Origin of the sequence: Vibrio profundi (genome assembly GCF_005281835.1) — a bacterium.
Classification (GTDB): Bacteria; Pseudomonadota; Gammaproteobacteria; order Enterobacterales; family Vibrionaceae; genus Vibrio; species Vibrio profundi.
Map to the genome: position 1 here is coordinate 1 of NZ_RZIS01000003.1, position 57671 is coordinate 57671.

Below are 57671 nucleotides of genomic sequence, written 5' to 3' on the forward strand. Positions count from 1 at the left end.
CATGCCGAACTCAGAAGTGAAACACAATAGCGCCGATGGTAGTGTGGGGCTTCCCCATGTGAGAGTAGGACATCGCCAGGCTTTAAATATCGCTACTTGCTGAAAGCAACTAGCAACATCATTAGTGTACGAATCTATTGATGACAATTTGTGGAGGGATGGCTGAGTGGTCGAAAGCACCGGTCTTGAAAACCGGCAAGGGTTAATAGCTCTTCTAGGGTTCAAATCCCTATCCCTCCGCCACATTAAAAAGCCCGCTGATTTCTCAGCGGGCTTTTTTACGTCTGTAAGAAAGTAAATAAGTAGTTGGCTTCCCCTATTTCATTTAGATTAGTTAGAGCCTCAAGAACCGAATAGTCTGAAGTTATTGTCAATAATGATATTCTTCTGAAAATCTTTATATCATTTACCGAGCCCATAAGTTCTATGCGGCGCAGTTTGACTCATCCGTTTTGTATATAGAGTTCTGAGTTCAATTAGGGGATGTGACTTACCTGCCCAAAAGGTATTTCGGATACTAGTTTAAAAGCTTGGTTTAGTAGGAGTGAAAATGCGAGATGAGCTAATGGCATTCGATTGCTGTGTCGTTCGCCTTTGACTAAGTCTTACCGAGTCATTTCATACTTACTTCCTAAACATAGATCCAATAGTTGTTTCTAGGTGAAATGCACTTTGACGAGGTGACAAGGAGGCTAGCTTTAGAAATGAAAGCTCGAGATGATCTAATGGCATTCGACTGGTGTGTCGTTCGTTTTTGACTACGTCTTAGCGAGTCATTTCATACTCACTTTCTAAACATATATCCAATAGTTGTTTCTAGGTGAAATGCACTTTGACGAGGTGACAAGTAGACTAGCTATAGGTGCTTAGTACTTTTAACTAGCTGCATATCAGAAATCGAAAATGAGTTAGAAAGCCGTGTTTCTAATGTAATAAAGGGTGGCACTCGGCCACCCTTTAAATGAAGTTATGTGTTTATTGAGTGTTATTTAAGGTCGAAGCGATCTGCATTCATGACCTTAGTCCACGCTGCAATAAAGTCATTTACGAACTTCTCTTTTGCATCGTCACAGGCGTACAGCTCAGCTAGCGCTCTTAGTTGAGAGTTAGAACCAAACACTAAATCCACTCGTGTTGCAGTCCATTTTTTCTCTCCGGTCGCACGGTCTGTCCCTAGGTAAGCACTATTGTTTGGGCAAATTGGTTTCCACTCTGTGGCCATATCTACTAAGTTGATGAAGAAGTCGTTACTTAGGACTCCTACTTTGTCGGTTAACACACCATGAGCAGTATTGTCATGATTCGCGCCAAGTACGCGTAGCCCACCAATTAGTACTGTCATTTCCGGAGCTGTTAAGCCGAGTAATTGTGCTTTATCAAGTAGCATCTCTTCGGCTGGCATAGAGAAAAGTGTCTTAGCAAAATTACGGAAACCATCAGCTTCGGGTTCGAGTACCGCGAACGATTCTTCGTCTGTTTGCTCTGCTGTTGCGTCAACACGTCCACTTAAGAATGGGACATCAACGTCAAAACCACCGTCTTTCGCGGCTTTTTCAATAGCCACGTTACCAGCCAGTACAATTAAGTCGGCAATAGATATGCCACGCTCATTCGAATTAAAGCTACCTTGAATTCTTTCTAAAACCGCAAGTACTTTGCCTAACTGTTCAGGCTGGTTTGCTTCCCAATCTCTTTGAGGCGATAAACGGATACGAGCACCGTTTGCGCCGCCACGATAATCTGAACCGCGGTAAGTTGAAGCGCTAGACCAAGCCGTAAATACTAGTTCCGAAACACTCAATTCCGAGTCTAGTATTGCTTGTTTTAACTCAGTAATGTCGCTGTCAGAAAGCGCAGCGTAGGCTGTTTGTGGCAATGGATCTTGCCAGATCAAATCTTCTTGAGGTGACTCTTCGCCTATATAGCGGCTCTTTGGTCCCATATCACGGTGTGTTAACTTAAACCAAGCTCGCGCAAAGGCATCAGCGAATTGCTCTGGGTTTTCATGGAAGCGCTTAGAGATAGGGCCATAGATCGGATCCATACGCATTGCCATGTCCGCTGTCGTCATAATGGTTTTAACCTTCTGTGAGGCATCATGAGCTTTCGGCGCCAAGTGGTCTTCATCTACACCAATCGCTTGCCATTGCCATGCCCCTGCCGGGCTTTTCACTAGATCCCAGTCATAGCCAAACAACATATCGAAATATCCGTTGTCCCACTGGATTGGATTAGGTGTCCATGCGCCTTCAATACCGGAGGTCGTGGTGTCGTCCCCTTTACCTGTTCCAAAACTATTTTTCCAGCCGAAGCCCATTTCTTCGAGAGGAGCAGCTTCGGGCTCTGGCCCCATTTCTTCTTCTGAACCTGCGCCGTGTGTTTTGCCGAATGTGTGCCCACCTGCTACAAGTGCTACGGTTTCTTCATCGTTCATGCCCATACGAGCAAAGGTGTCTCGAATATCTCGACCTGAAGCCAGTATGCTTGGGTCTCCATTTGGGCCTTCAGGGTTGACGTATATTAAGCCCATTTGTACCGCTGCTAGTGGCTTTTCAAGCTCTCGCTCGCCAGAGTATCGCTCATCGCCGAGCCATTCACTTTCCGCGCCCCAGTAGATGTCTTCTTCTGGCTCCCAAATATCAGCACGGCCACCTGCGAAACCAAAGGTTGGTAGACCCATGGATTCAATGGCGACGTTACCTGCGAGGATAAATAGATCTGCCCAAGAAAGGCTATTGCCATATTTCTGTTTTACCGGCCACAGTAAGCGACGAGCTTTGTCTAGGTTGCCATTATCAGGCCAACTGTTAAGTGGAGCGAAGCGTTGGTTACCAGTGTTACCGCCCCCACGACCATCGGAAGTTCGATATGTCCCAGCAGCGTGCCATGCCATGCGGATCATGAATGGTCCGTAGTGGCCATAATCTGCAGGCCACCAATCTTGAGAGTCGGTCATGAGTGCTTCAAGATCGGCTTTTACTGCTTTTAGGTTTAGGGCTTTAAACGCTTCAGCGTAGTTAAAGTCTTCCCCGAGTGGGTTGGATTTTTTATCGTTTTGATGAAGAATTTTGAGGTTTAATTGGTTTGGCCACCAATCAACGCTCTTAGTTGCTTTTCCGCCTAGGGTTGTGTTCCCACCATGTATTACTGGGCATTTACCGCCTTGTTCACCGTGCATATGTATTTCCTCAGTGTAATTAAAATGGTTTTTGAGAAAGTAACCACCACTAACTAAGTCTTTGTAATATCGTTTAAATCTTTGCATTAGTGTGGTTTTTGGCTTTAGTTAAGAATGGCACTAAGCCATCAGAAATGCAGATTCTTTGTCCCTATTTATTTGATAGGTAGAACCGATGACTGTAGGGGATTATAGAATCACGGGGCAGTACTATCTGAGCTGCTAGGTGTAAATGGACTTCCGAGAGTGCACGACAGTTAAAATAAGGCGTAGGTGACGCGCTTTTCATTTGTTTTTAGTTCAATTCTCTACTTCACTTAATAACGGTATGAACCATCGAGATACTGATCGATGATTGCCTGGAGGCTACCATCTTGTGTTGTTTCGTTGATGATCGCGTTGATCTGAGGGATCAAATACTGGCATGGCGAGTGACGGGAAAGGGCAAAATAGACATTGGTTGTCGATATTGGGTGGTCTAAGGCGACGATTTTGTCTTGTAGACCATATCGATTGAGGTAGCTAGTACCGTCAATAAAGTCATGAACAAAGTAGTCTGCACGCCCGGTTAGCAGCATTCTTCCTTTCTGTTCTTTAGTTTCAACTGAGATTAATTTTAGATTGTTCTCAGCACTGAAATTATCAAATTCATCACCAAAACTTCCCCCTAACGGAATGACTCCGGTTAAGTCTTTTAAGTCTTCCAATTTGTTAAAGGGAAATTCGTTTCCTTTGGCTACAAACACCCTAGCTTGATTGACGTAGTAGGGCGCTGTAAAACGATACAGGCGCTCTCGTTCATGAGTCAGGTAAATCGCTGAGACCATATCAAGCGTTCCTTCTTCTACTTTATGCAGTAACCGTTTCCAGGGTGTTTCAGTGTCGATAATGATCGGTAGCGCTAAACGTTCACCGATTAGCTGGATGAGGTCGTGAGCAATACCTGATGGCAGGTTAGTTTGAGGGTCTACGTAGGTAACTGGATACCAGCCGTTAGTACTCCCCACTTTTATTTGTTGGCAGTGTTTTCCAAACGCGTAGGAGCAAATGAACATTGATAGCAACAATGTGAGTGGGCGGGCTAGTTTCACCAGAACCTCCGATTTAATTGAGTGGTGCTGTAGCGCGTTAGTTTAATCCTAGTCGATTAAGCAAAGTCGGGCTGATAATACGGGTTCTATATAGCGGATCTGCGAAATGATTTGAAAGGGAATGGTCTACGTATCGGCCTGAAACTGGCTCATACATATCGGGTGTGCCTAAACACTACTCCAGTTTTATCAATTATTTGAAATTAGCACTTTACCTCAACTTAACTTGAGGTATTAGCATGACCATGTTGAATTAATTTAAAGCTAAGGAGAGAGCTATGATCCAACTTGAACATGTAAATTTAGTCGTAAGAGACATTCCTGAAATGTTGAGCTTCTATAAGGCCGCTTTTCCACATTGGTCAGTTCGCGATGAAGGGCAAGGAGAGTGGTATGGTAAACCACGTAACTGGCTCCATTTTGGCGACGAATATCACTACATCGCTTTGAGTGATCACGGGGAAGGAAATAATCGGGATCTGTCTGGACATCAGATTGGGTTAGCTCATTTCGCCTATGTCACGCACAATATTGAGGCGGTCATTGATAGGCTCACTCAAGCAGGTTTTGAGATAGCCAAACCAGGCGCTAAAGAACCGTATCGTAAGAACGTTTACTTCGTTGACCCTGCGGGGTTTGAAGTAGAGTTTGTAGAGTACCTCAGTGACGACCCGAAACTACGTAATCGTTCAAGCTAATCACAGGCAATTGGGCAACGATATATGGCGGAATCGTTGCTGTGTAGGGAGAGTAGGTGAAGTATAAAAGTGGCTTCACCTTAATCCCGAGAATATCTTGTTCGGCAGTCATTGCTACTAATTAGTAGACACTAAAAAGGTAGGAGTGCGCCACTCTCTGAGTTAACAAGGTCTTTCAGTATTCCTAGGCCTTCTTGCAATCTCGTTTCCGTACTTATCGACATTAACGATAAGCGGATATGATGGGTTTCATTGCCTTCTACATCGAAGTAATTCCCGCTACTGACGAGCACCCCCTTATTTTTTGCTTCTAACGTAAGTTGATCTGATTTCCAGCTTTTCGTTAGTGGGAGCCAAATATGGTATCCCGTTGCACGGCACTGAATTGAAGGCATAACCTTTCTTGCCAATTCTTGACGTTCGAATGCGCTTTTTCGTTGGGCCTCTGCTATTTGAAAGGCTTCACCAGATTCAATTAATTGGGTCGCCGCTAGGTAATTGATTGGAGAAGACAGCCAAATATTGGCGCGAATATGGGCATTTAACATAGGAAGTTGACTATCTGGCGCTTTGATGTAGCCGCAACGCATCGCAGGGCTGATCGCTTTTGAAAGCGATGAGATATGGAACGCTTTCTCGGGAATAAAATTGCTAATGGCCGGAATGGCCGTCTCATCTAAAAAGCAGTAAATATCGTCTTCTAACAGCCAAGTTGAGTGTTTTTCGATGACTTTAGCGATACTTTGTCGGCGAGTTTCAGGCATCGTTATCCCTGTCGGATTTTGGTGTGAAGGCACAACGACCATTAACTTAGGTTTGTTAGCGCGAATGACTTTATCTAATTCGCTAGGGATCACGCCATGTTCATCCATTTCCACACCGACCACGTTACGGCCTGAAAGCCTCGCAACGGCCAGAATACCTGGATAGGTTAATGCTTCGACTGCAATTGTGTCACCGGGTTTGGTTAACAGGTTAATCAAAACTGAAAGCGCATGTTGAGCGCCATCAACTAGTACCGTGTTGCTGGTAGTTCCGCCTTTTAAACCAAAGTGCTGTGCCCACTTTACGCCTGCTTTTCGATGCGCTTCATGGCCAGAGTGTTCGGCGTACCCGATAAGGTCTGCACTAAGTTTATCCGCTGCCACTTGATAGGCGTTTTTTAGTGGGCCTACGTTTTTGTGAAGGCATGGCTGGAGGATTGAAAAGTTGTAATGCTCTTCTTCTTCTGGAGCTTGAATGGCAAGGTTCAGATCAGACTTTCCGCAAACGAACGTTCCACGGCCAACAAATGACTCTAACTTCCCCTCGTCTGCTAGCAACTTATAAGCTTTGGAAACGGTAGCGGGTGTTGTGTCTAATTCAGCTGCAAGTACTCGATGAGTAGGTAGCTTCGAACTTGGTGGATATTCACCTAACTCAATTCTTTCACGTATGACTTGCGCTATCTTGCTGAATTTAATGTCACTCACACTACTTCTCCTACCCTAAATCACGTTTGAGTATAAGCCATGACTTATTTCAATGCATTGGTCTGTATCTAATTAGTTCAATATTTTTAATTGACATATGTCAATGCGATCGATTAAGTTAACTCAAAGTGAAGTTTGAAAATATCGTGAGGGTTGAGCATGAAAAAGAAAAACGTAGCATTTATTGGGTTGGGAGTGATGGGCTACCCGATGGCAGGGCATTTGTCTAACGCTGGTTTTGACACCAAAGTTTACAATCGCACAGAAAGTAAAGCCGAAGCATGGGCGGCACAATTTTCTGGAGAGTATCGAGTAACACCGAAGCTGGCAGCCGAAGGTTCAGAGGTGGTAGCAATTTGTGTTGGCAACGATGATGACGTAAGAAGTGTGGTTTACGGCGATGATGGCGTGCTGATGGGTATGACATCTGGGTCTGTTTTGATTGATCACACCACCACATCAGCTGAATTAGCGGAAGAATTAGCGAGCGCATGTAAAGACCTTGGAATCCACTTCATTGATGCACCAGTGTCAGGTGGACAAGCGGGCGCAGAAAACGGAGCTTTAACCATTATGTGTGGCGGTGACGAGCAGGTGTTTGACTCTGTATCTGACGTGCTGAATAGCTATGCTAAACAGTCAACCTTACTAGGTGGGCACGGACAAGGTCAGCGCTGCAAAATGGTTAACCAAATTTGTATTTCAGGTGTCTTGAAAGGCTTAAGCGAAGCGCTACTGCTTGCTGAAAAATCGAATCTTGATGTTGAGCAGGTGGTTAATGTACTTAAACACGGTGCAGCAGGCTCTTGGCAGATGGAGAACCGTGCAGTGACCATGTCTGAAGATAAATTCGATTTTGGCTTCGCGATTGATTGGATGCGTAAAGATTTAGGGATTTGTTTAAGTGAAGCGGCTAAACATGGCTTGTCGCTGCCATTAACGCAAGAAGTGGACAGTCAATATGAAGCCTTACAAGCGAAAGGTTTAGGCAGAATGGACACATCGGTTCTTATCAAAGCTTATAAATAAGCCATTTGCTTTAAAACTTGATGAAGTCGGAGCTCGATAGCCGTGCTCGACCTTTTAAGCCTGCTTCAGTGAGCGCAGGCTTTGTTCTTTTTGTATGCTCTTTGCTTACTCGCTTCTTAGGCTCCCTTTCGTGGAAACATCTCTCAAACCTAAGTTATTTTATAGACTTATCAATCAAAATAGATGTAATTGTTAAATCTATAAACTAATATCGTTTACAAACGGTAAGGAATCAGCAATCAAAAATATGCTGAGTTTAGATGGAGTGACGACATGCCGACCACGGATGATATACAGATAACGAAAGAACAAGTTAGGAAAAACAAAGCGAAGGTTTTAGCGAAGATCAATCAGCAAGGCATTATGTCGCAAGGCTTCCGCTTGGTGAACGTAGAAGATTACAACCAAAGGTTGCAGGCACTAAAGCACAAAGTTGAAAACTTCGATTACCTCAACGATGCCAATAAGCAGCAAGATCAAACCATACTCGAAATCATGACTCAGAAAGAGCGTATTCATAATTACTTGGATGAGTCGGCAAGTAATAAGTTAGCTTCGGGTGATTTGGATTTTAATTCTCGTAACCAAGTGGCTAATGCGAGCTTAAAGAAGAAGCAGCTTTTTTTAATGTTCATGGAAACGATAGAAGCTCAGGAAGCACTGAAAGAATACGCGGTGCGTGTCGCTTCTGTGTGTAATGGTACTGTTAAACAGCCACCTGGCGCGTATTTCGGCGTAAAGGACTTCCACGGTGCACTAGACAAAATTACCAATCGTAAGCGCCACTACGATATCGGTGATTTGAAAGATGCAGCGCGTATGACCATAGTGTTTGAAAGCATGGAAGACATGGTTGCCGCGAAGTCGATGATTGCGTTGACTGAAGAGTTTGCCAAATTACAGCATCACCAAACGGCGATGAAAGACAGGTATGGCACCAGTAAGGGTGACAATGCCAAATTCAACTGTGGGGCGACGGAAGCCGGTTACAAAGATATTAAGTTCTTTTTGAAAATGGCGAATGGCCACATTGGTGAACTGCAATTGAACACCAAGAACATGATGGTTGCGAAGAAAAATGGGCACATTATCTACGATATTCTTCGTGATGGCGGTGCATTGAATAAGCCATTTACGATCACAAACTCAGAAGTGTTGGCTAAGGTAAGCCGTAATATGAGTGAGAAGTGGTTTAGCTTCATTAGTGCGAGAGTACCCAAAGCAAAAGCCGATATAGCGGAAGTGATGAAGCTCGTGGATCGTTTGAAAAGCAATATGGCTAACGGCAACAACAGCCTAGTTGTCAGCCTAAAAGAGATTAAGACCTTGTCGAGAATCAGCTTGTGTATTTACGAGCAGGGCGATAATGGTCGAGCGTTATTAGACTAGCGGTTATCTCGTATCAAAAAAGGCAGAGGTTACTCTGCCTTTTTAGTCTTAGCGCTACTCCATTTCTGGCTGCTTAACTCGCAGCTAAACTTACTCGTCGGCTGGGAATGTCACACCAACCTGTTTTCGCATTTCGGTAGTGATCTCTGATGTAATCAGAGCGCGCTCATCTCGGCTCAGATCTTGAGCATGGATCTTTTTCGCGAAGGCTTCTGCTTCGTAATACATAGAGTTTTCAACTTGAGGCACGGTGAGCTCTTCGGTTGTTCCATCTCGGTATTGAATGGTCACTTTGGTACATTCTGCTATGTGATCAATGATGATCGATCCTTCCTCACCTTGAATCTCACTTGGCGCATAAGAATCCGTGACCTTGGAGTGCGCAAGCGTTACGGTGAAGTCTGGGTAAGTGAACAAAGCATCCCCATGGCCATCGACACCTGACTCTAACAAAATCCCCGATGCTTGAACCTTGCTCGGTTTGCCAAATAGAGCGATGGCGGCAGACACACAATAAAAACCAATGTCCATCATCGAGCCGTTTGAAAACTGAGGGTTGAAAGTATTTGGGTTTTCACCGTTTAGATATTTTTGGTATCGAGATGAATACTGGCAGTAACTTAAATGCGCTTTATGTACGCGCCCAATCTTACTTAAACCAAGTTGAACTTGTTTGAAGTTAGGTAGGAATTCTGATTTATAAGCCTCAAATAGTACCACTTTGCTCTCTTCAGCAGCTTTCACAACTTGTCTTGCTTGCTCAATGTTTGAAGCGACGGGTTTTTCACAAATAACATGCTTGCCATGGCTCATCATGAGTATGGCTTGCTGAGCATGCAGTGAATTAGGAGAAGCAATATATACCGCGTCGACGTCATCTGACTGGGCCAAAGATGACAAGTCATCGAATAAGTGGGGGGCAGAGAATTCTTCAGCGAAAGCCTTCGCACTGTCGAGTGAGCGTGAATACACAGCCGATAGTGTGAATTGCTGAGTTTCTATCGCGGCTTGTACGAATTTTTGTGTAATCCAGTTGGTTCCAATAACAGCAAGTCTAATCATGAAAAAGTATTACCTTGGTCAAATGTTATGACGTATCTCTTGTAGTGAACAATTTAATCTTGCGACCAATATCATTCGCTATTTATTATAAATTCATCGAATCACTAAGAGTACTCCAATTTCGGGAGCCACTCACCAGAGAATAAGGAGGATTTGATATGTTTGTGTGCCGTTTTTTTAACGTGCGTCATTTTGCTATAGAGACTCGCTCAAGAGATTGCGATATCGCGCTGCGATAATCCGAGCTTGAGCGAAACTTAGAAAGCATACATCCCTAGCGGGATAATTTCTGCGAAAAGAGTTCTCTTCACTCGAGCTCTAGGATTGTTGTCAGCATCAGCTAGACAAGGGCCTTTTATGCCCGCAATTCTTGAGTTAATTATGAGTACTTTATTATCTGCACAATCTATTTCTATCGACCTTACTTCGGGCACTTTGTTTGAAGGGATTTCGTTTACCTTACAGAAAGGAAACCGAGTTGGCCTAATTGGGCATAATGGTTGTGGAAAGAGCACCTTACTAAAAGTTTTAAGCCAACAAATCAGTGACCATACTGGTCAAATATCCCAAGCCAACCATTGCGTGATTGCTCACATAGAGCAGCATTTACCAACACATTTAGCGTCGGTCAGTTTGCTAGATGCGTTGAGTGATCAGCTCCCTTCGGCGAGTAAGCTAGAGGAACAGTGGCGAGCGGAAGCGCTATTGGTTGAGATGGGCTTTAGTGAACACCAATGGAATCACGAGGCTGGGCAGCTTAGTGGTGGACAACATATGCGTTTACTACTGGCGCGAGCACTGATTAAACAGCCCGACTTATTGCTTTTGGATGAACCCAGTAACCACTTAGATCTGCCTACCTTGTTATGGTTAGAGAACTTTCTGCTGAATTGGAAAGGCAGTTTTGTGTTGGTGTCACATGATCAAAGGTTGTTGGATAAAGTGACCAACACCACTTGGGTCATGCGAGACAAGACGTTGTATCACTTCGATCTTGCTTGTTCTGAAGCCCGACAAGCGTTATCAGAAAAAGATAAGACCGATGAACAAAGGCGCAACGTCGAACAGAAAGAAATCGACCGTATTGCGAAAAGTGCCAAGCGTTTAGCGGAATGGGGCAAAGTCTACGACAATGAAGATCTTGCTCGAAAGGCTAAACACATGGAGAAGCGTAAAGAGCGTTTGCAGGAGAATCAAACCCAATTAGGGGAAGGTTCTCCATGGCGTTTAACGTTAAGCGGTGAAACCTTACCTGCGAATCGTTTGATGGACTTGCGAGATGTTGCTGTTACTCCTGCACTTGATGCACCAAGGTTGTTTCAGCTGGTGGATAAACAAATCAAAAGCGGCGAGCGTATCGCCATTTTGGGACAGAATGGCTGCGGTAAGTCTTCGTTATTACGTTTACTGTTTGCACGCTATCAGTTTAACCAGTCGCAAGAAAGTTCAGCCCTAGATACAGACTTTGTGTTTCATGCTCAATGCCGATTGGGTTATTACGATCAAAGCCTTGAGCAGTTACATGATCACGACTCTTTGTTAGAAGCGTTACGCCCATTCGCTCCGCTGACGGACGAAACCAGAAAAATGGCATTAATTAGCGCTGGTTTTGCTTATCAGCGACACTCGCAACCTGTTGTTGAGTTAAGTGGTGGCGAAAGGGCTAGGTTGTTGTTCATAGGGCTTAGCTTAGCTAAATACCACCTGTTGTTTCTTGATGAACCGACGAACCATCTAGACATGGAAGGTAAGCAGGAGCTGTTCGACACACTTAATCAGTTCCAAGGTGGCTTGATGGTCGTGAGTCATGATCGCGAGCTAATCGAAACATGCTGTAATCGATATTGGTTGATCGTGGACGGTGTATTTGAAGAGCATACCGATCTTGAACAAGTGTACCGTTTGTTGGGCAATAGCGGGTCGACGGCCAAAGAGCTTGGAGGCAATACGTCGGGTTCTGAACAGTCGGCAACGGCTGCGGGAGAAAGTGTTCCGCTATTTGATGAAGAAACGTTGCTTGAAAGCCTTTTTGAATTAGAACAACTGCTTGAAGATGATATGAACCGAAAGGCGAAGCATCAAAAGCCAGCACTTCAAGAAGAATGGAAAGCAAAAATTCGTCAAATCAACGAACAACTTGCGTTGGAGTAATCCTGATTTGAGTTAGGTGTAAATTTAAGAGAAGGCGACCATTATGGAAGCCTTCTCTTTTTTGTTCTATTTATTAATTTCTAAGACGTAGGCGAAGATATCTTGCACATCGCTTTCATTGAGGATACTGCCCCATGCTGGCATGCCTTCGTTGCCATTTAGCACTGTGTCAGTGAGTTCGCTCTCTGATTCCCAAAAAGAGGTAAGGCCGTCATAGATGTTCGATGGTTGCTCTGGGAGAGATTTTCCCGCAATGCCGTCGCCATGCCCTAAATCTCCGTGGCAAGAAACACATAGGGTTTTGAATTGGGTTTCACCGTTACTTAAGTTCGCGGCGTGTAGGCCTGTAGATGCGAAAAAAGTGCTACCGATAATGAGTGCAGTCAATAGTGGTTTCATGTCATATCCCTTCAAAAATTCTATGGGTAGAGAATGACATGCTCTATGTGAATAATTCGTGAATGATGTATTTACTGTATAGCAGATATTCTTATGGTTCTTTGCTATGGTTCGAGTATTGCTCAAGGGAATTTATTTATGCATATTCGTACTGCTCAGGTCAAAGACATTCAATCTATTCTCCGTTTAGCCAATCAAATTAATCAGCAGCACTTTCAAGGCGCGCCGAGCGTTTTCTCGGATCCTAATGAGTCTCAAAAGGGTAATGAAGAGTACTGGTTGGGGCTCATGCTAGAGCCTACTGGGGTATTTTTTGTCGCGGAAAACGATCACAACATTATTGGGTTTGTGGTGGCTCGAATCACCCAAAATCTTGATGTGAGTTTTATTCAAGGTCACAAAGTGTGTCGCGTCAATACCATTGTCGTGGACGATCAAATTCAATCTTCTGGCATCGGGAAGTCGCTTATGGCGAAAGTTACTCAGTGGGCCAAAGCCCAAGAGGCAGTAGAAATGCGTCTTGAAGTGATGGAGTTTAATGAGCAAGCCCTTGGCTTCTATGAAAAACTAGGGATGCATACTCAATCCCGAATTATGGCTATGCCAATCGAGTAGCGTTATGCGGATTTTTCACCTTGTGACGTTATCGGTGTTGGCGGCTAGCTCAAGTTTGTACGCCTCTGAATCCGATTCTAAGTTAGAAAACAGCGTAGTCCCTCAGCTGAAAGTCTCTTTAGTGAAAGTCGATAAATCGAAGCGAAGGATGTACTTGATGGATGGCACTACAGTGTTGAAAGAGTATCGAATTGCACTTGGTAAAGAGCCTAAAGGGCACAAATTACATGAAGGGGACAATCGTACCCCAGAGGGGCATTACCGCTTAGATTACGTGACTGAGGAATCGAGCTTTTATCGTTCGGTGCATATTAGCTATCCACATTTGCAAGATATTATTCGAGCGGGAGAGTTCAGGTTATCTCTGGGCGGAGATATCAAAATACACGGTTTAAAAAATGGTGAGTCGAAGTCCCCACAATTTATTCAAAGCTTCGACTGGACCAATGGTTGCATTGCACTAACTAACCAAGAAATGGATGAGTTTATAGAGCTGGTCGAGATGGGGACGCCAATCCATATCGAATGGTAGCGCCCTTTCATTTTGTTAAAGCAGAACACGGCCTGCACTGATGGCCGCGATCACGACTAGCAGTAAAATCGTTACTGGCTTAAATTTATCGCCACCAAAATGTTCAAATAGCTTGGTGCCAATGGACCCGCCTAACATGCTGGCAGGTAGAAGCGCAGCAGCTAGAATAACGATCTGTCCATTTACTAATCCACCAACACTTGCCGCAAGAAACGCGCTAAAGTCTGCCAATACAAAGAAAGCGATCAAGCAGGCGCGCGCAATATGTGGTGCGATTTGGCTCGCTAAAGCATGAGCCCCAACTGGTGGCCCAGACATAGAAGCCGCGCCGTTCATCAGCCCTGCAAGGCTTCCTAATAAGTAGGGAGCAAGCCTTGGTTCTCCCTGATACTGAAAACCTCGTTGGATGAGTAACGCCGACGCAAATATGAAGGCACTGATGATTAAGATAATCGTGTCTTGGTCGACGCTTTTGAGCAGCAGCAAGCCAATCGGGGTGAAGATTAAGCAAGGTATAAACACCTGACCAACCCATTTCCATTTCACGTAGTGGCGTACTTTAGGCAGTAGCTGCACATTGCCAAGTAAATCGATGAGCATAAATACGGGCACAATTTCGATGACAGGCATGAACAGCGCACTGAGTGGTAAAGCGACCAGTGTAAAGCCGAAACCAGAGAATCCACGTACGATTGCTGCGAATACAAAAATGGCGAATAGAATAGGGAAAGTGGTACTGAAGATAAGATCCATACGCTTAACTCAAAACTCAGAAATATTAGGCGCGAATGTACTCCTAATATTTCTGAATCGCTATAGATAATGCATTGAGTTTCTTAAAAATGTCGCAAATCTAACAAAAGCGACTAGGGTAGTCGGTGAACACTGCATTCACTTGATCAAGGTATTTAAATTGGTCGGGTTGATTGACCGTGTAGCACCAAGTTTGAAAGTTACTCTTAGCAAGCTTATCCAAATCGTTTTGACTTAAATGTGCATAATTTAAGTGGCAGCTGAATGCATTCACTTGCGTTAATAGTTGAAAGTCTTCCTCTGATAATTGCTCGCTGATCAAACCAATTCGATATTCAGGAAGCTTTGTCGCCAGCTGCTCGACTACTTGATGGCTGAAACTTGAAATCAGGATCTGATTTTGTTGAATAGGGGAGCGAGACAGCTCATCGCTGAGTAAGGTCACGACATGCGCAGCGTCATGACTATCAACTTTCACTTCAAGGTTAAGATTTAAATTTCTCTCCAGAGCAAGATCAAGTAGCTCTTGCAATGTGATGATCGGTTCACCGCTAAACTTGTCAGCCATCCAAGAACCAAAGTCCATTTGTTTAAGTTCGGCCAAGGTATGCTCATCAACACGCCCTTGGCCGTTACTGCACCTTTCTAAAGTATGGTCGTGACAGATGACGAGAACGTTATCTTTTGTAGGTTGAACATCGACTTCCACCCAATTTAAACCTAAAGAAACGGCGTGCTCGATACTGCTGCGGGTGTTTTCTGGGTGCGTACCTGCAACGCCACGATGACCCACAATAATTGGTGACATAGGCTTTCCTTCTAGAATAACTCTGGCTCAGCGACCACAAGTTCAATTTGGTTGTTCTGACACAATTGTTGAATATTATCCGTCGCTTCGTCTACAAACATTCTCTGCATTTCTGACAATTTCCCACTCACAACAGGTGCGTAGCGGCCTAACTTGGTTTTATCTGCGACTAACCAGCATTGTTGGCTTTGCTCAATGATCGCTCTGGTCAGATTGGCTTCTTCTGGTGTGAAGTCAAGAAGCTGACCATTGTCGTTTAGCCCACCGACGCCGAAGATGCCAATTTTGATATTAAATTGTCGATAAAAGGCTGTAGCCGATTCGCCAACCGTGTCTTCATCGGATGTACGGACTGCTCCACCGGCTAGGAATACCGAGATGTTTGGGTTACTGCTTAAGGTTAGCGCAGCGTTGATATTGTTGGTAACGACGGTGAGCCCTGGGTGATCCAGCAGCGCTTGCGCGACATGTTTAGGCGTCGTTCCAATACCTAAAAATATACTGCAACCTTCAGGTAGCGCCTGAACTACCTTATGCGCAATGCGCTGCTTAGCTGAAAGGTTCAGTAGTTCTCGATTGGTGAACGATAGATTATCGTTGGCACTGGGCAGAGAAATACCGCCGTGTACTCGCCTGACCAAGCCTTTATCGCTTAACTCATTCATATCTTTGCGTATGGTTTGTACAGAAACAGTAAAACGCTCAGACAATAGCGCGCTAGAAAGCACGCCATGCGACTGTTGCAAATAGGTCAGAATGTCTTTTTGTCGGGAAGATAAACTCACTGCAAAACCTACTATGCGAAAGCTGGTGAAAGCGTGTCAGCCTGAGATGACGACAGAGTTTCATTTGGTTTACTAGAAAACGCTTGATCGATGTTTGGGTACAGGCGCTTCCCGTGTTCGTCAAAAATGTGCAGATTATCTTTTGAGACAAAAAGCGATAAGTCGACCGATTCATCTAAGTACATTTCTGGTGTCACGGCAATGAACGAAAGTTGATCAACCTTGCCATGGACCAATTGATTCGGGCCAAGTGGCTCTACAACGCTAATTCCCAAGTTGATTTTTAATGCGCTAGGAATCGATTTAATGTCGGCGTGCTCTGGGCGAACCCCTAACGTGACTTTGGCATTTTTAATATGAGCGTAGTCTGCTAAGTACAGTTGTTGCCCGTTAATGGTGAGGTAGCCATCGGCCAGCTCAGCTGGAATAAAGTTCATAGCGGGGCTGCCGATAAAGCTTGCCACAAAGGTGCTTGCTGGCTGGTGGTACACTTCCGCTGGGGTTCCCACTTGCTCTATTTCCCCTTGGTTAAGCACCACAATGCGGTCGGCTAAAGTCATAGCCTCAACTTGATCGTGTGTCACGTAGACACTGGTCACGCCAAGCTCTCGTTGTAACTTTTTGATTTCCAGACGCATATGCGCGCGCAAAGCAGCATCAAGGTTAGAAAGTGGTTCATCGAAAAGGAACAGTTGTGGGTCTCTTACGATGGCGCGGCCCATCGCGACACGTTGACGTTGGCCGCCAGAAAGCTTGGCGGGTTTGCGATCCAGATACTCTTCGATTTTTAACGTTTTAGAGACTTTCATGATTTTTTTTCTAATGGTGTCTTTATCAACCCCTCGGTTTTTTAAGCCGTAAGCAAGGTTGTCATACACACTCATATGCGGATATAGCGCATAGTTTTGGAACACCATCGCAATATCGCGTAAAGCCGGTTTTTCAGTGTCCACTCGGCGGCCACCTAAATGAATTTCGCCACCTGTGATACTTTCAAGGCCCGCAATAGAACGTAAAATAGATGATTTACCGCAGCCAGAAGGGCCAACCAAAACCAGGAACTCACCTTGTTTGATGTCTAAGCTGACACCTTTCACAGCTTGGTGGCCGTTATCGTAGGTTTTAATCAGTTTTTTAATACCCAGCATGGTGTGATCCTTTACGTGACTATTGCGAATATTGTGTGTGTTCATGGCTTTAACTTTGGTTATGTCTGAGTTTATTTGATTGAAATTGCTATCACTTTTCACTTTCTACTAATCCTTTTACGAACCAACGCTGGAAGATCACTACAACCAAAATAGGCGGTAGCATCGCTAAAATGACCATGGCAAACACGTAGTCATAGCGAGGTAAGCTGGTCTCATTGATGTTGTTTAGTACTTGCTTTATGCCCATCACGATCGTGTTGTAACCTTCATCTGTGGTCATCATGATTGGCCATAAGTATTGGTTCCAACCCACCACAAACATGATGATGAAGATTGCAGCGATCATGGTTTTGGAAAGTGGCAGCAGAATGTCGACTAGAAAGCGAAACGGGCCTGCATTATCCAGTTGAGCGGCTTCTAATAGCTCGTCTGGAATGGTTTTGAAAAACTGTCGGAAGAAGAAAGTCGCCGTCGCAGAAGCGATAAGCGGCAAAATTAACCCTGTGTAGCTGTTAAGCATACCAAGGCCTGCAACCACCTCGTATGATGGGATGATTCGTACCTCTAATGGCAGTAGCAGTGTCACGAAGATTAGCCAGAACCACGCGGTGGCATAAGGTAACCGAAAGTACACCAAGGCAAATGCAGCCATCATAGAAATGATGATTTTGCCAATCGCAAAGCCTAACCCCATGATCATCGAGTTAATGATCATCGACTTAGCAGTAACATCGCCGCTGAAGCCTAAACTCTTGTTCCAGGCTTCGTCGTAAATCGCTTGGAAGTGATCCCCGGGTATCCATTGCAGCCCTTCACTGACGATCGTATTTGGGCTGTGTGTGGAACTGGCGAAGATCAACCAAATTGGAATGAGCATAAACAGCGCTCCTGTAATCAAAATCAGGTGATCGGTAATTTTGTTGCTTTTCATGTTTGAAATCCTTAATCGTGCTCATTACTAACGGCTAGTAGTGAACTCGCTTTTCAACGAATCGGAATTGAATAAAAGTCAGTGTGAGCACTAAGAGTAAAAGCACGACAGACTGAGCCGAGCTGCCTCCTAAATCGGCCCCGACAAACCCATCGCGATACACTTTGTAAACCAATGAGGTGGTGCTGCCTCCTGGGCCGCCGTTTGTCATGGTGTCGATAACGCCGAATGTTTCGAAGAAAGAGTAAGTAAGGTTAATGACCAATAGGAAAAATCCGGTTGGTGCGAGTAGTGGGAATGTGATGGTCCAAAAGCGTTTGGAATCACTGACACAATCAAGGGTTGCGGCTTCTTTCACGGCGTAGGAGATCGACTGTAGTCCCGCCAAGAAATAGATGAAATTGACCGATACTTGTTTCCACACTGATACCAGCACCAGCGCAAAGGTGGCGTCGACCGGATCGGTTTGGAAACTGAATTCCCAACCGATAATGGAAAACAGCTCAGTGAAAATACCAATATGTGGGTTGAACAAGAATCCGCCGATAACACCCGCAATTGCCGGAGCGACTGCGTAAACCCAAGTGAGAGTCACTTTGTATACCCCTTGGCCGTGAAGAATATTGTCGGCTTTAACCGCAAGCAATAACGCAAGGGCAAGGGATAAGAATGACACCACTACGGCGAACATTAACGTAAAGCCAATCGATTCAAGATATTCCGTCGATTCAAAAAGAATCTGGTAATTCTCGAACCAGACAAATATTGAAGAAGTGCCCCATGGGTCTTCAAGCATAAACGATAGGTAAACGGCTTTGGCCGCTGGGTAGACAAAGAAAATAGCGATAATCAGTATCTGTGGTGCCAAAAATAAATACGGCAAAGGAGAATGAAAAAACTGCTGACGACGTTCCACGAGATAATCCAAATAGTGAAAATGACGAATAAGACGATTCGGGGTACGCAGAAAAACACTGCTTCCCCCAACCGAGATGAAAGCCCCTCACTTGCATTTGGCCGTTTTTGGCTCACTTAAGTGAGGGGAAGCGTTTTACTAGTTCATAGTACGAGCGAATCGTTTCAGAAGTTTTCCACTTTCATTTTCTACTTTGTCTAGGCTGTTCTCTACGCTTGAACGACCGGCAAAAATATTGTCGAATTCACGGTGCATCACTTCGCGGATTTGTGGGTAGTAACCTAAGCGGTAGCCTTTCGTCCATTCACCCGATTGAAGGCTAAGTTGTTTTACCCCAACTTCGGCATCTGGTTGCTCTTTGTAGTAGCCAGATTGCTTTGCAAGATCGTAAGCTGCGTTAGTTACTGGTACATAGCCTGTGGTTTTGTGCCAGTACACTTGAGTTTCTGGTTTCGTTAGGTAGTCAAAGAAAGCCGCAACGCCTTGGTCTTGCGATTTTTCATGGCCATTAAGTGCAAACAAGGCGGCACCGCCAATGAAAGTTAGGCCTGCATTTGGATTAACTGATTCCCAGTATGGTAGGTAAGTCGTCCCTAGCTCGAAAGGTACGCGATTACGTAAGCCTCCAAATGAACCTGATGAGCCCATCCACATTGCGACTTCTTGGCGTTCGAATGGGGTTTGGTTCGCATCCCAATCACTGCCGTAATATTTGTAGTAACCTAAATCAGACCATTCTTTCATCTTGCTGACATGCATCATCATGTCTTTGGTGTTGAACATGATTTTTGTCGAAAGCCCATCGTAGCCATTGTTTTGATCGGCTACAGGTAAGTTATGGCGAGACTTGAAGTTTTCGAACATGATCCAAGGCGTTAAAGATTGCGAGAAAGTGACATAGCCTTTAGATTTCAATTTCTTAGCCGTTGCTTCGAGCTGTTCGTATGTTTTAGGTGCGTCGACACCCACTTCATTCAAAATATCTTTGTTGTAGTAGAGAACAGGCGTAGAGCTGTTGAAAGGCATACCGACCATTTTACCTTCGCTGTCGGCATAAAAATTACGAACACCAGCCAGGTAATCATTCGAATCGAAGTTGTAACCTGAATCAACAAGGATATCTTGAACCGGCTTAGCCACACCTTTCGCGTTCATAATCGTGGCTGCGCCCGCATCAAACACTTGAAGAATATTTGGCGCTTCTCCTGCACGGTAAGCCGCGATTCCAGCAGTCAGAGTCTCTGTGTAAGAACCTTTGTAGATAGGCGTGATTTTGTATTCGTCTTGAGAAGCATTGAAATCAGTTGCGATTTGATTAACGGTTTCGCCAAGCTGACCACCCATTGCGTGCCACCATGTTACTTCTGTTGCAGCTAAAGTTGGTACTGAAACGGTTGCAGAAAGTACGCCTGCTAGCCATAGCTTATTCATCATAGTTTCCTTTTGGATGAAGGTAGTTTTGGTTGTTTGCTTTACGTGAATCTAGGTCGATAGACCTTACGTTAACGAGCAATGCTTGCCGCGAGTTAGGTTTCGTTCGAGAGTTCGCATGTTTCGTTTGATGCTATCTTGGCGGAGATTTGTTTCAGACTAGTTGCTCTAAAATTTCAGATTGATGAAAGATTTATGGCGAGTGTTAACTATGTCACATCAATGTATTTCTAGTATGGAACAACTGTTGTGAATGTTTTTGAGGGGGGATAGGAGGTGTATTTATAGCGTAAAGTACAGTTGGTTTTTATTTAACTATCTGATTTTAAAGTAAATGAATTAATCCGATGATTGACTGTCAAAATGTTAGTAAATTCTGGACTGCTATAATCAGAACCATCAGCATCAAAATATGACTCTGGGGATGAATATGAAAATTGGTGTGGTCGGTGCGGGCGCTGTTGGGGTTGGGATCTGCAATTATCTTCTAATGATTGGCAGTGTCAGCGAGTTGGTACTCCTTGATCAAAATCTAGAACGTGCTGAAGGAGAAGTGTATGACTTTCGCCATACTGCCGCGTTAACTTTTTCTAAGAACACCCACATCGTACCAACGGATGACTACCTTGAATTGCAAGGTGCTGATATCGTCGTGATTACCGCTGGCGCTCAAATCAAGCAGGGACAAACGCGTTTAGACCTCGCAGAGATCAACGCCAAGATCGGTGTTGATATTGCACATCGTATCGAGCGAGTGGCTCCGAAAGCGGCCCTCATTGTGGTGAGCAACCCATGCGATATCGTTACTCACTTTATTACTGCCAATACTAGTTTTCCCTCGTCTAAAGTGATCAGCAGTGGCTGCGTGATTGATACGGCAAGGCTGATGTCGATTGTGGCGAATCGAGTGAACTTAGACCCGAAAAATGTATTTGGTTATGTGCTTGGTGAACATGGTAGTAACTGCTTCACACCGAAAAGCTTGATCAGTATTGCTGGCCAACCTGCCGATTATTATTGCGACACCAACCATTTTGATCGAATAGATGCTGATGAGCTTTTAGAATCAGTGAAGCTTGCAGGCTATGAAATCTTTAAGCGTAAACAAAATACCACCCATGGGATTGCTGCGAGCGTGTTTAGAATTATTCAGGCAATTAAGATTGATGAGCGTTCGGTTTTACCTATCGCAACCGTGTTAAATGGTGAATATGGCTTGGATAATGTCGTCCTCAGTTTACCGACGGTAGTGAGCAAGAAAGGCGCTGAATCAGTATTGATTCACCCCTTTACTGACGGTGAACTGGCAACATTGAACAGCATTGCTGCGAATGTGAAACAACAAGTAGAAGCGGTAGCGAAAATAACGGGCTTGAAGCGTTAGAAAATTGCCTGTTTGAGTGAAATAGAACCACGGTTAGCTGTCGTAAATGTATGACTAAACGTGGTCTTATTTTGAAGGAAATGGAGGCAGGGCAACGATGCATTAGTTTGCTATCGAGCGCTGGTTACCAATACCCATTACTTGTGCTGCTCGAACTCAATATAAATCGTGGTTCCTTCATCAGAGCAGGTTTTAAATGAAATGTTTCCCCCTTGTGCCTCTGCCGCTAATCGCGCCGAGTAAGTGCCAATGCCTGTCCCGCCTTTTTTTCCCGAAGTGACAAATTTTTCGAAAAACTTTTCTTGTATCGCGGGTGGTATCTCACCGTGGTTATGCACTGAGAAAATGATATTTTGTTTTTCGGCTTCTAACTGACTCGACACTTTTACGTTGCTTCCTGGAGGTGCGGCTTCAATCGCATTATTGATGAGGTTAGAAAACATAGTGTAACTGAGCAGTGAATCCCCTTGATATTGATGGGCAGCCGGCACGTTAAAGCGAATGAAAATATTGTTTTCTTCGCATTTGGACTTAAGCCCATTACATAGTTTTTTTATCAGTGAATTAGCATCAATGGTTTGAGGCTGAATTTGATAGTTCTTTTCCTCAAGCTCATTCAGTGATGATTGGCTAGACACCATTTTCTTGATCATCTCAGATGACTCTCTGATGAGGTCGATTTCATCAGAGCAATGTTTGGCTTTTTCTTCTAGTGACGGAAGCGAAGTCATGATTGCCGTTAATGGGTTATTGAGATCATGCTGTAGCATTCGGTCGGTTTCGTCTCGAATGCGTGTGTTTTCAATAAGCGTCTCTATTTGGGCGTTTAACGACTTCCGGTGATCGACGATCTTCATGTGGTTCTTCACCCGAGCGGCGACGATTTCTGGCGTCACAGGTTTGGTCACGTAATCGACTGCACCAAGCGCTAACCCTTTTAATACATCTTGAGTTTGCGATAACGCCGAGACAAAGATGATCGGAATGTGCTCGGTTAGCGGGTTCTTCTTGAGGGCTTCACATACCTCTAAGCCGCTCATTTCAGGCATCATAATGTCTAAAAGAATCAGATCGGGAGGGGTATCTTTGTCGCATATTTCTAGTGCTTTTTCACCGCTACGACAGGCTTTGATCTTATATTCACCTTTTAATAGCTCGCCAAGCACCATCAAGTTATTTGGTTCGTCGTCGACGATCAAAATATTGTTCTGAGCGGGTGGCTCTGCTGGCGCTTTATTCGCAGCAGTGGCTATCGGTGGATCGTTGATAATTTTAATCGGCTTCGATGGTGGTGCTTTAAATGCCTTATGGACGCGATCAATCAACATCGCTTTTGAGAAAGGCTTAACCATGTACTCGGTCACCCCATGCATAATGGCGGTGACCACATCATCTTGATCTGTGTTCCCTGTGACCATGATGAAAGGGATGTGGGCGGTTGTTTCGTTTTCTCTAATGTACTGGAGTAACTCAAAGCCATTCATGGTAGGCATATTCCAGTCCGAAATGACTAAGTCTATTTCGTATGTTTTGAGTTTAAGTAAAGCCTCTTTACCATCTTTGGCACGATGGATAGCCTTAAACTCTAAGGTTTCTAAGATGGAAGCCATGGTTCTGGTCATTGATTCAAAATCGTCAATAACAAGTACGCGCTTAGACTCGTAAGTTTTTTTAATGAAACGCTTGGTTGGAAGTATGTTCTGCATAGTTATAATTATTTTAGCATCCGTGTTAAAATTTTTAGAACGTCATACACTATAGTAAGTTAAGCTACTTATTCTGCTAGCGCAATAAAAAAGATTGCGTATAGATATCAATTGTTTTGTAACTATTACCTCACTCACAAAAACGCATTCTTATTCAAATCTATAACTCATTAATTCATTAGTTATACGTGAAACCTTCAAATCTTCTTAGATTGAAATACAATTAAATCATATATAGAACGATATATTATTTAGTGATAGTGTCATTATTCGCTTCTTATGGATGGGAATGCGGGTAATTGATAAGGAAGGGTTTTCTATGCAGCTAGTTATTAGAATCACATTCGTCATTATGTTGGTTTTCCAAATGTCTATACCACCTTCAATGGCGAATCCAACCAATGTTCTTAATCCAGATTCTCAGTCCGTTTTAAATAGCGAAACTCAACGTAACCCTAACTCAAACAACATTCTTGCCGCTTTTACCGATAAGGAGCAGCTGTGGATTCAGAGCCATCCACAAGTCACGTTAGCGGTAAATCCAGATCTTGCTCCGGTTGAATCCTTTGATCAAAATGGGAACTATGTGGGGTTGGTGGCCGATGTTATTGAACATATTTCCAAGGTGTCCAATTTAAGCTTTAAAGTTATTCGAACAGAGAGTTGGGACGAATCTGTCGCTTTATTGCAGGCCGGAGAAGTGAATATGTTGCCCTTAGCCTTTTCGGAAGGGCGAAATAGTAACCAAGCTTTATTTACTCGCAGTTATATGGATTATCCAAATGTAATCTTGGTTAATAATGATCAGAAAGAGGTGGCGACTTTAAATGATCTAAAAGGCAAAAAAGTCGTTGTTGTGAATGAATGGTCTTCTGAATATGAACTAAAAAACCATTACCCAACTATCGACACTTTACTTGAGCTGAACTCTAAAGACGCTTTAGACAAACTGTTGTTGGGGCAAGTTGATGCAATGGTGCACTACTTTCCTGCGGCATCTTATGAGCTATTAAAGCGTGGCATTGGTAGCGTTAGAGTCGCGGGAAGCGCTGGTGTAGCTAATGGTGTAATGGCAGTGCACAACACGCTTCCCTTACTTCATTCGATTGTTCAGAAGAGCTTAGATAGTCTTGATGAGAGCACACTGGATAAATTGGCTTCAAAGTGGCTAACAAACACTTCGACAACCTTAGAGCAAGACATTCCTTTTTCTGAACAAGAACGCCAATGGCTCAAAGATAACCCTGTTGTCGTCGCTGCCCATGCTTCAGATTGGAAGCCATTTAGTTATACGCAAGATGGCGAGTCACAAGGCTTTTCTGTCGAATACGCCAAGTTGCTTTTTAAGCGTATTGGCCATGAACTTGAGTTTGTATCAGGATCTTGGGACGAGATTTACAACAAAGCGTTGAACAATGAAGTTGATATGATTCTTAACCTAACGCGAACACCGGAACGCGAGAAGAATCATTTTTACTATACCCCCTCCTATGCACGTAATCCCAACGTTATTATCACCAGAAAATCGTCGAGCTATAAGAGTATCGATTCCTTACTTGGTAAAAAGGTGTCGTTTGTTGAAGACTCTTTTTTGCAAGACATATTAAGCCGTTACGAAGTGAATTTGTCCCCCCGAACGGACACCTTGCAAGCGCTAGAAGCTTTGCACCGAAAAGAAGTGGAAGCGGTATTCGCCCCAGCCGTTGTTGCTCGACATCTCATGCTAGAAAACGCTCTGTTCGATTTAGAAATAACCAGTGAATTCGTTGAAGCAAATAGTGAGCTCGACAAGATAAACATTGGCGTCCCTCAAGCAAAACCATTGTTTCATTCCATTTTAGTTAAGGCCATGAAGTACATCGACATGAGTAAAGTGGACGATCTTCGCCAGAATATTTTGGAAGTGGAAAGTACCCAAAACTTGTTTCTTAGCGAGCAAGAAATAGAGTCGGTGATGGAACGAACTAAGCTGTCTGTGTTGGTCGTCGACGATAATGGTGATTTTGGCTCCCCTCAAGGTAAGCTAAGTATTCCAAGTGATTTGTTGAATGCGGTAGGTAACAAAGTAGGAGTTGAGTTCGATTATCAAAGGAATCAAGGCTCAGAAAATAGGATTGAGTCGCTAACCAATCGCGAGCCAGAAGTGGTCATCGGCAATCAGGATTTGTTAATTGATAACCGAACTTACACCAACAAGAAGCCTCTGTATTCTTCTTATTATTCTGTCGCTATGCCAAACAGCGCTGGCCCAATTACATCGATTAGTGAATTAACACCTGAGAGTGTCATTGGTGTGGTGGGTTCTAATCTCTATATCGAGGAGCTCAACGCGACGTATCCAGATGTCTATTTTGCCAAAGTGTTAGATGAAAAAGCCGGGCTACAAGAATTGAAGCGAGGTGCGTTTGATGGGCTGATTGGCGATGGTATGAACCTCGAACATCACATCCATAGAAATGAATGGCTAGACATAGATATCGCTCTGGTGACCAATAAGAAGATTCAGTACCTAGTCGCGTTCAGCAATCAAGTGGATAAGAGCTTGATATCTGCGCTCGATAAAGCCAAAAAACGGCTAACTCTGGATGACTATTCAGCTATTTACACCGCAAATGATACTTGGCCTGTGACGCCGAATGAGGGGCGTCTCAAGCATCAAGAGATGTATTCTGAGTCTCCGATAGATAGCGAGTTAGTGATGAAAGTGGTCATCGGGATCACTGTGGTGTTTTTGGTCTTATTGTTTGCATCTCTTTTGCTCAGTAAATACTTGTCTAAGAGCGCCATTAGTAGCCTGTCACCTAAAAAGCTGATGTGGGTCGCGAGCATGTTTATCGCTGGTGTATTGTCGGTTGTTTCAATCGCGGCTTACGTAGTGATTGGAAAAGTAGAACAACAGACAAGACACAATGTGCAAATCTCTCTGTCAGGCATTACTGAAGCTCTGAACACCAGTATTGATATTTGGATCGACAACAAGAAATCTTATGTAAATACCTTAGCTCAAGACCCTTTGTTGCTGCCGATGGTTGAAAGGTTGCTTGAGGTAAAAGAAACGAAAGAAGAAATTAAATTCTCCACTGAATTGATCGACCTTCGCGCCTACTTTACTGCTCATCAAACCATGCACGATGAACAAGGCTTCTTCATTATCTCCAAAAATAGAATCAATATTGCGTCGATGCGCGACAGTAACTTAGTGCAGGTGAATGTCATTCAGCAGCAAAGGCCGGAGCTGCTTGATAGGGTGTTTTTGGGGGAGACGGTACTGGTTACTCCTATTGCTTCCGATATTGGGCGCAAGGGCAAAGACATTGATGCCACGATGTTTTTTGCTGCGCCCATTTATAATGAATCTCGTGAAGTGATAGCGGCAATGACGGTTCGCTACGACCCTACCTATGAGTTTAATCAGCTGTTTTCTTCGGGGCGAGTTGGGCATACCGGCGAGTCTTATGCATTCGACAGTAAAGGGTATTTTCTTTCTCAGAGCCGATTTGAGGATGAGTTAAAAGCAGCGAAGTTATTAGAACAAGAATCTAACTCAATATTAAATTTACGGATGGTCAAACCGACGGCCGAACTTGGCGGTGAGGTGAGTAATTATCTGTTCGAAGACGACAGCTTCACGAAAGCTTATTTTGGCGCGCTACGAGATACCAAAGGCAGCAGCGGCGAAGGTTATATCGATTACCGAGGCTACTCAGTGCTAGGCAGCTGGGCATGGCGGGAGGATGATCAATTTGGCTTCGTGACTGAAATTGATGAAGAAGAGGCGATGACGAGCTACATTTCAACTCGTAACCTGATTGTTTCTTTGCTGTCATTTACTGTGCTGCTTACCATCGGTCTAACGGGTTTAATTCTATGGTTGGGGCGCAAGACTCAAGCGATACTCATGGCGTCAAATGAAGAGTTAGAACGAAGCGTAAGGGAACGAACGCTAAGCCTGACCAGTATTATTGAAACAGCCATTGATGGAATTATTGTTATTAACCACCAAGGTGAGATTGTCGAGTTTAGTCCAGCGGCTGAGAAAATATTTGGCTATCAGAAAGGTGAGGTGGTTGGCACCGATATTAGGCTCTTACTAGAGTCGGTCGATGGAAGTGAGCTGCCAGACGAGCCTAGTGTCTGTAAAGAAATGGAATATCTAGCAAGGCACAAAAATGGTGGTTTAATTGCGATAGAGATTTCTGCGGCGGAAGCACATATCGGTCGTGAGCTGCTGTTCACGTGCATGGTGAGGGATATTACGCAGCGCAAAGCGATTCAAAATGACTTAGAACGAGCGAAGAACGAAGCTGAAGAAGCGACCAAATATAAAAGCGACTTCTTAGCCAATATGAGCCACGAAATCCGTACTCCAATGAACGCGATAATTGGTATGAGTTATTTAGTTCAGCAGACCGAGTTAACTCGTAAGCAGAGTGATTATGTGAGTAAAATCTTAGTGGCGTCTAAATCATTACTTGGATTGATTAACGATATTCTTGATTTCTCGAAGATCGAAGCAGGCAAACTGGACATTGAGTCGGTGCCTTTTTCTTTAGATAGCGTGATGGATAACCTATCGGATATTGTGACGGTGAAATCTCAAGAAAAGAACCTAGAGTTTCTGATTTCGATGGACCCGACGATTCCCGCCAGCTTAATCGGAGATCCGCTGCGTATCAGTCAAATTTTGCTTAACTTAGCTAATAATGCAGTGAAGTTTACGCATTACGGTGAGATCGTCGTGAAAGTTGAAGTTATCTCTCAATCCGATTCAAATGTGAAGCTTCTGTTCTGTGTACAAGACTCCGGCATAGGCATGACAGAGAAACAAATGACGCGCTTATTCCAAGCTTTCTCACAGGCGGACAGCTCGACAACCAGTCGCTATGGGGGCACTGGCTTAGGGCTGACAATTTCAAAGAATCTAGTTGAGCTAATGGATGGTAGGATCGGCTGCGACAGCACGTCAGGCGTAGGCAGCGTGTTCTACTTCGAAGTCGAACTAGGCATTGATCACGCAGTAGCAGTCAAAGCGCCACGTTTATCTAAAGATTACTCATCAATGAAAACTCTGATCGTTGATGATAGTGAAGAATCCCGTGACATCTTGATAAACCTCACCCGCCATTTGGGGCTTTCTGCTGATGCCGTGGATACGGGCATGATGGCACTTATCCAATTATCTGAAGCGGACAATCGCGGTGAACCTTACGATCTAGTATTAGTCGATTATAAAATGCCCAACATGAATGGGTTAGATACGGTTGAATCGCTACGTAAGCTTAACCTGTCAGTTGAGCCAAAGGTGGTGATGGTCACGGCTTATGGGCAAGAAGAGCTTCGAAAAAACGCGAAAAACATCGAACTCGATGGCTTTTTAGTTAAACCCGTCTCTTCATCAGTATTGTTTGATGCAATTTCTAATGCGTTTGATAGTAACGCAAGGCCAGAAACGATCAGCCAGTCTGCTCAGCCATTTAGTGTTGCGCTTGAAAAAGGAGTGCAAGACGCGGAAGTGTTACTGGTGGAAGATAATGAGGTAAACCAGCAAGTGGCCATTGAGCTTCTGAGTTTAGCTCAGGTTCGAGTGACGGTAGCCAATAATGGGCTAGAAGCCGTAGAGCGTGTTCAACAGCAAGAATTTGACTTGGTGCTTATGGATATTCAGATGCCAGAAATGGATGGCTATCTGGCCACTGAAATTATTCGTACTGAACTGAATATGACGGCTCTGCCTATTGTGGCGATGACGGCTAATGCAATGGCAAGTGACAAAGAGAAATGTTTGCAGGTTGGCATGAACGACCATGTTGCTAAACCTATTGATCCGAGCGCTTTGTTTTCCGTTCTGAATCAATGGATCGAACACAAAGCTCGGCCTATAGCATTGCCTGTTATGAGCGATCCTAACACTGTTCTTCCTGAGTTAGCGGGATTTGATGTGCAGGAGGCGGTGGCTCGGCTTGGCGGGCGAGTTCAATCTTATAATCGAGCTTTAAGTATGGTCGGGGATTCGCTACTTGAATCGCTGACTACCATCCAAAACGCTTTAGAGTCCAATGAGACAGAGCGCGCCATTCTCGCTTCTCATACCATTAAAGGTGTCTCTGGCAACATAGGCTGTCGAGAGCTCGCTGAAACGAGCGGGAATCTAGAGCGCTTTTTAAGAACGGAATCAATCAGAGAAACCGACACTTCTGAAGTCAGTACGTTAGTCGAGAAAGTGGAAGTTTCAGCACAGCAAGCGTTAAAGGTGATCAGCCAGTACTTGCAGACGCTGAGCCCTGAGAAGCCAGCAGCATCATTCGATTTGGACAAAGTTCAAGCGTTGATCATGCAGCTTGCGGCTGAAATAGAGGAATACGATACAAGTGCGGCCGATACTTGTGAATCGCTACTGGTGTATTTGAATGAACCTGACTTGCTGCCACTTGGTCAGCAGCTTGCGCGGTATGTATCGGGGTATGAGTTTGATGAAGCCTTAGAGCACTTACAGTTGATCGCACAGCAGGTCGAACTACGAGTATCTTGACGTTTAAATGAGTGGTGTAGAACACAAGGCGAGCCAATTGGTTCGCCTTTTTGTTATCTCTATCAATTTGCTCAATCACAATTGTTAACAAAATGATCGAAATAGGAAATTGTTTGCTATGGTATAGGTCTGACCAGTTACTGTTAGAGTAACCATTTGTACTGAATAACGGCTAAACAAGGATGAGTTTTGCAACTGCATACCATTAAAGGTTATATCCAAGATATGTACTTGGTGGAGTACCCCGATAAGCTATTGCTGCTGGATGGTGCGTCTCGTGCGGATATACCTCACTTAAAATCATTCATAGAAACCGACCTAGAGCGTAAGTTTAACGATTTGCACACAGTGGTGGTGACTCACATGCACCCAGACCACGCAGGAGCGGCGCATAAACTCAGAGCTTTGACCAATTGCAAACTGGTGGCCGCAGATCGAGCTCGTGATTGGTATCATGGCTGGGATGGTATTTTGATGCACCTAACTGATTTAGCGCTGGCGAGATGGATGGCAAATAGGCTAGGTAGGCCAAAAGCGAATTTGTGGTATTCAAGAAAGTTAAAGCCGGACTATAAGCTCTCTGATGGCGATACGATTCCTGATTTTGATGACTGGGTAGTACTCGAAACACCGGGCCATACTGACCGTGATTTATCGGTATATTGCCCCTCGCATAGCTTGGCGTATGTCGCGGATCTAATGGTGGAGGTAAAGCAGAAGCTGATCCCTCCGTTTCCTATTTTTCATCCAAACCAGTATCGAAAGTCAGTCGAGCGCATTTATCGGATGGAACTGGAAACGCTATTGGCTGCTCACGGTGGGCAAGTCGATTTTACGGAACAAGCTTTCGAACATTTACTAGAAAGCGCACCGCGCAGGCCTATTACTCATTGGCGAGTCACGAAAATTAAGCTGAAAAGCCTAGTTAGATCGATATGGCGCTTCGGATTACAGTCAAATAAATCCAAAAGCAAAAAATAGTACGGCCAATCGAACGACTGGCCGTGGAGTTTACTTTATGTGCCCTTTCTCTTCCCCTTACTTGCTAAGAGCTAAGAGCTAAGAGCTAAGAGCTAACCATTTAGTGAGTCTGCAAAAAAGACTCACTAGGGTCGACAATCACGCGATCACTCATCCCTTGCCGACCAAGTAACATCATGTAAGTCATATCTTGTCGGTTACTCAGAGTAATATCGATCATCCATTGTTTGTCGCCTAGCTTTAGCAAGGTTTCAATCACGCAGCGATGTTCTACTTCTCCATTCGAAGATTTAATCTTCCGGCATGCCTTTAGCTTGGCTTGGCTACGGACGGTATGTTCGAGATCGTAGGCGTCTGGGTGCAAATCGAACTCGACGTATTTTTCCCCGCCTTTCTTAAAGCAAATCAGGTTATCGACGTGCAGCGAAGACGTTTTCGCTCCAGTATCGACACGGGTTTGTAGCTGAGTAATCCCTAACTCTGGTAAGCACACGGCTTCCGTATTTCCAATGATCATTTTTGAATTCATGTTCATTTCCAATCAAATTCTATGACGAACTTTCGAGCCGTTAACCTTTGCCACGAGTGCGGTTAGCGTATGGCTTTGCGTTTTTCTCGATAAATTCGAAAATCATGTCTGCAACGTCTTTTCCGGTTGCCTTTTCAATGCCTTCTAAGCCTGGAGATGAATTCACTTCCATGACTACAGGGCCATTCTTAGATTGTAGAATATCTACGCCACAAAGATTCAAGCCCATGATTTTGGCTGCATTAATTGCTGTGGCGCGTTCCTCTTTGCTAAGTTTCACTAATTGCGCTGTGCCGCCTCGGTGTAAGTTTGAACGAAATTCACCTTCGCCCGCTTGGCGTTTCATTGCGGCAATGACTTTGTTACCCACTACGAAGCAACGAATATCGGCACCTTTGGCTTCTTCAATAAATTCTTGCACCAGAATATTTGCTTTTAAACCCATGAAAGCTTCAATCACGCTCTCTGCCGCTTTGTTGGTTTCAGCTAGCACAACGCCAATGCCTTGAGTGCCTTCTAGTAATTTGATCACTAAAGGTGCGCCGCCAACGTTCTTGATGAGATCTTGGATCTTATCTGGTCGGCTAGCAAAGCCTGTTTTTGGCAAACCAACGCCTTTACGAGATAACAATTGCAACGAACGCAATTTATCGCGTGAGCGGCTAATCGCGACGGACTCGTTAACACAGAAGGTGCCCATCATTTCAAACTGGCGAACCACTGCGGTTCCGTAGAAGGTAATGGAAGCGCCAATACGTGGGATCACAGCATCGTATTGAGGTAGCTCTGCACCCATGTAGCGAATCTTCGGATTGTTACTCGTAATGTCTATATCGCAATGCAGCGTATCGATGACATCGACTTGGTGCCCACGAGCTTCTCCAGCCTGCTTTAAACGAAGGGTAGAGTATAGATTTTCGTTACGAGAAAGAATTGCGATACGCATGGCGTTTCCTTAGTAAATACCGATGTGGTAACTGCGAATAAAATAGTTCTTTTACAAGCCAATCAAGGAGCTGATAAAGCGATTGGCTTGCTTCGGAGCGAACCTTAAGGTTTTTCTATTCGAGAAGAAAACGAATTAAATTTGTCGCGTCGACAACAAAAATTTATTGATGGATTGAGTTATTGGTACCAAAGGCTTATCAGGGAAAAAGGACAAGATTTATGAGCTAGTCTTGGAGAAGTTAATGATTTATCTAGGCTTCACTTGGGTTGAGTTAGCCCGTGATCTCTATGCGGTTACCTTCTGGGTCAAGAATCACGCTTTCGTAATAACCATCGCCGGTTCTTCTTGGGCCGTCTAAGACCTCATAACCTTGTAATAGAAGTTCATTGGTCAGTTCGTCGACTTTGTGCTGGCTACCCACATCAAATGCAAAGTGAATTAAGCCTTGAAATTGTGCGTACAAGTCATCCTTTGATTGAGGAATGGTGTCCATCTGCATTAACTCGAGGCGAGCGCCGGACTCAAAGCTTAAAAAATAGGAGCTGAATCCTTTGGCTGAATTCACGTATTTTGGGTTTGCTTGAGCGTTAAAGTACTTCTGGTAGAAGCTTTTCATTAACTCTAAGTTTTGTGTCCAAATCGCAATATGTTCAATTCTCACGGGGAGGATCCTTAATTTAGGGACGAAATAGAAAGGAAGTGGGTCGATAACAAATTTCGTACTTGGGGGTAGGAGCATAAACATGCTTTCAACCCACTTCACTAATGAGGAGCGCGAAGTCACTCGACGCCTTTCAGTGTTTCTCTATAGGTAAAACTGCAAAAATATACGAATGGCTTGTCGTTCTAACGCACTGTTAGAGCGAGCGATCTTCTGAATGTAGTAGTCAATCATTGAGGTATTAGCTGACATGACAATACTCCTTTCGTTTTGGGTGTGCTTGGTTGATGTGGTTATTATTTGTCAAAACGAGGAATGTAAAAACAGATGGCCTTTATGGTTCTTTGTTCCTATTATTGGATATAAACTGAAATTTAGAGTTTAACTGCTTGTTTATCTCTAAAAGCGGAACATAAATTTATCTTGGAGTTCTTCATTTGGCTGACCTAACTTTAATGCGTTACTACTTACGGTTGGAATCTTTAGGTAATGAAGGAGAAGTATCAGTTTCTCTACCTGAGATCGCAGAGCTGCTGTTTACGAGCTTGCGACACGCTCGTACCTTGCTAGGAAAAATGCACAAAGAAGGGTGGGTGGTATGGCAGCCTAAGCCAGGGCGAAACCAACGTTCAGCGATCACGTTGAATTACACTCCTGATGGCCTTAAACAACATATCGCCGCGGCATTGATTGAGTTAGGGCAATATGAAAAAGCGTTAACGATATTAGAGCATAACCGAGAAGTCTTTGGGGCATTGTTGCAGCGAACGTCTGGTGCAACATTACGTGAAGGACTTCTACATGTTCAGCTGACTTACAAACGTCGTTTTGAAGCGTTGTTCCCACATCATATTCAGCGCAGTAGCGAACGCTTTCTTCTACGCCAAGTGTTTAGCTGTTTAGTCGGGTGTTCTCCATCAGGTGGGTTAGAGCCTCAGCTTGCTCACCACTGGCATTATGATGAGCAAAACAATGTGTGGACGTTCTTCTTAAGGCCGGGACTCACCTTTCATGACAACCAGCCAATTGAAGCTAAAGAACTGGTGACTTTGTTCCAAATCTTGCAGACCTACCCGTTTTATCAGGCCGAGCTTGGTCACGTTGAAGAAGTTTATTCTCCCCAGCCTTTACGTTTGTGTTTTAAGTTGTCACAAGCCGATAAGGGGTTTGGCGGGTTGTTGGCTGGAGTGAAGTATTCCATTCAGCCAGTAAAACAATTGCGAAAGAAAGACACCAAACAGGTCATTGGCAGTGGCTCATTTAAGGTTGTTGAACATTCAGATGAGAAGCTAAAGCTTGTGTCGTTCGAGCGTTTCTATGGTTGTCGATCACTAACGGATGAGGTGACCATTTGGCAGTTTGAAGAGCCGATGACAGGGGCTGCACGCTTTGACGACAGCACTATGCAGATCACAGATAACGGTGAGAATGCTTGTTTTCACTACCTTGGCAAAGATGGGTCTAAAATGGTGGTTGAGAACAGTGATAAATTACATAGCCGAATCGAAGACGGCTGCTTATTTATCTTGTTTAACCAAGCCATATCGTCTGAAGCTTTGAGCGTTGAGCAAAGAAAATACCTTAGTCGTTTGTTAACACCAGAAAGTATCCAAGCTCAACTAGAGAAAAATGATGGCACCTTCAGTGTCGAGTTTGCTCGTAATATTTTGCCAAGCTGGCACGGTGTATACCGCCCTCCGATTGAAGAGGTGGCGCTGCCACGTAAACTCTCGATCGCGGTTTACGATTATTACGCTCTGTATCGCTGTGCGCTGAGTGTGGCTGATATTTTAAATCAATATGGTATCGAGGTTGAGGTGAACACCTACAGCTTCCGAGAGCTCACTACCTTTTCGGAGCAAGGCTCAATTCGAGAAGATTTGATATTGTGTAATACCAACTTAGACGACAATGCTCACTCTTCGATGTTTTCTTGGATGATGAATAATCCGGTGTTGCATTTAGGGCTGGGGGAGTCCAATAGCGAATGGCTTAAAACGCAGCTGAATCACCACAAAGCGACGGTCGAGCTAAGTGACTATTTCACAGCACTGGAGCCGCTCGCCAGTAGCTTAGTGTCCGAATACTGGTTGATTCCAATGTTTCACCACCTACAAACAGTACGCTTTCAAGGTATTTTGAAAGATGTCGCGATTACGAATTGGGGGTGGCCTGAGTTTCGCGATGTGTGGTCGGCTGACTAGTTTATTTAAAGTTACAATTTACCATTGATGAGCTCCCTCGTTGTTAGTGATTCGGGAGCTCACTTTGTCGGGCGTCACCTATTGATTATGCTACCTGCTGACTCTTGATTAAACTGAAACCTTCATCTATCCAGCCTGTCACTCCACCAATCATTTTTTTAACTGGTCGCCCTAACTTTGCGAGCCTAATCGCCGCTTTTTCAGTGCCATTACAATGTGGGCCTGCACAGTAGACAACGAATAAAGTATCTTCTGAGAAGTCGACTAAATTCTTTTGATTGATACGCGTGTGAGGCAGGTTGAGCGCTCCCTCAATATGGGACGCTTCGAAAAGCTCGCTTCCTCGTACATCAAGTAAAACGAAATCTTGAGTATTATTAGTGAGGGCGTGGTGAACATCCCAACAGTCGGTTTCAAACTCTAATAGAGCTTGGAAATGTGCAAGCGCACGTTCACTTGGTGCTGCGGGGATGCGAGATACAGCAGAAGACATAACAACTCCTTGTTGATTGGATTAACTAGGGAGAAGTATCGCAATAATGATCGGTTTTGAATGCTGGCTGTAACGACATTGTTCGTTAAATTTCAGCCAAATATACCTTTCTATAGGAAAAAGAAAAGCCGCGTGAGGCGGCTTTAACGATAAACGGTGGTAGTGAAGTTTAGAACTTAAACTGTGCCACTAGACTTGAAAGGTGCTGAGCTTTGATCCTTAACTGTTCACACTCTTCTGCTGTTCTTTCGACCATGGCATCACTCTCTCTCGCGATTTCAGAGATGCTGGTGACATGCGGAGAAATCTCATTGATCACATTCGATTGCTCGCTGGTGGCCGATGCGATTTGCATATTCATGGCATTCATTTCGTTCACGTTATTAGAAATTGTTGATAGCTGCTCTTCTGAATTAGACGCCTCTACCTGGCATTTCTTACCAAGTTCTGCACTTGTACTAATTGCATGAACCACTTCTTCTGTCCGCTGTTGAAGCTTCTCAATGATCGCTCTGATTTCTTCCGTTGATGCTTGGCTTCGAGAAGCTAAGGTTCGAACTTCATCAGCTACCACTGCAAATCCACGACCTTGCTCGCCTGCACGCGCGGCCTCTATCGCTGCGTTTAGTGCAAGTAGGTTAGTTTGCTCGGAAACGCCGCTAATTACGTCTAGAACGGTATCAATTGAGTTAGCATCTTGAGCCAGCTGAGTGACGACTGCAGAGGTATCACTTAATTGTTGGTTCATGTTATCAACGCTTTCTGATGTGACGGTTACGGATTTTTGGCCAATATCAATCGCATCGGAAGCTGATGATGCGCTGTCTGCAGCGCCATTGGCATTTTGAGCCACTTCATCTGAACTGGCTCCCATCTCATGAATGGCGGTCGCGACTTGTTCGATTTGGCTAGTTTGCTGTTTGATCTCTTGTTCCATTGAATGTGCCATTTGATCTACCGTTTGGATAGAGGCGGTAATTTCTTGGCCGGTATTCGAAACGTCTCTCAATAGTTCACTCAAATATTGGACGAATTGGTTGTAGCCTTTGGCAATTTGTCCAACTTCATCGTGACGCGAGTCATCTAAGCGTTGAGTCAGGTCACCACCACCTTTACCGATTTCTTCAAGAAGCTCGGCAACTTGTACAAATGGCGATAACAGTTTGTTGGTGGCCCACGCCGCGATTGGAATGTAGATAGCAGCGATCACCAATGCCATGATGATAACCGTTCGGCTAAAGCCGTCTAAGTCTGCCAATACTTCTTCGCGCGGAACTTGAGTGACAAGCGTCCAACCAATACGAGGCATGGATTTGGCGCCAACAACTTGGAATTGGTTGCTGATTTCGACTTCCTGAACCACTGGTTGTTCACTGCCAAGTAAGTTGCCATTGACCATGCCTAAAGAAGAAAGAGATTGTCCGATCATATTTTTTTGCGGGTGAACTTTTATGGTTCCAGAATCATCGACTAAAAACACGATGCCACTATCGCCAATACGATATTGGCTAATCAGTTCGGTAATGCTGTCTAGCGTTAAGCCAATACCAGCCACACCGACGCGTTTACCCCCACTAATGACAGCATAGTTTACAAACATTGTTGGGATGCCCGTTGCGCTATCCGTATCGAACGAGAGTTCAAAATCCTGGTTTGAGTTAATAAACCGATAGAACCATTGATCACCACTGTCACTTTCGCTGATGGTTTTTAGCAGACCATCATGGGTGTAGTAATTACCGTCTTCTCTAGACACAAAATAAGCAGTAATCGCATTAAACTCGCGCTTTACGTTTGCAAGGTAAGTATTGATGTCGGATTGCGTTTGGCTATTTTGATACTGAATGATCAGAGGAGATAGGGTCATCATTTTAGAGGCGATGATAGGTGATTCAAGCTGTGCATTTAGGTCGTTACTTACTTCACCAAGTACTGCTGGTAATTCACGTTGGAAGGTCTTTTCAATCAAGATTGTACGGCTGGATTGAAAAGAGTAGATACCCATTACGCTAATAATGGCCAATGCCGCGATTATTGTTGCCAATATCGCTTTTGTTCGAATAGTTAGTTTCACCTCAGAACTCCTTTCTAAAATCATTACTACCCAGTATAGATGTAAAAATAATGTTAATTAATAATTGACCTCTTGGTCAATAAATGAATTGTGGAAATGAGGGTTTGTACAGTATTTAGCCTTATATTGTGTACAATTTTCATTGCGGAGCTAAAGAGAATAGGTAAGCGACTTGCCAGCCGCTAATGAACGGCGTTAAACCGAATCAAAAAGCAGTTCTAATATAAATTACACTTATGGGTTTACTTTTTAGATTTTAAAAGTAAACTAGCCAGTGTAGTTTACTTTTGGTTCATTACTGTGTGTGCCTAAAGAAGATCACGAACAGAGAATTGAGAGTAATTATGAAGAAGTATCTATTGCCGATTGTAGGAGTCCTTGCCATGACCACAGCTGTAACCACTTGCTCTAGCCCTGCTCAAGAAGCTAATTCACTACCTAAAAAGTTCGTTAATAGTGAATTGGAATACAAATCGGGTATGTCTGATATTTTTTCAATCATCAAAGCGTACATGACGGTAAAGCGTGAAAATCCTACACCTACCTTTGAATTACCTGTACAGCCGCTGACGGCAGCTCAACTCGTTCAAGAAACAGAAGATGTTGTTTACCGTTTAGGTCACTCTAGTGTCGTGATGAAATTAGATGGCACACTAGTGATGGCTGATCCGGTATTCAGTGATCGCGCTTCGCCAGTGCAATGGATGGGTCCAAAACGCTTCCACCCAACGCCTATCAACTTGCAAGACTTACCGAATATCGATGTTGTGGTCATCAGTCATGACCATTATGACCACTTAGACAAAGCGTCGGTTAAAGCCTTGGCCGACAAAGTAGGTACCTTCATTGTTCCGTTAAAAGTGGGCGCATACTTGAAAAAGTGGGGAGCCCGTGACGAACAAGTGATCGAACTTGATTGGTGGCAGAGTGCAACGGTCAACGATATTGATTTTACACTGACACCGACTCAGCATTTCTCAGGAAGAGGGCTGATGGATCGCGATGCAACTTTGTGGGGCAGTTGGGTTATTACAAGTGAAGACTCGAATGTTTTCTTTAGCGGCGATTCCGGATATTTCAACGGGTTTAAAGAAATCGGCGAACGGTTCGGACCATTTGACCTCACTATGGTAGAAACAGGAGCGTATAACTCGCTGTGGGCAGACATCCATATGTTTCCAGAACAAAGCGTTCAAGCGCATATTGATTTGCAAGGTAAAGTGATGATGCCAATTCATAACAGCACTTTTGACTTGTCTATGCACGATTGGCAAGAGCCATTAGAAAAGGCGTATCAGATCAGCAAAGAGCGCGACGTAACCATGACAAGCCCGGTTATTGGCGAACGTTTGGTTATCGCTGAACCAGCTGCACCTCAAAAATGGTGGAATCAAGGATAGTGTTACCTTGTGTGGTTTAGTAAAGCCGAGTGAAAACTCGGCTTTTTTGCATCTATTGGCTAGAAGGTGATTCAAGGTGTTGAGTGATCAGGCTTTCAATCAACTCATAACGATTAGGTAATTGGCGATTTTTCTTGCGAACCAGATACAAGGTTTCTTGGACTGGGTTCTTGGGCTTAACGATATGTAATTCATGTTCACCCAGAAAACTCACCACAGCACTGGCAGGCAGAACGGTAAAGCCGAGCCCTTTGGCGACTGGAAGTAAGATTTGCCCTACTTGATTCACGTAACCTGATTTAGGAAATTCAGAAATGTCTGCTTTTTGCCATTGCTCATCACCGCAGCGCTCAAAGTACATTGATAAGTAATGCTCAGCATCAGGGTGGGCAATCAAACCACACTCTTTCAGTGTATCTAGCGTGATAGTTTGGTTTTGATATTGCTTAGGTAACACTAAACATAATGTTTCTTTACCCACTTCTTCGCTTTGAAATAACGCACTATTTGGCTGATGGGTAACTATGCCTAGGTCACTATTTCCCGCTTGAATGTCACTTAATATTTTTTGGTTTGGCGCCGCTTCAATGTTGATATTGAGCTCTGGGTAAGTACTTTGTAGTTCCAGCAGCTTCGGATAGAAAAACAGCGCCATGGAGCCAGAGCAAGATAGGGAGCAAACCCCAGAATGCGGATTATCAAACTTTAAACCTTCCATCAATGCGGCTTCGTCTTGAGCTATTTTCTTCGCGTATTGGTAAACCTGCCGCCCTTGCTCAGTTAGCTCAAAGCTTTTCTTTTCTCTGGTGATTAACTCGCAATCACAAGCAGCTTCGAGTTTCTTGATGTGCTGACTGACTCCGGGTTGGGTCATATACAACTTTTCAGCGGTTTGGGTAAAGTGACCAACGTCGACGAGAGTCTTGAAAGTATGAAGCCATGACAAATTCAGCATAAAGGATGCACTCTGGAAGCTTGAGCTAATTTGATAATGAAAAATTATTATAATTAGGATTATTGATAATTTCTATTGCAGTATGATCGAAGTGCTGAGTGGATGAGCTATACGCTGAAAAATGTTTGGTGAAATGGAAAGGAGCTTTTTCTAAGCCAAGGTTACGTGAAAAGTAACGATGAGCAATATAGGAATGAGAGCGAGCACGTTCAAATAAGCCTTCACTTGTTCAGGTTGAAATAGTGACGCGCACACAAAAATGCCCGACTTAGTAAGCCGGGCATTGATACGGTGAGCTACGCGAGCTGTGCTGCCAGCTCTCTGCCATTGCCACGTATCTTATCGATGGTATCTCTAAACGCAGCAGAAATATGCAGTACCCGAGCGTCAATGTGCTCTGCAAGGAATACAGATTTTTGTTTTTCTTCTTCTATGTCGTCCCAAGTGTCATGGATATCGCGGGCAAAGTGTATGGTTGAAGCGAGTTTGGTGGAGCCTTCCGCTTGCTCTGGCGAGTTAAAGAACTTAATCGCTTGCACCATATCGTCTGGGAATTTCCAAGCTTTCGCTAACTTAGCGCCTAGCCCTGGTGAACAACGGCCGATGACTTCTTGTTGCACAGCGTAGCGCTCTTCACCTGCTTCCACTCGTTTTTCAATTTCGGTGGCTTGCTCAGGTACGAGCGAGTGGATCATCAGCTCCCCAATGTTATGAAGTACTGCGGTGGTAAACACTTCATTGGCATCTAGCCCTGCTTCAGCGCCTAACTTGCTGGCAATTGTTGCTACTTCAAATGTGTTCGCCCAATACTCATTGAGATCCATGGTATCGAGTTTAGGAAATGCACCAGACAGCACCGAAGCGACAACTAAAGTTCGCACTGGTCCGCTACCAACACGGATGATTGCGTCGTTGATCGAAGATACTTTCTTGGTGCCTCCAAAGTGTGCAGAGTTCGCCATTCGAAGTAGGCGAGCACATAACACTTGGTCTTGTGCCATTTTTGCTGAAAGCGCTCCAAAATCGACATCATCTTGGTTAACCATCTCTAACAGTTCTTGCAGTACTTGTTGGATACGCGGAAGCTCGTTTAGTCGAGAAATAAGTGCTGATTCGCTCATGTATTAATCCTTTTGTTGAACCACAAATAAAATGTAGAACAAACAAATGGAATATCAAACTAGTTTCATTTATTTAAATATTAAAGAGTTAAACCTTGTCTATTGCGTCGGTTTACACCTGTCGTGTCAGCTTGATTTAGAGCCTAAATGAGTTTTCCAAGTAGAAGGTAGAATTGTTAAGAGGCGCTTTGAATCTGGTAGGAATACGGGGAAGTGGTAGTTTGGCAATTGCCAATAATTCAAATTTCACACCTCCGAACTGGAACTCAATCATGCCAGTCAGCCACCCAAATCAATCACCGAACTCTGTAATTTTTTATAAAGTTATTCGGTCTGTAGATAATATTGTAAATAATCCATTTACAATGCGAATGATAAGTTCGAAACTATCGGCAATTAGATATAACAATAACTAATAAGCAGAATTATTTTTCGGGGGATCGGATGCGCGTCAAAGTATTTAAACGCAAAGTGAAAGACAAGCTTTTTGGAAAAACGACTAATACCGCTATGGATGTACAGCTACTAGAAATGGCTGATGCACGTATGGGCGCTATGTACATGCTAGCAAATACAGAAGTAGAGAAAGTGTCGGCATTTTCTAATGGACACCTTTTTGAAAACTTTGTCATCGGAGCCGAGCCTCTCAGCGACCTAAAGTCAATTTCTATGGGCTTGCTGAATAAAACCGATGCCGCTGCGAAGTTCAAGCAAAGTAAAGTGGGCGGGAAAATCACTAAAGCTGTAACCGTGGCGGGTGAAGCGACTTCTGCTGTTGTACAGAAGATCAAAGCGATCATTTCAGAGTTTTTCCGAAAACTAGTAAGCAAAGTCAAAATGGTTTACGGCGATGCTTTATATGGTGCTGAGTGGTTTGCTGAATTTGGTACTTGGTTAACGGCAGAGTTCGCAGGCAACTTTTCTAGCTTCATTCCTGGTTGGGGCTATGTGCAAAGCGCGGCGGATATCTATTCTGGTGTGAAGCAAGCGGCGTTTAAATCGTATGATTTAGTAACGCAAATGTATGCTGGCCGTGGTGTTGAGCTGTTAGGTGGTCACCCGAGTATTATTGCTAACGCTTTGGCTCGTCATTCAGCTGTCGGTGTGGCTGGTGGTTTAAAAAGCGCTGCGATTGGGGCAACTAAAATTGGCCTAGAGGCGGCTGGAGATGCATTTGCAGGCGCTGGTGTACTAGTTAGCGTGATTAGCGGCTTGTTTGAGCGTGTGGTTAAGCTTGTTGACTATATGGTTCAACGCTCTTTAGTTGGCAAAGTACTGAAACGTGCTAAAAAAGAGTGGGGCAACCGCGATTCCAATGCAAGTTTAGTGAAAGATCATAAACGCTTCTCAGAATGGTTCCAAACGGCAGTTATTACTACACCGATTATAGCGGCGCTCGTTATGGGAAGTGGCTTTGTCGCGCACCCCTATAAGTTCATACAGCTTCTCACGCCAACCTTAGGTGTCATTTCTCAAGGCGATTACAACAAAGGTGTGGTCTATATCGAAAAGCTCAAGTCGTTGTCGACAGGCTATGTTCAAGAATATGTTGATGGTTACTCTGTAACCTTTACGAGTAACGACGGCATTGTGAAAGCACGCCTCAAAGAACTTATTGATGGAAAAGGTATTCTAGACGGGCATGAAGTGGCGGTTTCAAGTGTGACGCCGTAGTTATTTGCGACAATTGAACGGATTCAAGGCCTGTGACAAGTACATAGGCCTAGTTAACGAGTCCGTTCCTTTTTAATCCTCGTCTAACACTGCTGCAAAGTTTTCCGAATCGGCGAAGTTCTTCAAAGTTTGGTGCAATGCCGCGAGATAGGTTGTGTTCCCAATACATTAGTTCTGAGTCGACCAACTCTAATAGCTTTTTCGGACACCCAGTGCATTCTCCCTTAGGGCCGCAAACGAAGGTTTCTGGGTCTTCCAATGGGAACTGCTTTTTGACGTCTGCAATTAGTTCGATCATTGCATGCTCTAAGCTAGGTTTTGCCATCTCAATTACTTCATCAGAAAAAGAAGCGAATGCTAAAACAACAAAAGGGTAATAAACCATGATCTCGTACAGGAGAAGAGGCTTATTACCCTAAAGTAGGAGGCGCTTGATGGGCTATGGGTTTAAAAATCCGCTTCCACTTGGAAAGTTAACCACTCTTTAGTGACGGGATGCTCAACCTGCAGTTGTTCCGCATGCAGGTGCAATCGGTTTGCTTTCAAACCATATAAATCATCGCCTCGGATAGGCATGTGTAACCCGTCGGTATGAGAACAATGCACTCGCAGTTGGTGTGTGCGGCCTGTCTTCGGATATAAGTATATTTTGGTTGTGCTATCCGTTCGTTCAATTACTTCCCATTTGGTTTCAGCAGGTTTGCCGTGTTCGTGGCACACCATCTGTCTAGGGCGATCATTGATGTCTCCACGAAGTGGCAGAGTGATATAACCTTGCTCTTCTTCCAATACTCCCTCGACCAATGCTACGTAACGCTTTTTCACCTCTCGAGCCATAAATTGCTTCTGTAGGCTTTTGTTTGCGCGTTTAGTTAGTGCAAAGATCAAAATGCCTGATGTCGACATATCTAGGCGGTGGATAACGAAAGGGCCTTCTACGTCAGTAAACATCTGTTCAATACGATACGCGGCGGAGTCTTTAATTGTTCTACCCGGTACAGAAAGAAATTCAGCAGGCTTATTTACGACAACGATATGATCATCTTGGTACAAGATATCGAGTTCCTTTCCTTCTGCCGGGTTATCAAGCAGCGGGTTTGGATCCATTTCAATACCTTGTAGCATGTGGCCTAAAATAGGCTCGCACTTACTTTGGCAAGAGGCATAAAACTTCTTATGTTTTCGCACTTCAGATTTTGGTGACACTCCCCACCAAAACTCAGCCATACATAAAGGTTGTAGGTCGTTCAAAAATGCATATTGAAGGAGCTTAGGTGCTGCGCATTCTCCCGATCCTGCAGGTGGAATGTGATTTGGCGTGTCTTTGAAAATCTCGTTCAGATCTTTGGTGTGACCATGGGTGTTGAGAAACGCATAGTGTTCAAACAATTTATGTTGAAGTAGGTTTGATAGACGTGCGCGTTCACTTTTAAGTTGCTCAAGCTTGGTTGTAAATACATCGAGCTTACTTTGGATGTTTTGGAGGGTTTTATCCCACCCAAGCTTGAGGTATTTAAGTTGATTCTTTTCGGCAACGCTTTCTTTGCCTAAAGCGTCAATGAGCGCGTTAAGTTCTTGCTCATTTAAGTTAGATTCGCCCTCAGCACGTAGCGCCTTACGACGTTTCCGACCTTCGATAATACGTTGTCTTTGAGCTTCGATTTCATGCTCAGATTGTGCCGTTTGGCTGGCTAACTCAGCTTGTATTTCTGCTAAATCAGGGTTGGCAAGTAGCGCTTTGAATTGGTCGCTGACCTTGGTGACTTCAGCGAGCTCCCCTCGATAAAAGCTTCCTTCCGCCAGCATATCGAATACCGGAGGCACAAAGCCGGGCAGTAGGTTTTGGTCGGCTATTTTTCCAGAAAAACCAGACAAGAACCCAATCTTACCTTGGCGATTTTTGACCACTAATACGCCAAACATTTTTCCACGCTCTTTTGTCGCTTTGGAAGCGTATGGGTCGTTAGACTTCGGCGAACCTGTTGAGCGTGTGTTGTTGGTTACGTCATCTAAGCCAAAGTCGTGCACCCAGTCGGTTTGTGACTCTAGGTGTTCTTGTAATTGCTTTGCAGCAATTTCACACAATGGATGAGGTTCGTAATAGAACGGAAAAGTAAAGCGCTCTGGTGGCTCATATGCATCGATAGAGTGAGAGAAAGAAGTAAAGCAAGGGTCTGAAGAATGCATATAGAAGTCGACTTGTATTAGGTGCTCAAAGTGGCGTGATTCTACTGTTTTGTCTCTGATTCGTCATCTATCAATTGTGCTAGGCACTTTAGGTGTTTGGGATTAATCGCTTAACAAGGAAGCCCCTACCAAGCGTGATGAAGTTAGTGCTATCCAAGCCTACGATCGCTATTTAACTGTAATATGACAATGCTTGGGATTTAGAATCCTTATATTGTGATGTCTTCGTTTTGAAAAGCTAAAACTATGAAAACAGAAAAAGAGAAAATGTTGGCCGGCGAGCCTTATGACGCATGGGATGAAGAACTCTATCAAGCGCGTATTGCATGCCGAAAGTCGATGCAGAAACTTAACAATAGCATCCCCGATACCGATGAATGGCAAGCGGCGATGCGGGAGCTTGTCCCCAATGCGGATAGCGGCCTTTATCTAGAACCCCCATTTCGTTGTGACTACGGCTCGAATATTAGATGTGGCAAGAATTTTTACGCAAACTTCAACTGTGTGATTTTGGATGTAAATTCAGTAGAGATTGGCGACAACGTGATGTTTGCACCTAATGTGCAGATTTATACTGCAGGTCACCCAATTGAAGTGAAGGCCCGAGTGGAAGAAGGCGTCGAATTTGGTTATCCAATTACTATAGGCGACAACGTTTGGATTGGTGGCGGCGTGATAGTTTGCCCTGGCGTTAATATTGGTAAAAATACCGTGATTGGCGCTGGAAGTGTGGTAACCAAAGATATACCAGCCAATGTGGTCGCAGCGGGTAATCCATGTAAGGTGATTCGAGAGTTATAGTCTAATCTCTTCAAATCAGGCATTGAGATAACCTCAATGCCTACATCACTTATTTTACTTTGGGGTGTGATCAAGGTTACTTGAACGACGCTCTTGTTACTGTATATAATCTCGCCATCCTATCTTTCGGAGCTAACGCCATAATGAAGTACTAACGTCCTGACAGTCATTTATATCAATCATTTATAGACTCTCGGGGTTAGTGGGCGTTGCTTTTCGTCATACCTTTCTTTCGAACACACATACTATTGGTTCTTTGGTTTAAGCGCGGCTGATGCCGTTCGTTTATTTCAACTCAATACTGTATGGCTCAAGTTAGCGCTTAACGCTATTCAATGTATTTTGAATAGCCAGTAACCCCTTTTGCATTCATTCCGTAAAAGGAGGTATTCCCATGCCTACATTAAGTTCTCATCAATTGTCGTTTCAACTAGAAACTGGCGAATGGTTATTCAAAAACATCAATATAAACATCACTCAAGGGGTCACTGGACTTGTCGGGCGTAATGGCTCAGGCAAAACCGTGCTTTTAGAAATACTCAGAGGTGCACTACTACCGACATCGGGAAGCGTCACTTGCCACGAAAAGCTTGGTTATTATTCTCAACTGCCCTCTCACTTATTAAATGAAGCGGTTACTGTGTCTGATTTTCTAGGCCTTACTCAAAAGCGTTTCGCAGTGAAGTCGATTGAGCAAGGAAGCGTAGAACTGCAGTACTTTGAGTTAGTGGGAGAAGATTGGGATATTGAAGCTCAATCGCTCAACTTAATGAAAACTCTAGGCCTGCCCGCTGATCTTGATGCTCGGTGTGCATCTTTAAGTGGCGGGCAGCTAGCCCTGTTGCAGCTTCATCAATTGTTTGAATCGGATATTCAAATCTTGTTATTGGATGAACCATCAAACCACCTTGATCAAGCGGGGAAAGAGTGGCTAAAACGAAAAATAGCATGCTTTCAGGGCGCAATACTGCTAGTGAGTCATGACCGTTTATTGCTAAGGGATGTAGACGCTATTTATCATCTCACTAGCCTTGGAGTAAGTTACTTTAAAGGTAATTATGATGAGTTTAGTCTGTATAACCAACAACAGGAAAATGCCCTAACTAACAAGATCAACCAACTGAAATCTGAGCGGAAAAAGATTGAGCGACAAGCTCAAATCAATCAAGAGAAGGCTCAGCAGCGAGCAGCTCAAGGAAACCGAATTAGAAAGTCTGGTAGCCAACCTAAAATATTAATGGATGCAATGAAGGGGAAGGCTGAGAAAACACGTTCGGCGGCTTTAACGAACCAGAATAACCAATTGGAGCGGACTCAAAATAAGCTCAGTGAGTTAGAGAAACAAAAGGAGCGGCTTAAACCTCAAGCCATGTACTTGCAAAACTCTAGCGCAGTAAAGCGCCGAACTTTAGTAGCGTTGGAAGATTGCGTGTTAGATTTTGGTGCTAAGCGGCCGATTACTGCATCAATCGTGCATTCAGACCGAGTCTATTTGCAAGGGAGGAACGGAAGTGGCAAATCGACACTATTGAAAGCGGTATTCGGGGAGCATTGTCGATATCAAGGCGTGTTGAAAGTGAATACGAAAACCGTGTATTTGGATCAACATTTTGGTTTGCTTAAGCCAGATTTGTCCTTGCTAGAAAACCTCACTCAATATTGCACCGGGCTTACGGATAGTGAGGCAAGGACTCTGCTAGCTGGTATTGGGTTCCGACGTGATTCGGTTTACCGATATGTGAAGCATCTTAGTGGTGGTGAAAAGATGAAGCTGTCGATGCTGGTGGTGAGCCATATTGAAGGAGCACCGCTATTGTTGTTGGATGAACCGGACAATCACTTAGATATTGAATCAAAACAGTTATTGGCTTCTGCTTTAAAGCGTTACCAAGGTAGCTTTATTGTAGTGAGTCATGATCATGACTTTGTGCAGGACATTGGTGTAAATAGACATTTGTTCTTAGAAGACGAAAGCTAGAAAAAAATAGAGCCCCTTGTGTTTAGCAAGGGGCTCTATTTTATGGTCGTGATTACGCTAGTAAGTGACAATTAACTAGCAGCGTAAGTGGCTGAGGAACATATCAACACAGCTTTTCAAATAGGTGTCACGTTGAGCGTCGGTTTGTTCAATATCGACTCCCAGATAGCGCCAGTACACGGCCTTACCATGAAACATTAATAGCAGTTGAACGGCGCTATCATGGCTTGATAGCTGAAGTTTTATAGTGCCGTCGGCTACTTTTCTTTCCAAATACTCTTCAAGCAAGGTAGTGGTTTGCTCTGGGCCAAACCTTAAGTAGACCTGTGCAAATTCTGGGTGACTTTCAATATTACTCACTGCATTGCGATACGTATTTTGAGCGCCCGGTTTCAACAAGGTCTGATGCAAACCTAACCCGAATTGAAACAGTGCCTCTTCAATCGATGCATCAGGATCGAAGATCGCTTGGTCGGATTGGTTCTCCAGACATTTCATTTTCATGCTGGCTTCGAACAAAAGATCTTTGGTCTTGAAGTGCGAATAAACGGTCTGTTTTGAAACATCAGCCAGTTTAGCAATGCTATCCATACTGGCGTTATACCCATGAATTCCAAACAGTTCAGCTGCTGCTTCTAATATTCGATTTCTTTTTAACTCGCTAGAACTGCTCATAGTAGGGCTCTGGATCTGTGGCTGGTGAGCGCAACAATATCAAGATCAAACTGGACAGTCTAGTTTTGATCGTGTTTAATAAATTCAAACTAGACTGTCCAGTTTGATTGTAAATCATAAGTTACAAAAACAAGGTTGTTTGTATGCCGATCCAGAAATTGATAGTTAAAGGCGCCATAGTTTCTTGCGCGCTTGCTCTTACCGCTTGTTCCGATTCACTCGCGGTTGTCGAACAGCCCACGACATTGTTGAGTGTTGATGCTCAAGTCGTGACGCAAAGCGATGCTTATACCGTAGAAAGAGAATACGTGGGCGTGATTAATTCAGGGCAAAGGGCAAACCTTGGCTTTGAGCTGTCCGGGAAGGTGTCGAAGTTATGGGTTGATGCTGGTGACGCAGTTAAGAAGGGCCAACCTTTAGTCAGTTTAGATACCCAATTGCTAGACGCTGAACTTAATGAATTACAAGCTCAGCTCGATGAGATCAAATCGCAGCAGAAGCTGACCAAAGCTAACCTGAATCGTCAGTATACGCTTAAAAAGAAAGGCTTTAGCTCGGAATCGGAAATCGATACCTTGATTAGCCAAAAAGAGGCGTTGGCAGCGAACCACCTTCGAGTGAATGCTTCGATTGGTGCCAACCGATTAAAATTGAAAAAATCGACAATCACGGCCCCTTATTCTGGAATTGTCAGTAAGCGCTTTGTTTCGATTGGTGACGTTGTAGGGATTGGTACATCAACCCTGTCTTTACTTTCAACAGATGGTAAAGAAGCAATCATTGGTGTGAACAGTGGTGATTTACAAGGTATTGAAGCTCAAGCAATACATAAAGTTCGAGTAGGCAACCAAGAATATTCCGCTGAATTGATTTCTAAAGCGTCGAATGTGGACACGACCTCACGCAGCGTGAGTTTGCGTTTCCTATTGGAAGAAGATGCCGCAGTTCTGGATGGCGAATTAGCTTATTTAAGTTACCAAAAAACCTACCCAGAAACAGGCTTTTGGCTACCCACCACTGCGTTAATTGACGGGATCCGTGGAACGTGGAATGTCTACTCATTGGCTCCGGTTGATGATCATAAATCAGTGGAACGACGAGTGGTTCAAGTATTGTTCGCCAATAATGATTCGGTATACGTGAAAGGTGGTTTAGAAAGTGGCGACCAAGTGATCACAACTGGATTGCATAAAGTTGTACCAGGCCAACCAGTACAAGTTGCGGTGGAGTAATGACCATGAGCAAACTTGCTTCAATACTATCTAATACTCGATTAATGGCGTTGGTGATAGCGTTTTTGATTGTGAGCGGCTTGTCGGCGTTCAATACTTTACCTAGAGCAGAAGACCCAATTATTTCTAATCGTAATGCTAACATTACGACCATCTTTCCTGGCGCGAATGCAAAACGAGTGGAGTCGTTGGTCACCGAAGTGATTGAAAATAAGCTTCGCCAAGTGAATGAAATCAATCAAATAACCTCCACTTCTCGATTAGGTATTTCGGTTATCGGTGTAGAGCTTAGCGAATCGATAACGGACTCAGATCCTGTCTGGTCAAAAATTAGGGATAAGCTTGCTGATGTCGAACGAGAACTGCCAAGTGATGCATTATCACCGGAGCTTGATAGCGATCGCTCCTATGCTTTTACCACCATCATAACGTTAGGTTGGCAAGGTAAAGGCGAAGCCGATCTGTTAACTTTGGGCCGCTATGCGAAAGAACTTGGAACCCGTTTACGAACGTTGTCTGGCACAGAGTTTGTCGATGAATATGGCATTATGGATGAAGAAATAATTGTTAATTTCGACATCAATGATGCGGCAAGTTTAGGCTTGTCAGCGCAGCAGCTTTCAAGCGCGCTTGAAGGTGCAGATGCCAAAAACTCAGCAGGCGAACTGATCAATGATGAAACTCGATTTGGGCTAGAACTGACGTCGAGTCTAGATTCCATTGAGCGAGTAAGAAACGTTCCTGTTTTTGTTGACCAGAACGGACATACTGTTCGGGTTGGGGACGTGGCTCAAGTTCAGCGTGCACCGAAAACACCTTACGATGAATTAGCTTTAGTAAATGGTAAGCCGGGTGTGATTGTGGGAGCGCGAATGCAGTCGGAATTACGGGTCGATAAATGGACGCCGACGGCGATGGCGTTGCTTGATGACTTCCGCCAAGAATTACCCAATGAAATTAAAGCTGATGTGGTCTACAGCCAGCAAATCTATACAGAAAACCGGTTACTGGAACTGGGTGAAAGCTTAGTAATTGGCTTTAGTTTGGTTTTGATTGTGTTGCTGTTTACGTTAGGTATTCGAGCGGCACTGATCATCGCAATGGCTTTACCACTGACTATGTTACTGACTCTTTCCATGATGAAGTACTTTCATATCCCGATAAACCAAATGTCTTTGACCGGATTTATTGTAGCGCTAGGGATCATGGTTGACAACGCAGTAGTAATGGTGGATACCATTCAAAGCTATCGACTGAAAGGGATGAAAAAGCTTGAATCAGCGATCGTGGCTATTCAGCATTTGTGGGTGCCTCTATTAGGTTCGACATTAACCACAGTATTGGCGTTTGCGCCGATCTTTCTGATGCCGGGGGCAACCGGAGAGTTTGTCGGTGCAATCGCTCTTACCGTATCTTTTTCTCTCGTTGGCTCATATTTGATTTCACATACAGTGATCGCTGCTATATCAAGTGTGTACTTACCAAGTAAACATTCATCGACGGGCTGGTACCAAACTGGAATATCGATTCCTGCCCTTAGTCAGTGGTTCTCGCGCTCGGTTGCCTGGGCAATTCGCTACCCAGTGTTAGCCATTGTTTTGAGCATGTCATTACCGTTGATGGGTTTTTGGAGCACTTCGCAATTAACTGAACAGTTTTTCCCTGCGTCAGACCGAGATATGTTTGAAGTGCAAGTCTACCTTTCTCCACAAGCGAGCATTTATGCCACGAAAGAAACGACCGAGAAAATTCATCAGATCATTTTAGAAGATGATTCTGTAGAACAAGTGCAGTGGGTTGTGGGATCGTCATTCCCTTCGTTTTACTACAACATGGTCGCAGGGCAAGAAAAGGCTCCGTATTTCTCACAAGCCATGGTGAAAACGACAGACTTCACAGAGGCGAACCGCTTGATCCCAGAGCTGCAAGAGAAGCTAAATAAGCGAATTCCAGAAGCGCAGATTTTGGTTCGAAAACTAGAGCAAGGGCCTCCTTTCAATGCGCCAATCGAGTTAAGAATCTACGGCAACAATTTAGATACTTTAAAATCAATTGGGCAAGATGTTCGATTAATTTTATCGAAAATTCCACACGTTACTCATACTCGTGAAAGCTTATCTTCCGGTATTCCTCAGTTCCAACTCGCTGTCGACGAAGAAACTAGCCAAATGAATGGCATCAGCTTGAATCAGTTTGCTGGCCTGTTGCAATCGACATTAGTGGGGCGTGAGAGCGGGAGTATTATTGAGGGAACAGAATCGATTCCGGTTAGAGTCAGAGTGCGTGATGAAGAACGAGAAAGTTATAATGATTTGAATAATTTGCGCTTCCCAACGGCAAACTCGGAATCCAACATGGGAATTTCGGTTCTTAACTTATCTAACTTAGAAGTGACGCCTAGCAGCGGTGGTATTACGCGTCGTAACGGTGTGAGACTCAATACCATTGAAGGTTATATTGAAGCGGGTGTCCTGCCACAAACTGTGCTTAATGAATTTAAGACAGAGTTAGAGAACTACTCATTCCCTGCTGGGTATCGCATCGAGTTTGGTGGTGAATCAGCGGAAAGGGACGAGTCGGTGGGTCACTTAATTGGCAACATGTCGGTGGTGGTCGTCTTGATGATTCTGGTTGTGGTGTTGTCGTTTAACTCATTCCGTTTAAGCGGGGTTATTTTCTTAGTCGCTGGGTTAGCGGCTGGGCTCGGCATTCTATCGGTATGGATTTTTGATTATCCCTTTGGCTTTACCGTCATTATTGCGATGCTTGGTGTGATTGGCTTAGCGATTAATGCTGCAATCGTAATTCTAGCGGAGCTAAGAGCAAGCCCAGAGGCCAGAAACGGTGATTCTCAAGCAATATTGGAAGCGGTAATGAGCTGTACTCGCCATATCACCTCGACCACGATCACGACCATTGGTGGGTTTCTACCGCTAATTTTAGCGGGTGGGGGATTCTGGCCACCGTTTGCGGTCGCGATTGCTGGAGGCACAGCTTTGACAACGATTTTGTCTTTCTACTTTGTTCCGTCGATCTTTAAGTTGATCACCAAAATGCCAATGAAGCTCGCTATTCCAAAGCATCACTCGGAGCAAACGACGACGGCCTAACGGGCGAGAATAAAAACACTAATGGAATGGGTGCCTTATATAGGCATCCATTTTTGTTTGATAAGACAGTCTAAATTTATTCCAATTCGTTTGACCTACATCAAGCCTGATATTGGGAAGAATGAGAGCTAGTGAACACTATTTATTTCTGGTCGCACTATGCTGAGAACATAGCTTAAGCATGAGGGAATCGTTATGAAATACAAACACATCCTAGTCGCACTGGAGCTCGTTGAGGAAAGTCGAGTATTGATAGATAGAGCTGCTTCGATGGCGGAGTTAACCGGGGCGAAAGTTTCTTTTATTCATATAGACGGAACTCATGGCGAAATATACCCAGAGCTTATTGACCTCCAAAAAACACCAGATAGAAGACCACTGAATGAGCATTCCAACGAGTGGCTGTCAACCTTCCAGAAGTATCCTGATTTTCCTCTTGAGCGCTTTTTAGTTGGAACGGGAGATTTAGGTGATAAGCTTCATGAAACGATCAAGGACAATGGATTTGATTTGTTGATTTGCGGGCATCACCATGATTTCTGGAGCAGGATTGTTTCTTATTCACGCCATCTGATAAACAACTCCCCAATAGACATTTTGGTAGTACCGATTGAGTAAGTTGGGCAGAAAAAGCAGAAAAGCCAAGTGATGCTTGGCTTTTATTATTTTACTCAGTTTCTAGGTCCGCAGCCTTTGTGAAACTATTGTAGGTAATTAGCGCTCGCCTTGAACTTCAAACTCATCAAAGACTAATCGCGCTTTACCGTCTTCTTGAATCTTCCAATGCTCGCGGTGTACCACGCCAAATGCTTTGTTCATTGTCCAGCTTGCAGAAAGAATATAGCCATCTTCACCGTTTTCTTCCCACTTTACATCGGTGTAATCAACATCAGAGAAACCTTGATCAATGATACCTTGCCAGAAGGCTTGAATCTCTTCGCGTCCAGTAAAAGTACCGAATGGGCGAGCTTCCATTACCGTACCTTCAGCGTATTGAGCGGCACAGCCAGCTGCGTCTTGAGAGTTAAAGGCCGTTTGCCAAGCTGCGATTCCCGCTTTACATGCGTCTAATACTTGTTCGTTATTCATTGTTTGGTCCCCTATGTGGTGTATGTAGCCAACTTTAACGTTATTATTAATAATGAAAAACAAAGTAAAAAATAAAGACTGTTTAGGAAAATAGAACAATGAAAAAGCTCAGACAGATGATGGTATTCATGAAGGTGGTTGAAGCTGGCTCAATTACTAAAGCCGCAGAGAAATTGGAGTTGTCTAAATCTGTCGTGAGCCAACACATTAAGCAATTGGAAAACGAGCTGGCAGTAACCTTACTGAAACGCACCACGCGAAAGCAAAATTTAACGGCAGAAGGTGAGCGGTTCTACACGCATTGCTGCACCATCCACAAAGTGTCTGAACAAGCGTGGGAAGAAGTAACAGAGCAGCAAAATGTACCTCGCGGTAAGCTAAGAGTGACTGCGCCTCACGCGTTGATGGACTCGATTGTCGCTCCCGCACTCGTCAGGGCTTTCAAAAATTATACTGGTGTTGATTTAGATTTAGTTGGCCATGACGACCAGTTAGATCTTATGCAAGAGGATATCGATCTTGCGATCCGTTTTGGAGAATCGCCAGTTAGCAATTTAAAGCAACGCAGGATTGGCAATATTCAGGACGTGTTGTGTTGCAATGTGCACGAGAAAGGGGCAATTCAAGCGCTTGATGTATTGCCGTATGTGGCAAATAACTGGCAGCCAAAATATATCCAGCATGACTTAGTTCATAAGTCTGGAAGAAAATTGTTCAAATTTCAGGCTGATGTAAAGCATAGAGCTAATACAATTTACACTTGTATCTCATTGATTACGCAGGGGGCAGGAGTCGGGATGCTGCCCGATTTTGTCTTTTATAAATACCGTGATACATTGACTGAGTGGCTACCAGACTTTCAATTGGCACCAACTCCGGTATACGTTTTGCATCCTTATTCAGGAGCTGTACCGGCTAGCGTGAAATTAGCAATTGATGCCGTCAGTGAGAGCCTTACACAGTCAAAGGCTGTGTAAAGGGTGACAAAAGGATCATAAGAACGTCGCCTTTTTGCAATTGAACTGTCATATGCCAATCTTAGATTGGTGAGGTTACCAAGCAATAAATGTGTTACGAGCGTCATAAAAAAAGGTATATGGTATTCGAAACTCTTTATATTTTGTGATTGTTATCACTGATATGCTAGGTAAACATCGATAGATTCGAATGGTTGGCAAATAAAAAATATAGCTCAAGAAGAGCAAATTAAGTAAAAGGAATATCCCATGAAAAAAATGAGAAGAGCACAGCTTCATCGCGTTCGCATTCAATACTGGAAAGACACCGCGAAAGAAGCTTCAAAAAAATAATCGCTAACTGAGCGATCACCATCGAGCTGACATCACGTATTATATATACAGAAAAATGTCAGCTCACTATCTCCCTCTCTTGCTTCGACTCCCTTCTGCAACACCATCAATTTCCCTAACGTAAGAAATAAAAAACTCCCGACGAATCAGGAGCTTTGTTTTGTTCGGCTAGATCAATTCAAACCTTTAAACTATCGACCTATTAGGCTTTTCCAGCTGACTTCATCGGTTCGATACAGCTGTAAGCTAGCCCATAATGCCGCGCCACCAAGTACCAGATAGATTGCCCAATAAAGAAGGCTCATATTGAAGAAACCATCGAAAGGGTTTGATGCAAACAGAATGTTGACGGGTAGCGCTAACACTTCTGACATAAATTGCCCCACGCCATATAGCCCAAACAGCGCAATAGATAGCCACTTTGCTGCGTAACCAATTAATACAATGACTAAAATAGGCGAGTTGACTAACTGAGATACCATTAAAGCAAGGCATGCGATTGGTAATAAGGCAATGGCAACCAACACCATTCTGGCAAAGAAGCTAAGCCAGTTAGTCAGCACATATAACAGGGACTGCTGTTCTACTAGTAAGGCCAGTTGCTTGTTACTTCCAAGGTTTATCACCCATAGCAAAAAGTCAGCAGATAGAATCAGTAGTGAACATATCGCCGGAATGACGATTAAGCCAAAACCTAGTTTTACCGCGTGAGTTAAACCATTGGATACAGGCATACTGCGCCAAAACATCGAGCTGCCTTCTTGGCGTTCTTTACGCAAGGTTTTTGGCAAGTATAGGGTGGTTAAAACCAGGGAAATGAGCCCAACGCCAAATGCGATCACCATGTTTAAATCACGAGCGAACTCCATATGGGTTTCGCTAATATCACCGCGAAACTCCATTTGGAAAAAGATATCGTTTTGCACGGAGTCGCTTGAGAAAATACCCACGAACAGCAATAAACCACATAAGGCGACGAATAAAGGCAAACGCGTGACAAGCTTATGCTCTAAGAGTTCTTTTTCTAGCATAAAGATACTTGGGTGCATTATTGAATCTCCGTTTGGGTTGCTAGGAATAGATCGGCCAACCTGACAGGGTAAATGCTGCCAAACTTTTCTATGTGTGTTTTGTCTGAGCTATTCAGAAGCCATTTATTGCTGCCTAAACCTGCTTGTCGAGAAAGCGGGGACAGCGCTTCTATTTCTGCATCATGAGTATGTGGAGCATCGAGAATTACGTAGTTTTGCTCAATACTTTCCATGCTCTCTTGGAGTACGCATTGGCCTTGTTTGAGGATCAATACATCAGTAAGTAGGTGTTCAATTTCAGACACTTCGTGGCTTGCGATGATGAGTGCGCGTTCACCATCATGAAACCATTCAAGTAAATGACGATAAAAGGTCTCTCTGTATATAAGATCGAGCCCTAATGTTGGTTCGTCCAAAATGAGAACTTTTGTATCGGTCGCAATAATCAGGGCAAGGTGAAGCTGCACCTTCATTCCTTTGGAAAGGTTCTTAATTTTTGCGCCATCTTTTATGTCTGTTGCACGTAAGGTCTGTACGGCTTTGTCGATATCAAAACTAGGGTGAACGCCAGATGTATATTTGAGGAGTTGTCTGACGGTCATCCATTCAGGCAGTACATTAACGTCTGAGATGTAAGAAAGGTGCTGCATCATCTCTGTGTGATCGTTAATAGGGTGGCAACCATTGACTTCAATGCTGCCTTGAAAGTGGTGACCACCCAATAAGGCCTTGATTAACGTCGACTTTCCGGCGCCATTGTGACCCAGTAGGCCCAGCACTTGCCCTGCGTTCAATTCGAAAGTCACATTCTGAATTCCAACTTTATCTGAATACGCTTTAGTCACATCTTTTGCGGTGAGTAATGGTGTCATTATTGGCCTTTCATTTGTAGTTTTAGCTGTTTAATAAACTCTTCTACGTCCATATCGATATGACGCAAAGTGTCGGCTATTTGAGGAACTTGCTGTTGGATGAATTGAGCACGTTTACTAGTTTTTAGTTGTTCAATCGCGCCAAGGGCGACAAACATACCTTGCCCACGCTTCTTTTCGACAAGCCCTTCATCTACAAGTAATTGGTAGCTCTTCATTACCGTTAAGTGATTAATTTTTAGGTCAGTAGCGACCGTTCTAATAGAGGGGAGCGCTGCACCTTCTCGCCAGATCCCTTGAAGGATTTGCTGGCTTATTTGATCACTTAGCTGCCG

The 57671-nt window shown here is 44.0% G+C and carries 45 protein-coding genes, 1 tRNA gene and 1 rRNA gene (1 of these 47 running past the window's edge); 20 read left to right on the forward strand and 27 right to left on the reverse strand.

The features are described 5' to 3' along the window. Positions 1-81 (forward strand): 5S ribosomal RNA (gene rrf / locus ELZ11_RS24085); the annotation flags it as partial. Positions 82-152: 71 nt separating this feature from the next. Then, positions 153-243: transfer RNA gene (locus ELZ11_RS08850), tRNA-Ser, on the forward strand. 742 nt (positions 244-985) lie between these two features. On the opposite strand, the gene katG is transcribed toward ELZ11_RS08850, so the two are convergent. After that, complete coding sequence (gene katG, locus ELZ11_RS08855) at positions 986-3178, reverse strand: catalase/peroxidase HPI (RefSeq protein ID WP_137357047.1); 2193 nt, start codon at positions 3176-3178, stop codon at positions 986-988. 317 nt (positions 3179-3495) lie between these two features. Next, entirely contained in the window at positions 3496-4269 is a 774-nt protein-coding gene (locus ELZ11_RS08860) for a substrate-binding periplasmic protein (protein WP_137357048.1), read from the reverse strand. A gap of 278 nt (positions 4270-4547) precedes the next feature. Between ELZ11_RS08860 and ELZ11_RS08865 the strand changes: the two genes are divergently transcribed. After that, positions 4548-4967: a VOC family protein gene (locus ELZ11_RS08865; RefSeq protein WP_137357049.1), complete on the forward strand. Its 420-nt coding sequence runs from the start codon at positions 4548-4550 to the stop codon at positions 4965-4967. Between the two features lie 131 nt (positions 4968-5098). On the opposite strand, the gene ELZ11_RS08870 is transcribed toward ELZ11_RS08865, so the two are convergent. Continuing rightward, complete coding sequence (locus tag ELZ11_RS08870) at positions 5099-6439, reverse strand: aminotransferase-like domain-containing protein (protein WP_137357050.1); 1341 nt, start codon at positions 6437-6439, stop codon at positions 5099-5101. Positions 6440-6598: 159 nt separating this feature from the next. Between ELZ11_RS08870 and ELZ11_RS08875 the strand changes: the two genes are divergently transcribed. Together ELZ11_RS08875 and ELZ11_RS08880 are read left to right on the forward strand one after the other, a co-directional pair. Further along, positions 6599-7468, forward strand: a complete 870-nt coding sequence (locus ELZ11_RS08875) for an NAD(P)-dependent oxidoreductase (protein WP_137357051.1) — start codon at positions 6599-6601, stop codon at positions 7466-7468. Positions 7469-7741: 273 nt separating this feature from the next. Next, positions 7742-8857 (forward strand): hypothetical protein, encoded by a 1116-nt coding sequence (locus ELZ11_RS08880; protein ID WP_137357052.1) that lies wholly within the window; start codon positions 7742-7744, stop codon positions 8855-8857. Positions 8858-8947: 90 nt separating this feature from the next. Here the strand turns inward: ELZ11_RS08880 and ELZ11_RS08885 are convergent, their stop codons facing one another. After that, positions 8948-9919, reverse strand: a complete 972-nt coding sequence (locus ELZ11_RS08885; protein ID WP_137357053.1) for a Gfo/Idh/MocA family protein — start codon at positions 9917-9919, stop codon at positions 8948-8950. 381 nt (positions 9920-10300) lie between these two features. Here ELZ11_RS08885 and ELZ11_RS08890 point away from each other — a divergent pair, with 381 nt between their 5' ends. Next, positions 10301-12070: an ABC-F family ATP-binding cassette domain-containing protein gene (locus tag ELZ11_RS08890; RefSeq protein ID WP_137357054.1), complete on the forward strand. Its 1770-nt coding sequence runs from the start codon at positions 10301-10303 to the stop codon at positions 12068-12070. Between the two features lie 66 nt (positions 12071-12136). Here the strand turns inward: ELZ11_RS08890 and ELZ11_RS08895 are convergent, their stop codons facing one another. Continuing rightward, positions 12137-12469, reverse strand: a complete 333-nt coding sequence (locus ELZ11_RS08895) for a c-type cytochrome (protein ID WP_137357055.1) — start codon at positions 12467-12469, stop codon at positions 12137-12139. 138 nt (positions 12470-12607) lie between these two features. Here ELZ11_RS08895 and ELZ11_RS08900 point away from each other — a divergent pair, with 138 nt between their 5' ends. After that, entirely contained in the window at positions 12608-13084 is a 477-nt protein-coding gene (locus ELZ11_RS08900) for a GNAT family N-acetyltransferase (protein WP_137357056.1), read from the forward strand. 4 nt (positions 13085-13088) lie between these two features. After that, on the forward strand, positions 13089-13616 hold the full coding sequence (locus ELZ11_RS08905) for a L,D-transpeptidase family protein (protein ID WP_137357057.1): 528 nt from the start codon (positions 13089-13091) through the stop codon (positions 13614-13616). Between the two features lie 15 nt (positions 13617-13631). Here the strand turns inward: ELZ11_RS08905 and ELZ11_RS08910 are convergent, their stop codons facing one another. From ELZ11_RS08910 to ELZ11_RS08940, 7 genes are all read right to left on the reverse strand, one after another. After that, positions 13632-14369: a sulfite exporter TauE/SafE family protein gene (locus ELZ11_RS08910; protein WP_137357058.1), complete on the reverse strand. Its 738-nt coding sequence runs from the start codon at positions 14367-14369 to the stop codon at positions 13632-13634. A 100-nt stretch (positions 14370-14469) separates the two neighbouring features. Beyond that, positions 14470-15177, reverse strand: a complete 708-nt coding sequence (locus ELZ11_RS08915; RefSeq protein ID WP_137357059.1) for a glycerophosphodiester phosphodiesterase family protein — start codon at positions 15175-15177, stop codon at positions 14470-14472. 11 nt (positions 15178-15188) lie between these two features. After that, a complete protein-coding gene (locus tag ELZ11_RS08920) occupies positions 15189-15962 on the reverse strand; it encodes a DeoR/GlpR family DNA-binding transcription regulator (protein ID WP_137357060.1) in 774 nt (257 codons plus the stop codon). 11 nt (positions 15963-15973) lie between these two features. Beyond that, positions 15974-17155, reverse strand: coding sequence for a sn-glycerol-3-phosphate ABC transporter ATP-binding protein UgpC (gene ugpC, locus ELZ11_RS08925; RefSeq protein WP_374939811.1), 1182 nt, complete (start codon positions 17153-17155; stop codon positions 15974-15976). A gap of 46 nt (positions 17156-17201) precedes the next feature. Further along, positions 17202-18044 carry a sn-glycerol-3-phosphate ABC transporter permease UgpE gene (ugpE, locus tag ELZ11_RS08930; protein WP_137357062.1) on the reverse strand — a complete coding sequence of 281 codons (843 nt, stop codon included), beginning with the start codon at positions 18042-18044 and terminating at the stop codon, positions 17202-17204. Positions 18045-18078: 34 nt separating this feature from the next. Continuing rightward, complete coding sequence (locus ELZ11_RS08935) at positions 18079-18960, reverse strand: ABC transporter permease subunit (protein WP_137357063.1); 882 nt, start codon at positions 18958-18960, stop codon at positions 18079-18081. A 138-nt stretch (positions 18961-19098) separates the two neighbouring features. After that, entirely contained in the window at positions 19099-20391 is a 1293-nt protein-coding gene (locus ELZ11_RS08940; RefSeq protein ID WP_137357064.1) for an extracellular solute-binding protein, read from the reverse strand. A gap of 430 nt (positions 20392-20821) precedes the next feature. Between ELZ11_RS08940 and ELZ11_RS08945 the strand changes: the two genes are divergently transcribed. Further along, entirely contained in the window at positions 20822-21775 is a 954-nt protein-coding gene (locus ELZ11_RS08945; RefSeq protein WP_137357507.1) for a lactate/malate family dehydrogenase, read from the forward strand. Positions 21776-21912: 137 nt separating this feature from the next. Here ELZ11_RS08945 and ELZ11_RS08950 read toward each other — a convergent pair whose 3' ends face one another. Further along, the gene (locus ELZ11_RS08950) at positions 21913-23481 is read right to left on the reverse strand and encodes a response regulator (protein ID WP_137357065.1); all 1569 of its coding nucleotides are present in this window, start codon (positions 23479-23481) and stop codon (positions 21913-21915) included. Positions 23482-23800: 319 nt separating this feature from the next. Between ELZ11_RS08950 and ELZ11_RS08955 the strand changes: the two genes are divergently transcribed. After that, on the forward strand, positions 23801-30010 hold the full coding sequence (locus tag ELZ11_RS08955) for a response regulator (RefSeq protein ID WP_167494654.1): 6210 nt from the start codon (positions 23801-23803) through the stop codon (positions 30008-30010). A 189-nt stretch (positions 30011-30199) separates the two neighbouring features. Next, positions 30200-30991, forward strand: coding sequence for an MBL fold metallo-hydrolase (locus ELZ11_RS08960; RefSeq protein WP_137357067.1), 792 nt, complete (start codon positions 30200-30202; stop codon positions 30989-30991). Positions 30992-31091: 100 nt separating this feature from the next. Here ELZ11_RS08960 and ELZ11_RS08965 read toward each other — a convergent pair whose 3' ends face one another. The 3 genes from ELZ11_RS08965 to ELZ11_RS08975 all read right to left on the reverse strand — a co-directional run bounded on the left by ELZ11_RS08965 (position 31092) and on the right by ELZ11_RS08975 (position 33130). Further along, entirely contained in the window at positions 31092-31520 is a 429-nt protein-coding gene (locus ELZ11_RS08965; RefSeq protein ID WP_137357068.1) for an ATP-dependent zinc protease family protein, read from the reverse strand. 40 nt (positions 31521-31560) lie between these two features. Continuing rightward, positions 31561-32466: a 30S ribosomal protein S6--L-glutamate ligase gene (gene rimK, locus ELZ11_RS08970; protein ID WP_137357069.1), complete on the reverse strand. Its 906-nt coding sequence runs from the start codon at positions 32464-32466 to the stop codon at positions 31561-31563. Between the two features lie 274 nt (positions 32467-32740). Next, complete coding sequence (locus ELZ11_RS08975; RefSeq protein WP_137357070.1) at positions 32741-33130, reverse strand: VOC family protein; 390 nt, start codon at positions 33128-33130, stop codon at positions 32741-32743. 437 nt (positions 33131-33567) lie between these two features. Here ELZ11_RS08975 and ELZ11_RS08980 point away from each other — a divergent pair, with 437 nt between their 5' ends. After that, entirely contained in the window at positions 33568-35334 is a 1767-nt protein-coding gene (locus tag ELZ11_RS08980) for an SgrR family transcriptional regulator (RefSeq protein WP_137357071.1), read from the forward strand. Positions 35335-35419: 85 nt separating this feature from the next. On the opposite strand, the gene ELZ11_RS08985 is transcribed toward ELZ11_RS08980, so the two are convergent. Both ELZ11_RS08985 and ELZ11_RS08990 read right to left on the reverse strand, forming a co-directional pair. After that, on the reverse strand, positions 35420-35827 hold the full coding sequence (locus tag ELZ11_RS08985) for a rhodanese-like domain-containing protein (protein ID WP_137357072.1): 408 nt from the start codon (positions 35825-35827) through the stop codon (positions 35420-35422). Positions 35828-35996: 169 nt separating this feature from the next. Beyond that, entirely contained in the window at positions 35997-37901 is a 1905-nt protein-coding gene (locus ELZ11_RS08990; RefSeq protein WP_244291635.1) for a methyl-accepting chemotaxis protein, read from the reverse strand. Between the two features lie 344 nt (positions 37902-38245). Here ELZ11_RS08990 and ELZ11_RS08995 point away from each other — a divergent pair, with 344 nt between their 5' ends. Continuing rightward, positions 38246-39301 (forward strand): MBL fold metallo-hydrolase, encoded by a 1056-nt coding sequence (locus tag ELZ11_RS08995; protein ID WP_137357073.1) that lies wholly within the window; start codon positions 38246-38248, stop codon positions 39299-39301. Between the two features lie 52 nt (positions 39302-39353). Here ELZ11_RS08995 and ELZ11_RS09000 read toward each other — a convergent pair whose 3' ends face one another. Both ELZ11_RS09000 and ELZ11_RS09005 read right to left on the reverse strand, forming a co-directional pair. After that, positions 39354-40256 (reverse strand): LysR family transcriptional regulator, encoded by a 903-nt coding sequence (locus tag ELZ11_RS09000; RefSeq protein WP_137357074.1) that lies wholly within the window; start codon positions 40254-40256, stop codon positions 39354-39356. A gap of 296 nt (positions 40257-40552) precedes the next feature. After that, the gene (locus ELZ11_RS09005) at positions 40553-41377 is read right to left on the reverse strand and encodes an HDOD domain-containing protein (protein WP_137357075.1); all 825 of its coding nucleotides are present in this window, start codon (positions 41375-41377) and stop codon (positions 40553-40555) included. A gap of 444 nt (positions 41378-41821) precedes the next feature. Between ELZ11_RS09005 and ELZ11_RS09010 the strand changes: the two genes are divergently transcribed. Further along, a complete protein-coding gene (locus ELZ11_RS09010) occupies positions 41822-43051 on the forward strand; it encodes a hypothetical protein (protein ID WP_137357076.1) in 1230 nt (409 codons plus the stop codon). 49 nt (positions 43052-43100) lie between these two features. Here the strand turns inward: ELZ11_RS09010 and ELZ11_RS09015 are convergent, their stop codons facing one another. Both ELZ11_RS09015 and ELZ11_RS09020 read right to left on the reverse strand, forming a co-directional pair. After that, entirely contained in the window at positions 43101-43436 is a 336-nt protein-coding gene (locus ELZ11_RS09015) for a hypothetical protein (protein ID WP_341867224.1), read from the reverse strand. 62 nt (positions 43437-43498) lie between these two features. Then, on the reverse strand, positions 43499-45238 hold the full coding sequence (locus tag ELZ11_RS09020) for an RluA family pseudouridine synthase (protein WP_137357077.1): 1740 nt from the start codon (positions 45236-45238) through the stop codon (positions 43499-43501). Between the two features lie 246 nt (positions 45239-45484). Between ELZ11_RS09020 and ELZ11_RS09025 the strand changes: the two genes are divergently transcribed. Beyond that, entirely contained in the window at positions 45485-46039 is a 555-nt protein-coding gene (locus ELZ11_RS09025; protein WP_137357078.1) for a sugar O-acetyltransferase, read from the forward strand. A gap of 394 nt (positions 46040-46433) precedes the next feature. Further along, positions 46434-48017, forward strand: a complete 1584-nt coding sequence (locus tag ELZ11_RS09030; RefSeq protein ID WP_137357079.1) for an ATP-binding cassette domain-containing protein — start codon at positions 46434-46436, stop codon at positions 48015-48017. Between the two features lie 75 nt (positions 48018-48092). Here the strand turns inward: ELZ11_RS09030 and ELZ11_RS09035 are convergent, their stop codons facing one another. Then, positions 48093-48692, reverse strand: a complete 600-nt coding sequence (locus tag ELZ11_RS09035) for a TetR/AcrR family transcriptional regulator (protein WP_137357080.1) — start codon at positions 48690-48692, stop codon at positions 48093-48095. A 143-nt stretch (positions 48693-48835) separates the two neighbouring features. Between ELZ11_RS09035 and ELZ11_RS09040 the strand changes: the two genes are divergently transcribed. The 3 genes from ELZ11_RS09040 (at position 48836) to ELZ11_RS09050 (ending at position 53652) form a co-directional block, all read left to right on the forward strand. After that, positions 48836-49924 carry an efflux RND transporter periplasmic adaptor subunit gene (locus ELZ11_RS09040; RefSeq protein ID WP_137357081.1) on the forward strand — a complete coding sequence of 363 codons (1089 nt, stop codon included), beginning with the start codon at positions 48836-48838 and terminating at the stop codon, positions 49922-49924. A 5-nt stretch (positions 49925-49929) separates the two neighbouring features. Further along, a complete protein-coding gene (locus ELZ11_RS09045) occupies positions 49930-53034 on the forward strand; it encodes an efflux RND transporter permease subunit (RefSeq protein ID WP_137357082.1) in 3105 nt (1034 codons plus the stop codon). 195 nt (positions 53035-53229) lie between these two features. Next, positions 53230-53652, forward strand: coding sequence for a universal stress protein (locus ELZ11_RS09050; RefSeq protein WP_137357083.1), 423 nt, complete (start codon positions 53230-53232; stop codon positions 53650-53652). Between the two features lie 96 nt (positions 53653-53748). On the opposite strand, the gene ELZ11_RS09055 is transcribed toward ELZ11_RS09050, so the two are convergent. Then, positions 53749-54123 carry a YybH family protein gene (locus ELZ11_RS09055; protein WP_137357084.1) on the reverse strand — a complete coding sequence of 125 codons (375 nt, stop codon included), beginning with the start codon at positions 54121-54123 and terminating at the stop codon, positions 53749-53751. A gap of 98 nt (positions 54124-54221) precedes the next feature. On the opposite strand from ELZ11_RS09055, the gene ELZ11_RS09060 reads away from it, so the two are divergent. Continuing rightward, a complete protein-coding gene (locus ELZ11_RS09060) occupies positions 54222-55100 on the forward strand; it encodes a LysR family transcriptional regulator (protein WP_137357085.1) in 879 nt (292 codons plus the stop codon). Positions 55101-55624: 524 nt separating this feature from the next. Here ELZ11_RS09060 and ELZ11_RS09065 read toward each other — a convergent pair. The 3 genes in view from ELZ11_RS09065 to ELZ11_RS09075 are tightly spaced (each overlapping or abutting the next) and all read right to left on the reverse strand, a layout consistent with a single transcriptional unit that may run on beyond the window. Further along, positions 55625-56482, reverse strand: coding sequence for a hypothetical protein (locus ELZ11_RS09065; protein WP_137357086.1), 858 nt, complete (start codon positions 56480-56482; stop codon positions 55625-55627). After that, the gene (locus tag ELZ11_RS09070; protein WP_137357087.1) at positions 56482-57336 is read right to left on the reverse strand and encodes an ABC transporter ATP-binding protein; all 855 of its coding nucleotides are present in this window, start codon (positions 57334-57336) and stop codon (positions 56482-56484) included. Before ELZ11_RS09070 ends, ELZ11_RS09065 begins: the two co-directional genes overlap by 1 nt. Then, positions 57336-57671, reverse strand: partial view of a GntR family transcriptional regulator gene (locus tag ELZ11_RS09075; RefSeq protein ID WP_137357088.1) — the 3' portion only. The gene runs 33 nt beyond the window's last position; 336 of the gene's 369 nt are visible here — the last part of the coding sequence; its start codon lies beyond the right edge, outside the window — the gene reads right to left on this strand; the stop codon is at positions 57336-57338. The genes ELZ11_RS09070 and ELZ11_RS09075 overlap by 1 nt, the downstream gene beginning before the upstream one ends.

Bases quoted from the DNA above. Each gene is read 5' to 3' on its own strand.
- ELZ11_RS08895 (WP_137357055.1), bottom strand. From the start codon at position 12,469: ATGAAACCACTATTGACTGCACTCATTATCGGTAGCACTTTTTTCGCA.
- ELZ11_RS08915 (WP_137357059.1), bottom strand. From the start codon at position 15,177: ATGTCACCAATTATTGTGGGTCATCGTGGCGTTGCAGGTACGCACCCA.
- ELZ11_RS09060 (WP_137357085.1), top strand. From the start codon at position 54,222: ATGAAAAAGCTCAGACAGATGATGGTATTCATGAAGGTGGTTGAAGCT.
- ELZ11_RS09055 (WP_137357084.1), bottom strand. From the start codon at position 54,123: ATGAATAACGAACAAGTATTAGACGCATGTAAAGCGGGAATCGCAGCT.
- ELZ11_RS08910 (WP_137357058.1), bottom strand. From the start codon at position 14,369: ATGGATCTTATCTTCAGTACCACTTTCCCTATTCTATTCGCCATTTTT.
- ELZ11_RS09000 (WP_137357074.1), bottom strand. From the start codon at position 40,256: ATGCTGAATTTGTCATGGCTTCATACTTTCAAGACTCTCGTCGACGTT.
- ELZ11_RS08865 (WP_137357049.1), top strand. From the start codon at position 4,548: ATGATCCAACTTGAACATGTAAATTTAGTCGTAAGAGACATTCCTGAA.
- ELZ11_RS08945 (WP_137357507.1), top strand. From the start codon at position 20,822: ATGAAAATTGGTGTGGTCGGTGCGGGCGCTGTTGGGGTTGGGATCTGC.
- ELZ11_RS09020 (WP_137357077.1), bottom strand. From the start codon at position 45,238: ATGCATTCTTCAGACCCTTGCTTTACTTCTTTCTCTCACTCTATCGAT.
- ELZ11_RS08905 (WP_137357057.1), top strand. From the start codon at position 13,089: ATGCGGATTTTTCACCTTGTGACGTTATCGGTGTTGGCGGCTAGCTCA.
- ELZ11_RS09035 (WP_137357080.1), bottom strand. From the start codon at position 48,692: ATGAGCAGTTCTAGCGAGTTAAAAAGAAATCGAATATTAGAAGCAGCA.
- ugpE (WP_137357062.1), bottom strand. From the start codon at position 18,044: ATGAAAAGCAACAAAATTACCGATCACCTGATTTTGATTACAGGAGCG.
- ELZ11_RS09010 (WP_137357076.1), top strand. From the start codon at position 41,822: ATGCGCGTCAAAGTATTTAAACGCAAAGTGAAAGACAAGCTTTTTGGA.
- ELZ11_RS08950 (WP_137357065.1), bottom strand. From the start codon at position 23,481: ATGCAGAACATACTTCCAACCAAGCGTTTCATTAAAAAAACTTACGAG.
- ELZ11_RS09040 (WP_137357081.1), top strand. From the start codon at position 48,836: ATGCCGATCCAGAAATTGATAGTTAAAGGCGCCATAGTTTCTTGCGCG.
- ELZ11_RS08890 (WP_137357054.1), top strand. From the start codon at position 10,301: ATGAGTACTTTATTATCTGCACAATCTATTTCTATCGACCTTACTTCG.
- ELZ11_RS09030 (WP_137357079.1), top strand. From the start codon at position 46,434: ATGCCTACATTAAGTTCTCATCAATTGTCGTTTCAACTAGAAACTGGC.
- ELZ11_RS08985 (WP_137357072.1), bottom strand. From the start codon at position 35,827: ATGTCTTCTGCTGTATCTCGCATCCCCGCAGCACCAAGTGAACGTGCG.
- ELZ11_RS08965 (WP_137357068.1), bottom strand. From the start codon at position 31,520: ATGAATTCAAAAATGATCATTGGAAATACGGAAGCCGTGTGCTTACCA.
- ELZ11_RS09050 (WP_137357083.1), top strand. From the start codon at position 53,230: ATGAAATACAAACACATCCTAGTCGCACTGGAGCTCGTTGAGGAAAGT.
- ELZ11_RS09025 (WP_137357078.1), top strand. From the start codon at position 45,485: ATGAAAACAGAAAAAGAGAAAATGTTGGCCGGCGAGCCTTATGACGCA.
- ELZ11_RS09045 (WP_137357082.1), top strand. From the start codon at position 49,930: ATGAGCAAACTTGCTTCAATACTATCTAATACTCGATTAATGGCGTTG.
- ELZ11_RS08875 (WP_137357051.1), top strand. From the start codon at position 6,599: ATGAAAAAGAAAAACGTAGCATTTATTGGGTTGGGAGTGATGGGCTAC.
- ELZ11_RS09065 (WP_137357086.1), bottom strand. From the start codon at position 56,482: ATGCACCCAAGTATCTTTATGCTAGAAAAAGAACTCTTAGAGCATAAG.
- rimK (WP_137357069.1), bottom strand. From the start codon at position 32,466: ATGCGTATCGCAATTCTTTCTCGTAACGAAAATCTATACTCTACCCTT.
- ELZ11_RS08955 (WP_167494654.1), top strand. From the start codon at position 23,801: ATGCAGCTAGTTATTAGAATCACATTCGTCATTATGTTGGTTTTCCAA.
- ELZ11_RS09070 (WP_137357087.1), bottom strand. From the start codon at position 57,336: ATGACACCATTACTCACCGCAAAAGATGTGACTAAAGCGTATTCAGAT.
- ELZ11_RS08900 (WP_137357056.1), top strand. From the start codon at position 12,608: ATGCATATTCGTACTGCTCAGGTCAAAGACATTCAATCTATTCTCCGT.
- ELZ11_RS09005 (WP_137357075.1), bottom strand. From the start codon at position 41,377: ATGAGCGAATCAGCACTTATTTCTCGACTAAACGAGCTTCCGCGTATC.
- ELZ11_RS08885 (WP_137357053.1), bottom strand. From the start codon at position 9,919: ATGATTAGACTTGCTGTTATTGGAACCAACTGGATTACACAAAAATTC.
- ELZ11_RS08995 (WP_137357073.1), top strand. From the start codon at position 38,246: ATGAAGAAGTATCTATTGCCGATTGTAGGAGTCCTTGCCATGACCACA.
- katG (WP_137357047.1), bottom strand. From the start codon at position 3,178: ATGCACGGTGAACAAGGCGGTAAATGCCCAGTAATACATGGTGGGAAC.
- ugpC (WP_374939811.1), bottom strand. From the start codon at position 17,155: ATGAACACACACAATATTCGCAATAGTCACGTAAAGGATCACACCATG.
- ELZ11_RS09015 (WP_341867224.1), bottom strand. From the start codon at position 43,436: ATGGTTTATTACCCTTTTGTTGTTTTAGCATTCGCTTCTTTTTCTGAT.
- ELZ11_RS08880 (WP_137357052.1), top strand. From the start codon at position 7,742: ATGCCGACCACGGATGATATACAGATAACGAAAGAACAAGTTAGGAAA.
- ELZ11_RS08940 (WP_137357064.1), bottom strand. From the start codon at position 20,391: ATGAATAAGCTATGGCTAGCAGGCGTACTTTCTGCAACCGTTTCAGTA.